We start from the raw sequence: 57,671 nt of genomic DNA on the forward strand, positions 1-57,671 counted from the left end.
GGCGAAAAACTTGAAGTAAATTATATCAAAACTGAAGAAAAATTGGTGCACTACTCTATACCAAACAGTGCTGAAGAAAAAACAATTAGCATGCTTGCACTAGCTCAAATAAAAGACAACAACAAAAGCAATAGTAAAGTTATTACTGATAAAGTACATATTGAGAGTGCTTCTGATTACCGCAAAGTACAATCTGTAAGACCGCAAGAAACGAGCGGACTTAAAAAAATAGGAAATGTTTCTAGCTTTTTAGGACAAGCAAAAGGTGAAACAACCCAAGCCTTTACAGATAACGCTCTTAAAAGACTCCAACAACTAGCTGCTAAAAAAGGTGCTCCTTTTATGGTCATTACATCCAATAAACCTCAAAACCTAAAAGCCGATTTATACTCTTACTAAATACAACAGTTCGAACTAAATATAAAAAAGCCGAAAAATAGAACTACACGATCTATTTTCGGCTTTTGTAATTACTGACATAAACGATTTAACCTACAACTATCGATTTTACATTGAGAAATTCTTTTAGTCCTATCGCTCCAAGTTCTCTTCCGTATCCTGATTTTTTGATTCCACCAAAGGCTATTTGTGAATCAGATCGTACTAAAGAATTTATAAAGACTGATCCCGCTTCAATTTTTCTGGCTAATTGCTGTGCTTTTTCTACATCTTCTGACCAAATAGCAGCTGCCAAACCATATCGATGTTGATTAGCGAGAGTAATGGCCTCTTCTTCATTTTTTGCACGAACAATTGCAGCTACAGGTCCAAATGTTTCTTCTTTAAAGGCAATATTGTCTGCCTGAACATGATCTATAATTGTTGGTTGAAAATTACATTGTTCTCGCTCACCTCCTAAAAGTAATTGAGCACCTTGGTCTAAAGAAGTTCTTAATTGCAATTCTAGTTTTTCAGCCAAATCGATGCGAGCCAATGGCCCCATTTGATTTTGAGCATTCAAGGGATCGCCTTGTTGTATCTTTTTAACCTTTTTTATAAAAAGAGAAGTAAAATCATTTGCAACTGATTCAGTAACAATAAATCGTTTGGCACAAATGCAAGCTTGGCCGGAATTGCCCATTCTAGATTGCGCAGCTACTGTAGCAGCAGCCTCTAAATTAGCATCATCCAAAACAATAAAAGCGTCAGATCCGCCAAGCTCTAAAACTGATTTTTTAATGTGTTTACCCGCCAACAAAGCTACAGCAGCGCCAGCTCCTTCACTACCTGTCAAGGTCACACCACATACAATATTGGATGCAATTACTTCCTCTACTTGAGGCACATCAATAGTGAGCTCTTGAAAAATACCTTCAGGAAAACCAGCCTCAAGAAACAATCGCTCAATTGCCTTAGCACATCCCATAACATTTGGTGCATGCTTCAGTAATGTTACATTTCCAGCCATTATTGTGGGAGCTGCATATCTAAATACTTGCCAAAAAGGATAATTCCAAGGCATAATTGCAAAAACTGCACCCAAAGGATCAAAGACGGTTTTACTATTAAATCTAGTAGAGTTAATTTCTTCTTTCAGTAATTGCTCTGCCTTTTCTGCATAATATTCGCAATTCAGTGCTGATTTTTCGATTTCGGCCTCACTTTCAGCTAAAACCTTTCCCATTTCGGAAGTAATTAGCAGCGCTAATTCCGTTTTATTTAACCGAAGTAAATCAGCTAAGCGTTTCATTTTTACTGTGCGATCATTGAAAGAAGTTGTTTTCCAATAATGAAACCCTTTATCAGCAAGACTTATTTTTTGACGAAGTTGTACCGAAGTTAAAATAGGGTGTGTCCCAACGATCTCTTGGGTATAAGGATTGATTGATTTGAAAATCATACAAGTATTTTTTCTGGTAAATTTAAGTCTAATTTATAAAACATAAACCCAACAAAAACATAAATACTATCTGTAAAAGCTTGTTCTAGTTTCTTGAAGATTGCGTAAAATCAGCAAAAACAGAGTCAAGAATCTCAAATACTTTTTCTTTTTGAAGTGGTTTAGAAATGTAAGAAGTAAATCCAAACTGCATAATTTTCTCCCTATCTTCAACAGAAGAGTATGCGGTATGCGCAATAATTGGCAAATCGGGACGGTTCATCCTAATTTGTTCAAAAGCCTCATAGCCATTAAGTACTGGCATTTTTAAGTCCATAAAAACCAAACTAATATCTTTATGCTCATTGCACATAGCAACTGCTTCTTGACCATTTGTGGCACGAAGAACAGTGTGTTTTTTATGTTGAATTAATTTTTTTAGTAATAGATAGTTTACGTTATCATCCTCAGCAACTAAAATCACTTCATCATCAGTACCTTGCACTAAAGCTGGAGTTTTTAAGGACGTTACTAAAGCTACATTTTCATCAATTACTAGCGGAATGGTAAATGAGAAAATAGAGCCTTTACCTATAGCGGATTTTACTGCAATTTTTCCACCTAACATTTCAACATAAGCTTTGGTAATAGATAGCCCAAGACCTAGACCTGTCAATTCTGGAGAGATTGTAGCTTCTATTTGTCGAAATCGATCAAAAATCACTTTCAGGTAATCTTTACTAATACCATTGCCCGTATCCTCAACAGTGAATTCTAAAAAACCTTTCTTTTTATGCACTGAATAACCAAAATTGATCGACCCTGACTCTGTAAATTTAATTGCATTGGTAATCAAATTGATCAATATTTGCTTGAGTTTCGTTTCGTCTGTTAGTACTTTTTGTTCTAATGGTTTCGAGGAAGTCTTTAAGTAAAAAGCAATTTCTTTTGATGGTGGAATGGTGACTTTTAAAGAGGAATACAACTCTTTCATACAAGCCTCAAGATCTACAGCTGCATAATTGGGAACAATTTGATTAGCATCAATTTTAGACATTTCAATTAAATCTTCAATAATAGACACTAAGTTTGAACCACTATCTTTAATAATTTTTAGGTACTGTTTTTTCTCGTTTTCCGATAAACTGTCGTCTCCCAATAAATCACTGAAACCCATAATGGCATTCATTGGGGTTCGGATTTCGTGTGACAAATTTGCAAGGAAAGATGATTTTAGGTTATCACTTTCTTCCGCTTTACGTTTTGCTTTCTCAAGTTGTTTTCGTTGAATGTTATTTTCTTCAAATAAATTACCAATATAACCAAATTCACCTGGTACTTTTTTTAAGGCACTAATTGCAGATTGATTGGTCGTTTCTAATATGCTTTTAACTAGTTTTAAAGGATCGTACACCCATTTTTTGGTACAAAATACGTAAATTAGAATACTGAGAAGCGAAACTAATAATACCACAAAAAGAATTTCTTTTGTATTTTTATAATTAAGGGTAAATGGCCGCTTAAAAAGCAACTTGCTAGTAGTTTGATTTTTCCAATCTTTCAAATCCAAAACTACCACAATCCACTTATCCTCTTTTTCGAGTATGTAGTTTGAGTTCACAGGAACAACCTCCGAACTACTAATTCGTCCTAAAGAGTTAAAAAAAACTTGATCCAACAATCTCGCAATTATGAAATAACCTTCGGGTTTTGTTTTGTTTTTTTTTGGATCAGAAGCAGGATGAATTGTAGCAGAAAACACTTCAACAATACCCTCGGGTACTGACAAATAAAAGCGTTTCAATCTCGATCTACGTACTGCTTTTAAAATTTCTGGAGAAATTTCAATTCCATTTTTTAATTTTTTTGTTCCTGTTTTGTTGATCAACTGCGAGTCTAGTCCATAAATTCCAATATAATCAGCTTCGTAAGCATCAAACTCTTTGACAATATTTTGCTGAAACCATTGTTCATCTTTAGACTTTGTAAATTGAACTAGTTCATCCCAATACGTAACATCAATGATAGTAGCAGTAGCTGTTTTTGAATTTAAACGAAAGAGTGATTTGACCTCTTTTTCATATTGTTGATAGGTAGTGTCGTAAAAATGTCGTTCTTCCTGAACAGTGTAGAGATAAAGTGTAATGTATATAAATATGAAAAAAAGTGTTGTTGATGCAATCAACAAAATTAACTTGGAGTAGGTATTTAAATGACAAAATTTATTCATAAATCGGAAAAACCATTACATCAAATTAATAAAATTGTATTTTTTTGTAAGATATATCACTTTTTTTAGCGCGTGCAAGTTAGCTCTTTTTATCTTAAAAAAAAACATCTTATGATTTTTAAAAAAAACAACAAATAAATAACCTCTTACACATCAATACGATAGCAAAACCCTAGCAATAGTTGGGTGTTACAAGACAAGTCCATTTTTTCAAATCTCGTAGAAATAAAAAAATCCTCATCAAAAACATGAATACTTAAACAAGTACATTCCGTTTTTGATGAGGAAAATCTTATTGATACTGCTTCCAATATAGGATTTACAGCGGAATATTACCGTGCTTTCTTTTAGGTAATACGACCTCTTTTGTTTCTAACATACTAAAGGCTTTCAATAACTTTCGTCTTGTATCTTGAGGATGAATGACCTCATCGATGAATCCGCGTTGCGCTGCTGTATATGGGTTTGCAAACAAATTGGCATACTCCGCCTCTTTTTCAAGTAATTTTGCTTCGTGATCAGCGGCTTCGTTTATTTCCTTTTTAAAGATAATTTCAGAGGCGCCTTTTGCTCCCATAACTGCGATTTCGGCAGTAGGCCAAGCAAAATTCATATCGGCTCCAATGTGCTTGGAGTTCATTACATCATAAGCACCACCATATGCTTTTCTGGTAATCAAAGTGACCCTTGGCACTGTAGCTTCACTTAAAGCATACAATAGTTTAGCGCCATGAATAATAATGCCATTCCACTCTTGATCTGTTCCAGGTAAAAAACCAGGTACATCTACAAGAACGAGTAACGGAATATTGAATGCATCGCAGAAACGAGTAAAACGAGCAGCTTTTTTAGAACTGTTAACATCCAAACAACCTGCCAAAACCATAGGTTGATTGGCTATGATACCAATACTTTTTCCACCTAAACGTGCAAAGCCAACTATAATATTTTCGGCATAATTTTTATGAATTTCAAAAAACGAATCGGCATCAATTACCCCTTTTATTACCTCATGCATATCATAAGGTTTGTTGGGATTATCTGGAATAATTTGCTCTAATTGTTCACGTAATTCCGTATCCAATTGATATGGTAAATCAGCTGCTTTTTCTTTATTACTTTGAGGCAAATAACTTAACAAACGCTTCAAATCATCCAAACATTGCACATCATTTGTAGAAGTGATGTGTGCCACACCAGATTTAGTTGAATGAGTACTTGCACCTCCTAATTCCTCTGAAGTTACCGTTTCATTTGTAACCGTTTTAACTACGTTTGGACCGGTAACAAACATATAACTTGTATCCTCGACCATCATCGTAAAATCAGTCATAGCAGGAGAATATACTGCACCACCAGCGCAAGGTCCCATTATAGCTGATATTTGTGGGATAACACCACTTGCTTGTACATTACGGTAAAAAATATCAGCATAACCACCCAAAGAGCGAACACCTTCTTGAATTCGAGCACCACCAGAATCATTTAAACCAATCATAGGTACGCTCATTTTAACAGCCATATCCATGATTTTACAAATTTTCTCGGCTTGTGTCTCTGACAAAGAACCTCCAAAAACAGTAAAGTCTTGAGCAAAAACGCATACCAATCGGCCATTGATCGTGCCATAGCCTGTAATTACACCATCACCGTAATACTGCTCTTTTTCCATTCCAAAATCGGTAGTGCGATGGGTAACAAGCATCCCGATTTCTTCAAATGAACCTTCGTCAAGCAAATATTCTACGCGCTCTCTTGCTGTAAGCTTTTTGTTGGCGTGTTGTTTGGCAATTCTGTTTTTACCTCCACCCAAATGCGCTTCGGCTATTTTATCGTTTAAAATTTTTATTTTGTCTTTCATCTTTATCTTTTTTAGCTAGAACTAATATTTCTTCTTTAATCACAAAAGAAAATTTAGTTTGGCAATCGTACCATTTTTTGATCTTCAAAATACTGTTTCAAAGCTACTAAAGCTGCAATTTGAGCTTCTTTTTGAGTTTGATCTTTTAACTTTTCAGGGCTGTAATATTTTTTAACAAAATGAGTATCAAAATCTCCCGAACGGAAAGCTTCATGCTCAAAAACAAATTTCCCAAAAGGCAAGGTAGTTTCGACTCCTTTAACTTGATAATCGGCTATTGCTTTGATCATGATTTGAATAGCTTCTTCACGGGTTTGACCGTAAGTGATTAGTTTAGCCAACATGGGATCATAGTAAATAGGAATATCCATACCTTGTTCAAAACCATTATCAACACGTACACCTTCGCCTTCAGGCAATTGATATACCTCTAAATTACCTACGCTTGGCAAAAAGTCATTTAAAGGATCCTCAGCATACACGCGCAACTCCATGGCGTGACCTAAAATTTTTAAATCTTCTTGTTTCATAGCCAAAGCCTCGCCACGAGCTACTTTTATTTGAAGTTCAACTAAATCAGTACCCGAGATCAATTCTGTAACCGGATGCTCTACTTGCAAACGCGTATTCATTTCAAGGAAATAGAAATTTAGGTTTTCATCTAATAAAAACTCAACTGTTCCTGCTCCCAAATAATCACAAGATTTGGCTACCAAAACAGCCGCTTCTCCCATTCTTTTTCGCAATTCAGGCGTTAACACAGATGAAGGAGCTTCTTCAATTACTTTTTGATGACGGCGCTGAATGCTACACTCTCTTTCAAAAAAGTACAATACATTACCATGACTGTCTGCCATGATTTGAATTTCGATGTGTCGTGGTGAGCCTACGTATTTTTCGATAAAAACAGAACCATCGCCAAAAGCTGCTACTGCTTCACTGATAGCACGATCCATTTGCGATTCAAAGTCTGATTCTTGCTCTACCACACGCATCCCTTTTCCTCCGCCACCTGCAGAGGCTTTGATTAAAATAGGAAACCCAATTTCTTGAGCAACTAATTTGGCTTTTTCAACATCGGTAATAGCTTGATCATATCCCGGCACCATCGGGATATTGTATTGTTTAACAGCCTCTTTAGCCGCTAATTTGCTTCCCATTACATGAATTGCTTTTGATTTCGGGCCAATGAATATGATATTATTTTTTTCACACTCTTCAGCAAAATCAGCATTTTCACTCAAAAATCCATATCCTGGGTGAATAGCATCTACGTGAAGTGACAATGCTACTTCAATAATTTTATTTCCCAATAAATAAGACTCACTTGAAGGCGCAGCGCCAATACAAACGGCTTCGTCAGCAAACTTAACATGAGGTGCATTACGATCAATGGTAGAATATACGGCTACTGTTTTTATGCCCATTTTTTGTGCGGTTTTCATCACTCTAATAGCAATTTCACCTCTATTGGCAACTAGTATTTTTTTCATTTTTTAAATTTTAACGGAGTAATTAGTTTTAAAATATATCACAACAGACTCTTTAGCTGTGCAAAATTTTAAGCCAGTAAAACTTTAGGTAGGTACTTATTCAAATTCAATTAAAAGCTGTCCTTTATCAACCGCATCACCTGTTTGCACAGCAATGGTTTTGATCACTCCATCTCTTGGCGATAAAAAACTGTTCTCCATTTTCATGGCACCTAGAATGATCAAATTGTCATTTTCTTGGACCGTTTGACCTACAACTACATTAATTTCGAGAATTAATCCCGGCATTGGAGCTTTGATCGCGTTAATTTGTTTGGAAAGCCCTGTTTCAAAGCCCATCTCCTTAATCAAAGTATCAAGTGGATTGGCAATATCGACTTCAAATACCGAATTATTGACTTTGACAGTGTATTTTTTTTGAAGAAAATCAGCAGCTAAAATAGCTACTTCATAAGGTTTGCTATCGTGTAAAACATGATATGCATTAGAACTTAAATGCACGGCATCAAGTTGATTCGTACTTTCCTGATCCAAATCAAAAAGGAAAGTATCGTTTACGTTCACTTTATAAGTAGTACTCATTGTTTACTTTTTTAGAATCGTAAAAATAAGTAAAAGAAAACGTTTTCGTAAACCAAAAAATCACTTTTTTGGTCGTGTAAACAAGGATTATTTTTAAAGTACAAGCAAGCCGTAATCGCGCAGTGTTCTAATTGGTTTAGAGAACCAAAACAGTTCAAAGTCTTCAAGAGTTAGTTCAAAATCGGATTTTATTTCTTGAAAAGTATAAACTTTAGTTTGAGACACCGAAATTCTTTCAAGCAACTGTTGCAACCACTCTCCTTCATGGGCACTGGTTTGAATTGAAAAACTTTCTTTTTTATCATGAAATGTAAAAGACATCATATCCCACGTACGACCTTTTTTAGACTTTGTAAATGCTTCTGCAAAAGGTTTTCCTCCTAACCAAACTACTTTTGCTGTAGGCTTAGTAGAAAAATCTTCTGCTTCATTTAAGGCATTAAAGATAAAATCAGGATGAATTTTGGTTTTCGGGATTTTGAACTCAAACCAATCCTGTAAAGGATAATCAAAACAAATGCCGTGCATAAAATTGAAGAGGGATTTCTTTAATCCAAAACTAAATTGATCATGATCAATCCCCGTTGCATCCGTATAATTGATATCGTTGTTGGCAAAAGTACCAATAGCTTCCGTTTCCTTTTTTACACCAAATTTTTCGGGATACATCCCAACAGGGCTGTGAGCTGTCATGGCAAATTGATGCCAAAATCCTGATTGTAAAATTCCCGCTTCGAACAATTGACGCACCATTTCAAGACTATCAATGGTTTCTTGAACCGTTTGGGTAGGATAGCCATACATTAAATACGCATGTACCATTACTCCTGCTTCAGTAAAATGGCGTGTAACTCGTGCTACTTGCTCTACCGTAACTCCTTTATCAATCAACTTTAACAATCGATCAGAAGCAACTTCGAGTCCGCCCGAAACCGCAATACAACCTGATGCTTTGAGCAATAAACATAAATCTTTGGTAAAACTTTTTTCAAAACGAATGTTCGTCCACCAAGTGACGGATAATTTTCTTCGCAGGATCTCTTGAGCCAATGCTCGCATTAAAGCTGGCGGAGCGGCTTCGTCAACAAAGTGAAAACCATTTTCGCCCGTTTGTGCAATCATTTCCTCCATTCGATCGCAGAGTAATGAGGCAGCAACAGGTTCGTAAATTTTGATGTAATCTAATGAAATATCACAAAAAGTACATTTGCCCCAATAGCAACCGTGCGCCATGGTAAGCTTATTCCATCTGCCATCGCTCCACATGCGGTGCATCGGATTGACAATTTCGATTACCGAAATGTATTTATCTAAAAGTAAATCAGAATAATCAGGCGTACCCACTTGGGATTGCTTGTAATCTGGTTTAGTGGAATTGTTTTTATAAACTACTTGACCATTTTCAAGTAAAAAAGTTCTTTTATAGGTCTTAACTCCCCCTTCGGGGGCTGGGGGGCTTATTAGTTCTTCAATAGGTGTTTCGCCATCATCTAACGTAATAAAATCAAAAAACTCAAAAACGCGTGTGTCACAAAGGGAACGCAATTCCGTATTAGGAAAACCGCCTCCCATTGAAATTTTAATCTCAGGAAAATGTTTCTTAACCCATTGCGCACAGCGAAAAGCAGAGTACAAATTTCCTGGAAAGGGCACCGATATCAAAAACAAAGTGGGCTGTACTTTTTCAATTCTTTCTTTTAGAAGAGAAAACAAAACCGAATCGATGTAAGTAGGCTCCTGCTGCAAGGCTTCGTATAATTCATCAAAAGAATTGGCGCTTCGACCCAATCGCTCGGCATAGCGACTGAAACCAAAATTAGCATCGACACATTCTACTATAAAATCTGAAATATCTTCGAGATATAAAGTGGCTAAGTGCTTCGCTTTATCCTGAGTTCCCATTGTTCCGAATGCCCAATCGAGTTCTTCTAATTGTGCAAAGCGTGAAGCTTCTGGCAAAAAATCTTCTTGACAAATTTGAAGCGCTAATGTTGGATTCTTCCCTTGCAAAAAAGCAATTACGGGATTAATCGTTTTTAAGTACTCGTCTTGTAACGCAAAAATTCGTTTGGAATTATCTGAGATCTCTCCAGCTTTAAATTTTTGACTTCCTACCTCAAACAAATCTGTTAATCCTTCCTTCGAAAACAATTTTAAAATCACCTCTATACCCAAATCTGCCTGAACAGACTCAATATTTTTGGTATTCAGAAATCCTTTAATATACGCCGTTGCCGGATACGGGGTATTCAGTTGAGTAAAAGGCGGCGTGATGAGGAAAAGTTTCGCTTTCAAGAGGAAAAGTTTTGTGCAAAAATAAGGGATAATTATGGTGTTTTTTGAAAAATATTTTTGAGGTTAAAAGTGAAATCCACTAACTTAATAGTATTAAAAAACTAGAAGCCAAATGAAATGGAGTCAACACGATGTAAATCGCTTGAAAAAAAACAGCCATAACGTTCCCGCGCAAAAAGTAGTTTAGGACTAATTTAAACCTAGAACAAAACTTGCCTGTAGGTTTTTGTGCATCGTTTTTTGGTTAGTATTTCCACTCGCCTTCATTTTCTGCTTTTTTCTTAATTCCATCGATTAATGATTTCTCATCAATTGTTATTTTTTCCCCTTTTAATTTTTTAAACTCTGTGAATATCTGGAGTAATGCAAAATTATTCCAGTTATTTAATCTGTTTAATGTTATTTTTTTCTTAGCACTTTTGAATACTATCTTATATCCAATTACACTTCCAGTTTTTGATACGCGTTTTCTAATGTGGATATTTACTTTCTTAATTTCAAATTTTTCGATCCAATCATTATCAAAATTGCTACCAGAAATTTTTACGTTTTCATTTTCAAATTCAATTTTATATACAAACTCTTTTGATTCATCATATGTTATAGATATGAATACAAATAAAAAAAAGAGAATAAATAATATTGACATAATATTAAATTCACCAAAAGAGAATATTGGGATTGATGCAAAAATTATGATGCCAAAAAATTTAATTTTAATATCTTTTTTGCATCTTTCCTTAAATGGAATTTTTTCAGTTTCAAATATTGTTTTTTCCAAAGATATCTTCGTTTTAATAATAAATTGACGCACACTACTCGCATTTGAATAATAAATCAAAACTAAATTATTCCTTACTAAAACTCCTGCTTGTCTTTTTTAATAATCAAAAAAGCAAGTAATGAAACGGTCGATGTAGCAGTCAAATAAAAACCGACGTAAGTCAAATTATAAGTTGTTGCCAGCCAAATTGCAATCATTGGCGCAAAAGCAGCGCCTAAAATTCCAGCCAAATTAAAGGTTAACGAGGCGCCGGTATAGCGCAATTGAGTTGGAAAAAGCTCCGAAAGAAAAGTTCCTAAAGGTCCATAGGTAAATCCCATCAAGGCCATACCCATGCAAACAAAAGTAGTTATCAAAATATTTTGTCCCGAGTTTAAGAAAAACGAAAAGAAAAAACCAAAAACTGCAATTAGCGCGGTGGCTAACATGAGAATTTTTCGGCGTCCAAATCGATCAGCTACTACTGCAGAAACAGGAATACAGATTGCAAAAAACAATACGGAAAACAACTGAAGCAACAACGCATCACGTTTACTGTAACCCAAATCGGATGTGGCCCAACTCAAAGTAAAAATGGTCATTAAATAGAAAACTAAAAAAGTGGTTACCGCAGCTAATGTTCCAAAAATAAGTTGATTTTTATAGGATTTAACTAAGCTGAAAAACGGAATTTTCACAGCCTCTTGTTCCTTTTTTGAATTTTCAAATGAAGGTGTCTCCGTAATTTTGGTCCTAATATAAAAACCAACTAAAACTAAAAGAGAACTTGCTATAAATGGAATTCGCCAACCATAACTCATAAAATCTTCATTACTCATCGTGTCGGTTAGTATCAAAAAGGTTCCTCCAGAAAGTAATAATCCAATTGGAGCGCCTAATTGCGGAAACATTCCGTACCAAGCTCTTTTATTCGGAGGCGCATTTTCAATAGCAAGCAATACAGCTCCACCCCACTCTCCTCCCAAACCTACACCTTGACCAAAACGACATAACATTAACAACAAAGGAGCAGCAATACCAATACTAGCATAGCTTGGTAAAAAACCAATAGCTACCGTTGACATTCCCATGGTTAACAAAGCTGCGACCAAAGTAAACTTACGTCCAATTTTATCACCATAATGTCCAAAAAAAGCCGAACCAAGCGGACGCGATAAAAAAGCAATCGAAAAAGTAGCCAATGATTGTAAGGTAGCCAATGTAGCATCCGAACTCGGAAAAAACAACTGCGGAAACACCAAAACGGCTGCGTTAGCAAAAATATAGAAGTCAAAAAACTCTATTGTAGTCCCTATCAAGCTCCCAAAAAGCACATGTTTTACGGTATTTTTTGTTGGTTTATTGGTCATATTCTTTGTAAAAACGTTAATATTATTAGATAAAAGTGATGCTATTTTTCGAAAGTAACAAATAAAAAATTCCAATAATAAGTGTTATTTTAGCAACATATAAAATTAAATTATGCCAACCGACTGTATCAGCTATCAGCACTCTGGATATTTTTCTGCTTTAATGAATGATTATTTAGATCAAAAACCACAATTATCTGCTCTTTACAACAGGTTTCCAGCTCTCGAAAACTTTGAAGAACAAATCGCTGAAAAACAAAATAATTTTAATCACAGCTCTCGAGCAATACTTGTAGATGCACTTTTACAACAGTACAATAGCTGTGAGACGAGTGAAGCTACAAATGCAAACATAAAATCATTAGCCTCAAACAATACTTTTACAATTACTACAGGTCACCAACTAAATTTATTTACAGGTCCTTTGTACTTTTTGTACAAGATAATTTCTACAATTAACTTAACTAAAAAACTTCAAAACAAGTATCCTGAACAGCATTTTGTTCCCGTTTATTGGATGGCTACCGAAGATCACGATTTTGAAGAAATCAATTACTTTAATTTCAAGGGTAAAAAATTCAGATGGAACCAAGAAAGCACAGGTCCTGTTGGCCGTTTAAGTACCGAAGGATTAAATGAATTTTTAGAAGTATACCAATTAGAATTAGGCAGCAGTAGCAATGCAACTGCATTAAAGAAGTTATTTGAAGATGCCTACATAAAGCACAACAATCTAGCTGACGCCACGCGCTTTCTAGCAAATGAACTTTTTGGAGCCTACGGTTTAGTAATTATTGATGCTGATTCCGCATCATTAAAACGTCTTTTTATCCCACATGTAAAGCAGGAGTTGCTACAGCAAACCGCTTTTGAAAAAGTGACAGCCTCAATTGCTTTACTAAAAGAGTATACTGTACAAGTAAACCCGAGAGAAATAAACTTGTTTTATATTGAAAATGACCTACGCGAACGCATTCTGTTTGAAGGCAGTCTTTATAAGGTGAATCATACTAAGCTTGCATTTTCAGAGACTGAGATTTTGGCTCTTTTAGAATCAAATCCTGAAAAATTCAGTCCCAATGTGATCATGCGTCCATTGTATCAAGAAGTAACTCTGCCGAACCTCTGCTACATTGGCGGTGGTGGAGAAATAGCGTATTGGTTAGAATTAAAATCATATTTCGAAGCTTCGAACATTACCTTTCCAATGCTATTATTGCGTAATTCAGTGGTATTAGCAAGCGAAAAACAAGCAAAAAAGGCGGATAAATTACAATTATCTTGGAGAGATTTATTCAAAAAACAAGCCGATTTACTCAATCAAAAAACAATTGATTTATCTGAGTTTTCTATCGAATTAACAGAATTAAAATCGCAGTTACAAACACAATTCAAACAATTGTACGACATAGCTGAGAAGACTGACGGATCTTTTATCGGTGCTCTTAAAGCACAAGAAACCAAACAAATTAAAGGACTTCAGCAATTAGAAAAACGCCTGTTAAAAGCGCAGAAACGAAATTTGAGTGATATTCTAGACCGTATAAGCGACATTCAAAATGAATTATTCCCTAACGGAAGTTTGCAAGAAAGACAAACGAACTTCTCAGAGTTTTACCTAGAATTCGGCGAAAATCTTATCCCAAACTTGATTCAAAAGTTAGATCCAATAGACACTAAATTTGACATCATTGTACTTTAGTGAAATATTAAGGGATTGAATGTTATATTTGTAAAAATAATAGATAAAAAAATCCTATTTTTGCACAAAATTTAAAAATTTACACAATGGCTACAAATAGAACATTTACCATGATTAAGCCTGATGCTGTTGCTAACGGACACATCGGAAACATTCTTGCAATGATTACAAATGCAGGATTCAAAATCGTATCTTTAAAATTAACTCAACTTACTGTTGCTGATGCACAAGCATTTTACGCAGTACACGCTGCAAGACCTTTTTACGGTGAATTAGTTGAATTCATGTCAAGAGGACCAATCGTTGCTGCTATCTTAGAGAAAGAAAATGCAGTTGAAGATTTCAGAACTTTAATTGGAGCTACAAATCCAGCTGAAGCTGCTGAAGGAACTATCCGTAAAGCTTATGCAACTTCTATCGGAGAAAATGCAGTACACGGATCTGATAGCGACGAAAATGCTGCAATCGAAGGTGCATTCCACTTTGCAGGAAGAGAGCAATTCTAGTAATCAGTCTCATTCTCAGTTTGAGAGTAACAGATTATAATAAAATAGAAATCCCGTTTCAATAATTTGAAACGGGATTTTTTATTTCCAATCTAGCTGAAAACTGCGACTAAAAACTGAAAACTACCTCAACACCACATCTTTCACTACATCTCGCCTCAATTCCTCATTAATCATAGCCACAATTTTAGACTTTCCGTGGCTTAACTCCTCTCTCAATACTGATGAAGTGAGCTCTACATACAAGGTACTTCCTTTCAAAACTACATTATTCGTATAGCTATTTACACCATTACCCATTAGGTTTTTCCACGCATCTTTCACATCAATTTGATCCATGCCAGGTTGCAACTTATTGGTTTGAATAATCTGCTTAAGCACATCACCAACCGTGCTTTCATTATTTAACCTCTTTGCCATCTCCTACTAAATTTATCGCCGTTGCTCTTTTATAATGATATTCCCCTCTTTCTTTGTTCAACAAAACCAATTCCTCATTTGTTAAACCAATAATTTCCTCACTCCATTTCATATAAGGCGTTACATAATCCAAAAAAACACCATCTTGAGTATAACGCACCGAAACTTTCTCGAAAACATCATTCACTAAAAAAGTACCGTTAAGTTGCGGCATTACTTTTTTGCGAATCCCTTTATTATTCTCAATTTTAAAATAATCATAAACCTCATTCATGCGGTATTCCTTATCATCTATGGAATCAAAAACTACTTTCTCTACCTCCCAATACCCATTCAGCAAGGCAACATCTTCCTTTTTAATTTCTTGTTTGCAGCTAGTAATTACCAAAACCAATACGGCAAAAATCAAATACTTTTTCATATTCAAATTATTTTTTTTAGGAGCTATTTCCTGCTGTACGCTGTATCTTTTTCTGGCCAACTTCCTGCGTCAGCTTTGACCAAAAAAAGAATGCCGCTTCCATCAGGGCTAGTCCGTTTTACTTAAATTAAGATTTCTAATTTTCAGTACTCTATCCAAAACGCGGAGTATAAAGAATAAAAAAACCAACAATTGTCTAGCAACATGTTGGTCTAAATCAACCGCCTCATGAAACGATTTCTATATCAATTATAACCTACTGTTTTGATTTAATTCGCAACAAAAAACCAGCAACACAACACATAACTCCCACAAGAAGTAATGCATAGTAAAAACTAATCGTTTGATCGCGAACAACATTTGCAAGTACAAAGCAAATCATACTCACTAAGTAAAAAGACAGAGGCGAAATGTTTTTTAAAGAAGAAAAATTCATAGTGCTATTATTTAAAAAAACTATCTACAAACTCATATTTGTTAAAAACCTGCAAATCATTTATACCTTCACCCACTCCAATATATTTCACAGGAATTTGAAACTGATCCGAAATACCAATCACCACCCCACCTTTAGCAGTACCGTCTAATTTAGTAACGGCCAAACAACTTACTTCAGTGGCTGCGGTAAATTGTTTTGCTTGTTCAAAGGCATTTTGACCTGTAGAACCATCTAGTACCAAAAGTACATCATGAGGCGCATCAGCTACAACTTTCTGCATCACACGCTTCACTTTTGACAATTCGTTCATCAAGTTAATTTTATTATGTAAACGACCTGCAGTATCAATAATAACAATATCTGCTTGTTGAGCCACTGCTGATTGCAAAGTATCAAAAGCCACAGATGCTGGATCACTACCCATTTCTTGACGTACAATAGGTACACCTACGCGGTCAGCCCAAATTTGTAATTGATCAATAGCAGCTGCTCTAAATGTATCTGCAGCACCTAAAACTACTTTGTAACCTTGATTTTTAAACTGATGCGCCAATTTACCAATAGTAGTCGTTTTACCCACTCCATTAACGCCCACCACCATGATTACATACGGTGTGGCATTAGACGGCTTTACAAAACCTGTTGCATCGTCTGTATTTGTTTCAGATAACAATCCAGCAATTTCGTCACGTAAAATATGATTCAGCTCCGCAGTACCCAAATATTTATCGACTGCAACTCTCTTTTCAATTCGAGATATAATTTTCAAAGTAGTATTTACACCTACATCAGAGGCAACCAAAACCTCTTCTAGGTTATCTAAAACCTCATCATCAACTTTTGATTTTCCGGCAACAGCTTTGGTAAGTTTAGAGAAAAAGTTAGTTTTCGATTTTTCAAGTCCTTTATCCAACACCTCTTTAGCTTGTTCGCTAAAATTTGGGTCTTTTTTATCAGATGAAAATATTTTTTTAAAAAAACTCATAATATAAATAATATTAAGAATGAGCGCATTAGAAGTTCTTCGCCCATTCATTTTCGGCACCGTAAATATAGAAAATAAAAAAGCTACTTCCGAGTGAAAGTAGCTTTTCTATATAATGTATTTGTTAATTATTTCTTTTTCAAGAATTCATCAACAGCTTCAGGAGCCATAATAGATTCTACGAATGTATATGCACCTGTTTTTGGAGATTTCACCATTTTGATGGCTTTTGATAATCTCTTAGAAGATGTTTGTAACGATGCTACGGTTTTCTTTGCCATGATTCAAATGTTTTAAAAATTAGAATAAGTGTCTCAAGTATAATGCTTTACATTTAAAAGGCAGTTCTTGAGATTATTATTAAAATCTCGTGTTATTATTTAATTTCTTTGTGAACAGTTACACGCTTCAAGATTGGATTAAATTTTTTAATCTCTAATCTATCTGGAGTATTTTTCTTGTTCTTAGTAGTGATGTATCTTGAAGTTCCTGCAACACCAGTAGTCTTGTGCTCAGTACATTCTAAAATTACCTGGATTCTATTACCTTTCTTTGCCATCTTGCTATTTTTTTATTTTGGAACAGATTATTTAATAAATCCTTCTGACTGTGCTTTTTTCAAAACAGCAGCGATTCCATTTTTATTAATTGTTTTTATCGTAGATGCAGCTACTCTTAGAGTAATCCATCTATCTTCTTCTGGAAGATAAAAACGCTTTTTAACTAAGTTCACAGAAAATTTTCTCTTAGTTTTGTTCATAGCGTGAGAAACGTTATTTCCTACCATCGCTCTTTTACCTGTAAGGTCACAAACTCTTGACATTATACTTATCTTTTATCGTTATTCAAAATCAGGGTGCAAAGAAAAGAAAAATAAACCTATAAAGCAACATTCTTAACGCACATTTTTTAAAATTTCTTTCTGGAGCAATTCTAAACTTTTTATTACAGCTCTATCTATCACTTTTTCACGGGGTTGGCCAAAATTGAACTCTTCTACAATAATTTCGCTTGGTCCCGCAATTGCAATAAAAACAGTTCCTATTTCAGCATCAGAGTCTCCTTTTGAAGGTCCTGCATTGCCAGTTGTAGCAATTGCAAAATCTACATTTAATTTGGCTTTTGCTTGCTGCGCCATAGCCTCAGCTACTTCTTTACTAACAACGGAGTATTCTTTTATCAAAGCCTCAGGAACTCCCAAAAGATCCACTTTTAGCGCCGTAGCATAAGTAACCACTCCTCCTTTAAAATACGCGGAGGAACCAGCAACACTTGAAACAAGCTGCGCAATTTTACCACCAGTGCAACTCTCGGCGGTTCCTACACTATATTTTTGTTGTGCTAGCAATCGCCCAACTACAACCTCGATAGTGTCCTCTTCATCAAAACCTACAATGATATCACCTATTAAACCTTGTAAAGTTTTTACATTCTCGGCTAACGCATTTTGCAAAACTTCTTTATCCGTGCCTCTTGCAGTTAATCGGAGTCGTACTCGACCTGGCGCTGGCAAGTAGGCCAACTTTATAAATTCTGGCAAATTATCTTCCCAAGCTTCAATGCGTTCAGCCACCAAACTTTCACCTTGCCCGTAAGTTAGCACGGTTTGATGAATGATATACGGCCGTTCGTACTCACGAACTATTTTGGGCACAATTTCCTGCTCTACCAAATATTTCATTTCATACGGAACTCCCGGAAGCGAGATAAAAACCGTATCCTCTTTTTGCATCCACATTCCTGGCGCAGTCCCTACTTGATTGTGCAAAACCGTACAAGTGGAAGGAACCAATGCTTGATCTTTATTGACTTGCGAAGCAGGCCTATTCATTACACGCTCAATCAAGGCAATTACATGCGCTTCTACGGCCTTGTCAACAACTAGGTGGTCATCAAAATAAGAACAAAATGTTTTTTTAGTAACATCATCTTTCGTTGGACCTAATCCTCCTGTTACAATTACAAAATCTACTTTATTTTGTAAAGCTGCGAACGTATTTAAAATATGATTTTGATCATCACTAATCGAAAGCATTTCTTGTACTTGAACACCAATTCTATCTAATGCCTTTGCAATAAATCCCGAGTTGGTATCAACAATTTGTCCAATCAAAATTTCATCCCCAATAGTAACTATAGCTGCTTTCATTTTATCGTGTATATATTGCTCTATTCCTAAAAAAAATGCCAGTGTAACATTTGCTTTTTTTATTTAAAAAATAACAAATGTCGCATTGACAAAGCATTAAAGATGCTTTTGTTTTAAAAAACATCTTATTCTTATATTTTCATTAATCTATTTCTAAAAAACAAACCTCAATCGAAAAGCTCCCAAAAAAAGTTAATATTCAAGTTTTAAAAACTACAAGTCGAAATCTTTTTTAATTTCTTTAATAGCCTCATTCACTTGATTTTTTACACTTTTGAAAGTTTCTTTAATATCTTTCTTCTTGCCTTCGGTCTTGGTCCAAGCTTCAATTTGCAGAATTTCTTCAAAAGCTACATTCATGCCCAACAAATCCAGAGTAGGTTTAATTTTATGCGCATACGCATAGGCATGTTTGTGATCCTTCTTTTTGATCCCTTCTTTTATTTGAACCATATCCGCAGGGACTTCGGTTACAAAAAGCGTTAATATCTCATTAACAAACTCTGCATCGTTATCTGAAAGCGCGTACACTTTCGAAAGGTTGTAATGTATAGCCATTATTTTACTTGTATTCTAAATAGTTGTTTTCCCTCTAAAAATCCTTCTAAAACATCATCTGGTTGCACCGCAGCAACACCTTCCGGAGTTCCTGTAAAAATAATATCACCAATTTTCAATGTGAAGAATTGAGAAACATAAGCAATCAGTTCGTCAATTTTCCATAGCATCAAATTAGAATTTCCCTTTTGTACCGTTTGCGAATTCTTGGTTAATTCAAATGTAAGATTTTCTAAGGAAGTAAATTCACTTTTAGGCAAAAATTCTCCAATAACTGCCGATCCATCAAATGCCTTGGCTTTTTCCCATGGCAAACCCTTTGCTTTTAGTTTATCCTGCAGATCACGCGCGGTAAAATCGATTCCTACACTGATTTCATCATAATATTTATGAGCAAATTTTGGCTCGATGTACTTCCCAACTTTACTGATTTTTACAATAAGTTCAATTTCGTGATGCACATCATTCGAAAATTCTGGAAGTACAAATGGATGTTGCTTTAGCAAAACAGCCGAGTCTGGTTTCATAAAAACAACAGGCTCCGTTGGACGTTCGTTTTGCAATTCTTCGATGTGATTGGTATAATTTCTACCGATACAGATTATTTTCATTTCTTACTTAAAAAATTTAATGATGGAGAGATTCAAAAATTAGCTTAGTTTATTGTTCAGTTTTCGCAATTTAATCGCCGTTAAAACTTTCTTGGTATACAAAGGAAAGTCGGCATTTTGAATCCAACTAAAATAACCTGGTTCACTTTCAAGTACTTTCTCTACTTTCACTCCTTTGTGTTTCCCGAAGGTAAAAATCTCCTCATCATCTTTATCAAAAGCAATCATACCTGCAAAATCAGCAATTTTTTTACGAGTAGTAAATTCCGATAACGCCTTCATATCATTTTCTAATTCTGGATAACGATCTAATTGCGCTTTCAAAATTTCGTAAGTTGCCATGGTATCTGCTTCGGCTGAATGTGCATTTTCGAGTGTTTTACCACAATAAAATTTCAAAGCCGCACTCAAAGTACGCTCTTCCATTTTATGAAAAACAGTTTGAACATCTACCGAAACTCTGTTTTTCATGTCAAAATCGACACCAGCACGCAACATTTCTTCGGCCAATAACGGAATATCAAAACGATCTGAATTGAACCCCGCCAAATCACTATCCTTGATCATAGCGTAAACTTGCGCAGCCAAATCTTTAAAAGTGGGCTCATTCGCCACTTTTTCATCCGTAATACCATGCACAGCTGTAGTTTGCGGCGGAATTGGAATAGTTGGATTTACCAACCAAGTTTTACTTTCTTTGTTTCCGTTAGGAAAAACTTTAAATATTGAGATTTCTACAATTCTGTCCTTTCCGATATCAATTCCTGTGGTTTCTAGGTCGAAAAAGCAAATTGGTTTATTGAGTTTAAGTTCCATTTTATATGTGTAAGAAGGCAAAGATAGAAATTTGTTATGGAAATTACAGAAAGTTACCAATCAAACTTATGTTGAAAAGCTACAAACAAAAAACCCGATAGCTTGGTAGCCATCGGGTTTTAATTTTATTCCAATTTGTGAATTAAAAATCTCTATTCACATCAAATGCTTCTAAATATTCAGCAACACGTTTTACAAAACTACCTCCAAGTGCTCCATCTACAACACGATGATCGTAAGAATGAGACAAGAACATTTTTTGACGAATACCGATAAAGTCACCTTCAGGCGTTTCGATAACAGCAGGCACTTTGCGAATAGCTCCCAAAGCTAAAATTCCAACTTGCGGTTGATTAATAATAGGAGTGCCAAAAACACTACCAAACGTTCCTACATTGGTTACTGTGTATGTTCCGCCTTGCGTATCATCTGGTTTCAATTTACCAGCTTTAGCACGATTTCCTAGATCGTTTACTGCTTTGGCCATTCCAACTAGGTTTAATTGGTCTGCATTTTTGATAACAGGAACAATTAAATTGCCGTTTGGTAAAGCTGCAGCCATTCCTAAATTGATATTTTTCTTTTTGATAATGTAATCACCATCAACCGAAATATTCATTCCAGGGAAATCTTTCAATGCTTTTGCAACAGCCTCCATCATAATAGGAGTAAAAGTAAGTTTTTCACCTTCGCGTTTTTCAAAAGCATCTTTTACTTTATTTCTCCATTTTACAATGTTAGTCACGTCTACCTCGATAAAGGATTGCACGTGCGCCGATGTTTGCACAGAAGCCACCATGTATCCAGAAATCAATTTACGCATGCGATCCATCTCAACGATCTCATCACCTCCGTTTACTGATACTGGAGCTGCTTTTTGCGCTACTGCAACAGGTGCCGCAACCGGCGTTGGAGCTGATGCAACAACAGGTTGTGCTACTGGAGCCACTGTCCTGTTTTTTACATAAGCTAATATATCGTTTTTGGTCACTCGACCTTCTTTACCTGTTCCTTGAATAGTTGCTAATTCAGCGACAGAAACACCCTCTTCTTTAGCTATATTTTTTACCAACGGAGACAAAAATTGCTCTGATGCCGAAAAATCTACCGCAACAGGCGCAGGAGCACTTACACTCTCTTGTACCGCAGCAATTGTTTTTTCAATCACAGCAACTTCTGGTGCTGGAGTACTTGCAGCATCACCATCGGTTTCAATGATTGCAATGGTTTGTCCCACTTGCACTAAATCATCTTTACCAAAAAGTTTTTCTACCAAAACACCCAAAACCTCACTTGGCACTTCACTATCTACCTTATCAGTAGCAATTTCAAGTACTGCCTCGTCCGCTTCGATTTTGTCGCCAACTTCTTTTAACCAGTTTGTAATGGTTGCCTCAGCAACGCTTTCTCCCATTTTCGGAAGTTTTAATTCAAATCTTGCCATATTGTTAACCTAAAAGGTGATATTGATTTTCAGTTTGCGAAATTACTAAAATTTACAAATATAATTTACACTTAATGTAATTTTTTATACTATTTCTATAATCTCACCTCTGCTATTACTATTGTTGCTTCCTATTAAGAAATTAGCGCTTTTAGGTAGAATTTTAAATGTAAATCCTTTATTTCTTGCAGATTCGAGAAACGATATACACTCTTTAAAGGTCATTTGTTCCGAATCAAGAATTATTTCTACCCGTTTTTTGCTTTTTTCAGTAAACGAAAATACCATTTTTTCTGAGGTAATATCATGAAAAACGACATTATTTTGTAAAATACTAGCCAGTTTATTGGCTAACATTTTATTTTTTGAAAACAAAATATATCCATCAGGAGCTTGCTTCTGTTGCCATTTGTCCGCAGAAGTCCCTTGTAGCATTTTTATAAATGAGAAAAAGGAAATCCCAATTTGCATAAAAAAATGGAACAAAAACGACACTTTAAAATGTTTTTGATAAAAAAAAGTCATCGCTTCTTGAAAGCGTTTCATGTAAGAGGCATCTTTAATCGTGCTCTCTCCCTTATAATGAATAACGGTGGTTTCGTGAAAATAAAAATTGCTTTTTCCAGCCAAGAGCGCGCGATACGATAAGTCAATATCATCAGAATACATAAAACAGTTTTCATCAAAACCTTTTAATTCTGTATACAAATCCCTTTTTAAAACCATGAATGCTCCAACCAGAATTGACACTGGCCCTGACTCATTTTCATTTAAATGCTGTGCATAATATTTGCCAAAAAGCTGTTTTGACCATTTGTAGTGTGGAAAAATGCTATACAATCCCACAATTTTAGTGAACGCAACCCATGGCGTTGGCACACCGCGCTTGCTTTCTGGTAAAAAATTACCCGCACCATCAATTAATTTAACGCCTACGATTCCGCAATTAATTTGCCTTTCGGCGAAAGCCAAAACTTTTACAAAAGTATCTTCGGCAACCACCGTATCTGGATTCAAAATACATACATAGTCGCCTTGAGCAACTGCTACACCTACATTATTACCCTTTGGAAAACCCAAATTTTCAGTATTTTGAATGAGTTTTACAGTAGGAAAACGCTCTTTCATCATCGACACACTATCATCTGACGAATTATTATCAACTACAATAATTTCGGCGTCAAGGTGCAGCAAAGCGCTTTGTACACTGAGCACACATTGCTCCAAAAAATGGCGCACATTGTAATTGAGAATAACAACTGATAACTGCAAAGGTGATTTTTTTGATTGATTAAGAAACTTTGTTGCTCCTATTTATAGCTTGGTTCAAAACTACATTCTTTTCTTCATATCTAAAAATAAGCTATGACTTCTCTTTCATCAAAGTGCTAATTGGTCAAACTATCTAAAAAATAAAATAGACTATCTATTTACAAGCAAACCTCATCAATGACGACTACTTCGTTGAAATAATGTACTTTTGCCAAAAATAAAGACTCGTGAATTACCTTTCAGTAGAAAACATATCAAAATCCTTTGGAGAACGCACCTTGTTTAAAGACATTTCGTTCGGGATCAATAAAGATCAAAAAATTGCTTTTATAGCCAAAAACGGTTCAGGAAAAACCACAATTATGAGCATTCTTAATGGTTTGGAAGAATCAGATACGGGTCAAGTAGTGCTTCGTAAAGGAATCAAAATGGCTTTTTTGTCGCAAAACAACAATTTACAAGATGAATTGACCATTGAAGAGAGCATTTTTGCATCTGATAACGAGACCTTAAAAGTAATTGAAGCTTACGAAAAAGCGCTAGAAAATCCAGAAGACGAAGAGGCTTACCAAAAAGCTTTTGACGGCATGGACCAGCACAACGCTTGGGATTTTGAAACCCAATACAAGCAGATTTTATTCAAATTGAAGTTAGAAAATTTCAAATTGAAAGTAAAAAATCTTTCAGGTGGACAGAAAAAAAGATTGTCGCTTGCCATTATTTTGATCAATCGTCCGGATTTATTAATTCTTGACGAACCTACCAACCATTTGGATTTGGAAATGATTGAATGGTTAGAAAGCTATTTTGCAAAAGAAAATATTACCCTTTTCATGGTTACACACGACCGTTTTTTCTTAGAGCGTGTGTGTAATGAAATCATAGAATTAGACAACGGAAAATTATACCAATACAAAGGTAACTACTCCTATTATTTAGAGAAAAAAGAAGAACGTATTGCCTCTGAAAACTCTAGTGTCGATAAAGCCCAAAATCTATTTGTAAAGGAATTAGAGTGGATGCGCCGTCAGCCAAAAGCGCGAACCACCAAATCAAAATCCAGACAAGATGATTTTTATGTGATCAAGGAAAAAGCACAAAGCAGACGCCGTGAGAACAAAGTGGAGCTTGAAATCAACATGGAACGCATGGGAAGCAAAATTATTGAGCTTCACAAAATTTCAAAAAAATTCAAGGACCATGTCATCATGGATAATTTTAGTTTTGATTTTCAGCGTGGCGAACGAATTGGAATCATTGGTAAAAACGGAACTGGTAAATCGACTTTCTTAAATCTTTTGACAGGAACTTTGCCACTAGATTCTGGAAAAGTGGTAGTTGGTGAAACCATTAAAGTTGGGTATTACACACAAAGTGGAATCAATCCGAAACCGGGGCAGCGCGTTATTGATGTGATCAAGGAATACGGCGAATTTATCCCGTTAATGAAAGGAAAGTTAATTTCGGCATCACAATTATTAGAACGCTTTTTATTTGATGCGAAAAAGCAATACGATTTTGTAGACCGATTGAGTGGTGGCGAATTGAAACGCTTGTATTTGTGTACTGTTTTGATTCAGAATCCAAACTTCTTGATTCTTGATGAGCCTACGAATGACTTGGATATTGTAACACTAAACGTTTTAGAAAGTTTCTTACTTGATTATCCGGGTTGTCTTTTAGTAGTTTCGCACGATAGGTATTTCATGGATAAAATTGTAGATCACTTGTTCATTTTTAGAGGTGACGGTGTGGTGGAAGATTTTCCGGGTAACTACTCAGATTTCAGAGCTTACGAAGACAGTGCCGATGTGGCTCAAAAAGAGGAAAACAAAGCAGAGAAGAAGGATTGGAAACAAAACAATCCTACGGGAAATTTGACTTTTAACGAACAAAAAGAATTTCAGAAAATAGAACGTGAAATCAAAGATTTAGAGGTAGAAAAAGCCAAAATTGAACAGCTTTTTGCAGACGGAAAAGTAGCTGATGCTGATATTGAAAAGAAAGCCAAGGAGCTAGAAACCATAATTACTAAGATTGAACTTAAAGAAGAGCGCTGGTTTGAATTGAGTGCTAAAATTGAGGGTTAGAAGGCAGTTACAATTGACAGTCGCAGCTGACAGTCGCAGTTGACAGTCTCAGTTAGCAGTCACAATATGCGGTAATTAAAAAAGCATAAAATAGCGAAAGCTTTAATTTTAAAAACCCACAACGAATTTTTGATTTTGTTGTGGGTTTTTTGAAATTAGATAACTAGTACAACTGAATAAAAAAAAGTAAAGCAAATGACCCTAATTGACAAAATAGCATGGATATTCATTGAAGATCGCCGTATCCTTTCAACCAAAAGCTTTGGTAAAGACAAATATTATTTGCCAGGAGGAAAACGAGAAGGAAACGAAACGGATCAGCAAACCTTGGTTCGAGAAATCAAAGAAGAATTAAATGTGGTAATCAATCCACAAAGCATTAATTTTTTTGGCACTTTTAGAGCCCAAGCACATGGTCATGCTCCAAACATATTGGTACAAATGACCTGCTACAAGGCAGATTACTCAGGAACTCTGCAAGCAAGCTCTGAGATTGAAGAGGTTAAATGGCTGCAATATTCTGATCGAGAATATATTTCTGCTGTCGATCAAATCATTTTTGAAGAATTAAAAGCCAGAAACGAAATCGACTAAACTTGTCAAAAATTAATGCAAAATGCGAGTCAACTAAAATTGGCTATGTATCTTCGCATTGATTTTATTTCAATTTTGTTTACAACTACTATGCTTTTTCAAATACAAGCTTACTTGCGCTTTTTATGGCAGTCTAAGAACGAACATGCTGTGCACTCGCCATTTGTTTTTAATTTGCTCACCAAATGTTTTTACGACACTAAAAATCGTGCTGCCTACGATGTTTTTAAAAAGTACCGTCAGCAACAATTGAACAATAAAAACACTTTAAATATCACCGATTTTGGTGCGGGATCTCGCGTATTTACCTCCAACAATCGAATAATTAGCAAGATTGCCAAAACAGCCGGAATCAGTCAAAAAAGAGGCAAATTATTAGTACGACTTGTCGAATATTTCGATCCAAAAACAATTTTAGAGCTCGGAACTTCTCTCGGAATTGCAACCTCAGCCATGAGCAGTGATACTAAAAACAACAACAAAACCACAAAAATAATTACACTCGAAGGTTGTACCGAAACAGCAAATTACGCTCGTACTCAATTGCAAGAATGTGAGTTCAAAAACATAGAGGTTGTTACAACAGAGTTCGGCGATTATTTTAAACAATTGCCACCACAAAACTTCGATTTTATTTATTTTGATGGCAATCATTCTAAAAAAGCGACCTTAGAATATTTTGAACTGCTGTTACCTACAGCACACAATGACAGTGTTTGGATTTTTGATGACATCCACTGGTCTAAAGGGATGGAGCAAGCTTGGGAACAAATCCAGCAACATCCGAAAGTATCTGTCACCATAGATACTTTTCAATGGGGATTTGTTTTTTTTAGAAGAGAACAACCGAAAGAACATTTTATAATTCGAGTATAAAAAAAATGACAGCCCTTGCGGACTGTCATCTTCACCTTGTATTAGTAACCAAATCGTTTTTGTTGCTTATTGTTTTGCTTTCTGCATTTCACCAGATTTGGCTCCCATTCTGTTTAGCGTATACATTGGCGCAAATTTCAATTTCAAACCTGCTATTTTGCGGTTGTCATCACTTGACAAACCTTCTTTTTCAACGGTATTTTTGCGACTATCTAATGCTTCATACATCAATTTAATTTCATCCCAATCCTCACGAGAATAACTATCCTTATTTTTTTGAACGGCATCAACAAACTGCTGGTAAACGGCCAAGGCGTTCGTTTTATTAACCCAGCTAAAGTTCATGTCCTCTCCTACTCTTCCTTCACCAAAAAGTGTATTTCTTATTTTTTGCTGTGGACTTGATGCCATTTCAACCAAAGCAGCAGCTTTTTGAGCGGCAATCTTAGTTTTTATTGTTTCGTATTTTGCTCTACTAGCTTCAACGCGCGCTTTTGCTTCTCCATTTTCACCTAAATCAGCCATAGATTGGTCAAGATTTGCCATTCGAGTTTGGTAATCAGCCTCGATAGCTTCCCAGTTTTTTTCTACCTCGTTACCTGCCACATTTTCAAGCGAGTCTACATACATTACATAACTCTCTACTTCTTTTTCTGCAGCAGTTTGCTTTTCATTTTTACAAGCCGAAACGCTTAACGCAAGTACTGCTAATCCTAAACTTAATTTTAAAGTTTTCATATTATTTTGGTTTATTTGTTAATGATAGGGTAAAAGTAGAACACAATATCTCCATAGCAATACAAATCAATAAATTATACAATAGAATCCTAAAATTCTACAAATCAAACCGTAAAGACTTTTAAAAAACTGAAAATCAATTTTAAATTGCATACTTTTCGCAAGTTGAAACTATCAAAGGTGTAAATCCTCAATATTTCGCAAAAACCTTATTTAATACGTGTAACAAATCACAAAATGAGCTACTAACCCTATAATCAAAAGTTTTTGTACTTTGAAAAAAGCAAACTTAAATACCGCCGAAGTTCCGACTGAGGTTTAAATCATCAACTGCAATGGCAAACCCGTTAATTAAAATAAGTGATATTAAAAGAAACTTTGTACTAGGCAATGAAATTGTTTACGTACTTAAAGGAATCGATTTAGAGATTAACAAAGGAGAATATGTAGCCCTAATGGGACCATCTGGATCAGGAAAATCAACCTTGATGAACTTACTAGGCTGTCTTGACACACCCACATCAGGAAGCTACGTCTTAAATGGCAAAGATGTCAGCAAAATGCGCGATGACGAATTAGCCGAAATTCGAAATAAAGAAATCGGATTCGTTTTTCAAACCTTCAACTTGTTGCCAAGAACAACCGCACTTGACAATGTAGCTTTACCCATGATTTATGCTGGCTACTCAAAATCAGAGCGTAGCAAAAGAGCAACTGAAGTATTGGAGCAAGTGAATTTATCAAACAGAATGGATCACCAACCTAATCAACTTTCTGGAGGGCAGCGTCAGCGTGTAGCCATTGCCAGAGCATTGGTCAACAAACCCTCAATCATCCTTGCCGATGAGCCAACCGGAAACTTAGATAGTAAAACATCTGTCGAAATTATGAAGTTATTTGGCGACATTCACGCCCAAGGCAACACTGTAATTTTAGTAACTCACGAAGAAGAAATTGCCGCCTACGCCAACCGTGTCATCAGACTTAGAGATGGTGTAATTGAAAGCGACACTTCAAAATAATTTTTTCAGGAGCTAATCCGGCTATATGCTTCAATCTTTTCTAAAACCTCACAGCCTCTGAAGGGCTGTAAGGTTTTAAAAAAGGATTTCCACTGCTATCAGGGCTAGAAAATCCTGCTGCTGAACACGTTTAGCATTATCATTCAAAATCCAATACAATGAAAATCGCACTACTAACTTGCGAAAAACTACCCCAATTAAATCCCGAAGACCAACCGTTAATTCCTGCTTTGGCACAACATGGCATTACAGCAATTCCCGCCATTTGGAGCGATAAAACGATTGATTGGACTACATTTGATTATCTTATCTTTCGCAATACTTGGGATTATTTCGAAAAAGAATCTGAATTCAGAGCTTGGCTGGACCACCTCGAACAATTAGGTATTAAAACCCTAAATCCAATTGAGCTGGTCAAACAAAACATTCATAAGTTTTACCTACGTGATCTGGAGGAACAAGGAGTAACTATTTTACCCACTGTGTTTATAGATCGCACTACTAAACTAGATTTGGCAGCACTGCTGCCAGCCTCTTGGAAACAAGCCGTAATAAAACCCGCTTTTTCAGCAGGATCGTACTTAACAACGGTTTTTGATGCAGAAGATGTCAATGGCATCAACGAAGAATATGGCAATATTGCAACTCAAAAAGAGCTGTTACTGCAAGAGTTTCGCCCAGAGATTCAAACCATTGGCGAAACGTCATTTATTTTTTTCAATAAACAATTCTCACACGCCGTAAACAAAAAACCCGTTGATGGCGACTTCAGAGTGCAAACGCTATTTGGTGGCAAATACACTTTGGTAAACCCATCAGAAGATTTAATTGCAAGTGCTCAAAAAATCATAGCAAATTTTCCAGACCGATTACTTTACGCCCGCGTTGACGGCATCATCATTAACGACCAGTTACAGTTGATGGAAGTAGAATGCATTGAACCCGATTTGTATTTTAACTTAAGTCCAACAGCATTGAGTCAGTTTGTTGCTGCAATAGTAAAATTAATAGCCTAAATTTGTCTTTTCAACATATCAATAGCATTTTACATGAAAGTATATACTAAAACGGGCGACAAAGGAACTACATCATTATTTGGTGGCACAAGAGTTCCCAAAGATCACGCACGTATTGAAAGCTACGGAACAGTAGACGAATTAAACTCATACATCGGACTCATCAGAGACCAAGAAATAAACACCAGCTACAAAGCTATTTTAATCGAAGTGCAAGACCGCCTTTTTACAGTAGGTGCAATTTTGGCTACTCCACCTGAAAAGGAGGTTAAAAAAAATGGGGAATTGCGTTTGCAAAATTTAGGAATTGTACCCACTGATATTGAATTACTCGAAAACGAAATCGATCAAATGGAAGAATCACTTCCGCCAATGACCCACTTTGTTTTACCAGGCGGACATACAACCGTGTCATATTGTCATATCGCTCGGTGCGTTTGCCGCAGAGCTGAGCGCTTAGCAGTGCATTTAAGTCACAATGAACCTGTTCCTGAAATTGCTATCACGTATTTAAACCGACTTTCTGACTACCTTTTTGTGCTGGCACGAAAGTTGTCTCATGACCTACAAGCGGAAGAAGTAAAATGGATTCCAAGAAAGTAGTATTCAGTTTACAGCCGTAGTTTTAAGCACAAAAACTTGAAACTTGAAACCTAAAACTTTAAACCCAAAAAAACGTTCTTAACTTTAACCAAAAATAAATCGTTTTTTACTTGTATTTTTCAGTAAAAAATTTATTTTTGCACAAAACTAAATCGACAACAGATGTATTGGACATTAGAATTAGCATCGTATTTAAGTGATGCACCGTGGCCTGCGAACAAAGACGAATTAATCGACTACGCCATTAGAGCAGGAGCTCCTTTAGAGGTTGTAGAAAACCTTCAATCTATTGAAGATGAAGGCGAGATTTATGAATCAATGGAAGAAATATGGCCAGATTATCCTACAGACGAAGACTATCTTTGGAATGAGGATGAATATTAAAAGGTAAACCAATAAAAAGTCTCAAAAGAGGCTTTTTTTTGGTTTAAATGTATAGAATAAAACAATTTAGAAATAAAAACATATCATGAGTTTCATCAACAGTATTATCAAGATCTTTGTAGGCGACAAGTCTCAAAATGATGTCAAAGGCTTACAACCGTATCTTTCCAAAATAAAAACCTTCGAAACTGCCCTTAAAGCATTGTCTCATGATGAATTGAGAGCGAAAACGGCTGAGTTCAAAGAAAAAATCAAACAAGCACGCGCCGAAAAAGACAGCAAAATCGCTGCTTTAAAAGCCGATGTTGAACTCATCGAAGACATCGATAAAAGAGAAGATATTTATGTAAGTATTGACGCTTTAGAAAAAGAGGCCTACGAAATCTCTGAAAAAGTTTTGATGGATATTTTACCTGAAGCTTTTGCTGTGGTAAAAGAAACAGCAAGCCGTTTCAAAGAAAACACACATATCGAAGTAACCGCTACAGCTAAAGATCGTGAACTTTCTGCTACCAAAACCTACATCACGCTTGAAGGCGACAAAGCCATTTGGGCCAACTCATGGAGCGCAGCTGGTAAAGAAATTACTTGGGACATGATTCACTACGATGTACAATTAATTGGTGGAATGGTTTTGCACCAAGGAAAAGTAGCCGAAATGCAAACGGGTGAAGGTAAAACGTTAGTAGCAACATTACCTCTTTACTTAAATGCGCTTACTGGTAATGGCGTACACTTAGTAACCGTGAATGATTACTTGGCTAAACGTGATAGCACTTGGAAAGCACCTTTATTCGAATTCCATGGTATGTCAGTTGAATGTATTGACAATTACCAACCAAGCTCTGAAGGTCGTAAAAAAGCCTACGATGCTGATATTACTTATGGTACTAACAACGAATTTGGTTTTGACTACCTAAGAGACAACATGGCGCACTCGCCAGAAGATTTGGTACAAAGAAAACACAACTACGCTATTGTCGATGAGGTGGATTCGGTTTTGATTGATGATGCAAGAACGCCATTAATTATCTCAGGTCCAGTACCACAAGGTGACCGCCACGAATTTGTTGAAATGAAACCAAAAATCGAAAATTTGGTGAGTTTACAAAGACAATTGGCTAACGGTTTCTTGGCAGAAGCTAAAAAACTTATCAAAGAAGGAAATACCAAAGATGGTGGATTCCAACTTTTGAGAGCTTACAGAGCATTACCTAAAAACAAAGCTTTAATTAAGTTTTTGAGTGAAGAAGGAATCAAACAATTGCTTCAAAAAACAGAAAATCAATACATGCAGGATAACAAAAGAGAAATGCATAAAATTGATGAAGCATTGTATTTTGTAATCGAAGAAAAAAACAATCAAGTAGAGTTATCTGATAACGGTATCAAATACCTTTCTGGTGATACGGACTCTGACTTTTTCGTACTTCCAGACATCGGAACTGAAATTGCAGCTATCGAAAGCAGAAAATTAGATAAAGATCAAGAAGCAGAGGAAAAAGAAAAATTATTCCAAGATTTTGGTGTAAAAAGCGAGCGTATCCACACGCTTACGCAACTGTTGAAAGCCTACACTTTATTCGAAAAAGATGTAGAGTACGTAATCATGGACAACAAAATCATGATTGTTGACGAGCAAACAGGTCGTATCATGGATGGTCGTCGTTACTCTGACGGATTGCACCAAGCCATCGAAGCCAAAGAAAATGTAAAAATTGAGGCTGCTACTCAAACTTTTGCAACAGTAACTTTGCAAAACTACTTCAGAATGTACAACAAACTGGGCGGAATGACGGGAACTGCCGTTACTGAAGCTGGGGAATTGTGGCAGATTTATAAGTTAGATGTAGTTGAAATTCCAACCAACAGAGGAATTGCACGTAAAGACAAAGAAGATTTCATCTACAAAACAACACGTGAAAAATTCAATGCTGTTATTGAAGATGTAACTGAATTATCAAAAGCTGGAAGACCAGTTCTTATTGGAACAACATCTGTTGAAATTTCTGAATTGTTAAGCCGAATGCTTAAAATGCGTGGCATTACTCACAATGTATTGAATGCTAAAATGCACAAGCAAGAAGCGCAAATTGTAGAAGAGGCAGGTAAACCAGGAGTAGTAACAATTGCAACCAATATGGCCGGTCGTGGTACCGATATCAAATTATCTCCAGAAGTTAAAGCTGCAGGAGGTTTAGCCATTGTGGGTACAGAGCGTCATGATTCACGTCGTGTTGACCGTCAATTACGTGGTCGTGCCGGACGTCAAGGTGATCCAGGAAGTTCTCAATTTTACGTATCGCTTGAAGACAACTTAATGCGTTTGTTTGGTTCTGAAAGAGTAGCCAAAGTAATGGACCGCATGGGATTACAAGAAGGTGAAGTAATTCAGCACTCTATGATGACCAAATCAATTGAGCGTGCTCAGAAAAAAGTAGAAGAAAACAACTTTGGAGTACGTAAACGTTTGTTAGAGTACGATGATGTTATGAACGCACAGCGTGAGGTAGTTTACAAGCGTCGTCGCCATGCTTTATTTGGTGAGCGCTTAAAACTTGACATTGCCAACATGTTGTACGATACCTGCGAAGTTATTGTAAGCCAAAACAAAGGAACAAACGATTTCAAAAACTTTGAGTTTGAATTAATTCGTTACTTCTCTATCACGTCGCCAATTAGCGAAAGTGACTTTGCAAAAAGCAACGAAACAGACATAACTAATAAACTATATAAAGTAACTTTAGAGTATTATACTGAGAAAACAGCACGCAGCGCACGTGAGGCTTTCCCTATTATCAAGAGCGTTTACGAGGATCAAAACAACCAATTCGAGCGTATTGTAGTGCCATTTACTGACGGTATCAAATCACTAAATGTGGTAACCGACTTGAAAAAAGCATACGAAACTCAAGGCGCGCAATTGATAGCTGATTTCGAGAAAAACATCACACTAGCCATTGTTGATGAAGCTTGGAAAAAGCACTTACGCAAAATGGACGAATTGAAACAATCTGTACAATTGGCAGTGCACGAACAAAAAGATCCTTTGCTAATTTACAAGTTAGAAGCGTTTAATTTGTTTAGAGCCATGATTGACAATGTAAACAAAGAGGTAATCTCGTTTTTGTTCAAAGGTGATTTGCCAGCACAAGAAAACCAGCGTATTCAAGAGGCTATTGATGTAACGCCAGTTGAAGATTACACCATTTCAAAAGACGAAATTGTAAGCAGCGAAGCCGCCAATCAAGAGGCAATGCAAACACAAACCCGTCAGGTAACAGAGACCATCACACGCGATCAACCAAAAATCAATCGCAATGATAACGTGACCATTCAAAACGTGGCCAACGGACAAATTCAAGAAATGAAATACAAAAAAGCCGAAAGCTTAATCGCTTCAGGCCAATGGGTTTTAGTGAACTAATTCCTTTTATTTCAAAATATATCAAACTCCACCGCGCAAGTAGTGGAGTTTTTTTTATGCTATTTTTTTTCAGGACCTATTCCTGCCATACGCTGCAAGCTTTTGGATTGCCAACTCTTTTTATTGGCGCTTTCAGGAGCTTCCTTCGGTCGCTCTGCCAGACACCATAAAAAGTAGTGGCCAACCGGCATAGGCTTTTCGCTACTGTCAGGGCTACAACTCGCACAAACTTCGGTAGTAAATAATGCAGTAGGAAATTGGATAAACAATTCCTTCCCACAAACCAACTTAAACATTGCCACGTTTCAATCTGGCTATGGAGAGGACTATTATCCTGCTTATTGAAAAATTGACGAAAACGGGGTAGTTACCTCATTAGTACTTGATTTTTTTGTTATAGATTTACCTAGTACCAATAATTGATTTACATGAGCAGTATTAGTTTTGACAAATCAACTACTAATTCTATTTACACAACCTAAAAAAGTCGGGAAGCTAAATATAAAACATTATGAAAACCAGCAAGATTAGCAATTTAGAAATCAAAAAAGGAGAAGAAATACTCGGACGCGATATCCGAGAAGGGATTTTCAACCTAATACAAACCGAGTTCCCGAATTTTAGTTTGAACGATGCAATAACTATTGAAGAATTGAATCGGTACCGACGCTTGTATTTGACCTCGTTAATCCAACAAGAAAAAGGAGAAATTGCGGCCATCGACCAAGATGTAATGAACGCCATAAAAAACAACTCAATTCTTTCGGAAAACATTCAAGACGAAATTGAAGCCGAACTTACCTTCGGTCAAAAACTAGCTGATGGTGTAGCAGCCTTTGGCGGAAGTTGGGCTTTTATCATCACTTTTTTTTCTTTCATATTAATTTGGATGATCATTAACATTTGGTTTTTAACCACCAAACCTTTTGACCCCTTCCCTTTTATCTTACTCAATTTAATACTTTCTTGCTTGGCAGCTATTCAAGCACCAATTATTATGATGAGCCAAAACCGACAAGAACAAAAAGACCGTCAACGAAGCGAACACGACTATAAAATTAACTTAAAAGCCGAGCTAGAAATCAAACTTTTAAGTGAAAAAATTGACCATTTATTAGCGCATCAAAACAAAAAACTCCTTGAAATTCAAGAACTACAAACCGATTATTTAGAAGACTTAATGAAAGAATTAAAAAAGCCCTTATAAGTTACTGTGAAATAAATAAGGCATTGATTAAGTTGAAATTGGATTTTAGAATAAATTAATCGGTTAAAGCCACTAGTTATAAGCCATTTTATGAAAAATCTGCAAATCAAGACATTACTCCTATTTTTCTCTATTTGTATTTTAAGTTGTAATTCAAACAAAAAAATAGGAAGAGAAAATGAGTCGACAATTTATAACGTTGAAGAAGATGATGTTGAAATGAATAAGGCAATCGAAAAAGCAAAACAAACTTTAGATAGTTTTGATTTTGCTTTTAAAAACAATACTAGAGTTTTTACATTTTTTGGCTTGAAAAAGAAATTTGAAGAAAATGGAAACGTTGAACATATTTGGATTGGAAATATTCAAGGAATAGAAGAAGGGAAATATATTGGCGTAATTGACAATTTGCCAGAAAAAATAAAAAGCGTAAAACTTGGCGACACTGTACAAATAGAAAAAAAAGAAATTAGTGATTGGATGTATATCAAAAAATCAGAATTACACGGTGGATATACAATCAGACTTTTAAGAGAAAGAATGACGGAAGGAGAACGAAAAAAGTTTGATGTAGAAAGCGGAATGAAAATAAAGTAGAAGAAAAAACGGCTTATAACACACGCTACAAGCAATTTGGGTATTTGTCTTGACGGGAAAATGGTTTTGTATTTGGAAGTTTTGGCTTGCCCGAAAAATAGCGCTAATTTAGTCCCAAACCGCGTGTAGCGCCGGAACGTTGGTAGCAATCCGAAATCAGAAATCGCTGCAAATATGATTTTAAAACAACTTATTATTTGAAAATTATTTAAAAGCCTAAACAATTTAATATTGGAACTCGGAATTTACAAATAGAAATTCAAGGTTATTTAAAAAAATTGAAAACTCTTATCAAAAAACAATTACCAATGAAGAAACTAACTATTACACCTTTTTTAATTGTTATTGGAGCATTGGAAATATTACTTTTAATGATGTCTATATATTTCCTTTTAATAGATAATAATGGAGGAAGAGCATTAGGAGGAGCAATTGCATTAATTGGATTTATAATTTTTATAATCATCTTAGCAATTGAACAATCTATTCTAAATTTTAAAAAATTTAACAAAGAAAATGTATGGCTTGTCGAATCTATAATTTTGATTATAGTAGTAATTTATATCTATTTAAACGGAATATCTATTGGTTAAGTAAACAAAAGTGCGAAGTTGAAACTTGACAACAGAAATGTGAAAAGAAGAAACGTGAAGTTGGAATTTGACAGTAGAAACTGAAAAAAATTAAACTTAATAAAACAAAGACTGCCACCAACACACGCTACAAGCAATTTGGGGATTTGGTTTAATGGAAAAATTGGTTTGTATTTGGAAGAGTTGGCAAATCCGAATAATGGGCTTAATTTAGTCCCAAAACCGTAGTAATAGCATGACGTTAGCTGTCTTTTTACGACCGAAAAACTTAAATAAATAATGAACGAAACAAATAGAAAATTTGTATTTGGGAATTTAGAAATCAGAAAATTTATAGCTTCTGATTATTTATATCTTTCAGCATTTTTTATCTCAATATTATATTATTTCTATGTACTTGAATATAAACCTGAAAATAAGTTTGCTACTTCACTTTTTATATCTTGGCTTGTTGCTTTTCAAACAATTTCGAGCCCTTTTGGACTACGATTTAGAAATATTTACTTTTCTGTCATTTGGCTTTTATTATCTTCTATTTATTTAATTGGTAATAACTATTTTGGGTTTGTTCCAATCTTGACATTTGTGTTATACCATATTTTAAGATTGATTTTTTGGAGCAAATATAATAGAGAATTTATTCCATATCAAACAGGAAAAGGAGCTATATTCCGACATAGAAGTTTTTTTGAAGGAAGGAGCGGAAATAATAAAGACAAACTGTATACTAAAATATTATTACTAATTGGAATATCAATAATTCTGTTTCCATTATTTGTAATGATAGGAGATAAAAAGTAAAAAACTACCGCTAATAAGCGCTTGGCAAGTTTGCGAATTTTGTGATAAGTTCACGTTCACGTTTCGCAAGAATTTTTATCTTTAACAGCAAATAATGGGGTCCTAAGTTCGCAACTGACGAGAAGCGGCGGAACGTTGGCAGTAATTATTCAAAACCCTGCATATGAAAAACATGATTTTTTTAGCGTTACTTTGCCCTTTTATTTTGAATGCTCAAAGGAACTTTCTAGACGAAGGAAATAATTTGTTAAGTCAAAATAGAACCAAAGAAGCCGAAGAAGTGTTTAGAGAAGGTTTAAAATCTGATGAGAAGAATTTAATTTATCAGACGCAAATTGGTTTGTGTTTGCTAAATCAAGGCAAATACGAAGAAGCTCAGCAACAACTCGACAAAGTAATCGTCCAAGATTCAAATAATGTAGCTGCGTTGTGGTATTACGGAGTAAATAGTTTCCAGAATACCAAAAACTTCCGAAAAGCAGTTGAATATTTTGAAAAAGCTTATCCGTTAATTCTAAAAACTTCGCCACAATTTTTTGCCGTTAACTTCTATATTGGAAAGTCGTATCGAAATATATTGGTAACTGAAGGAATAACTTATGAAGAAACAGATCGAATGCTTGAAACTTCTAAGGAATATGTAAGATTACAACCAAACGCAAGTGATGTAAATAAATTTATGGAATTCATCAAATATGTTGAAGAAAAAAGACCGCAATCAAATGTAAAAATATGGATGCTAACAAATGAAAAAAACGCAGAGGAAACTTTGACAAAGCAACTTAAAAAAAATAAACAATGAAAAAAATAAAAATTGAAATCAAATGGGCAATTTTATTCTCAATAATGACATTGCTTTGGATGGTATTAGAAAAGCTAAGTGGACTGCACGGCAAATATATCGACTATCATCTTTATCTTACTAACCTTTTTGCAATTCCTGCGATATTCTTTATGATTCTAGGGTTAAAAGAAAAAAAGAAAGTTTTCTATGATGGACAAATGAACTATAGACAAGGACTTATATCGGGAATCATGTTGTCTTTAATTATTGCTATACTAAGTCCATTGACACAATGGGTAATAACCTACATCATTTCACCAGAGTATTTTCCGAATGTAATTAAACGTTCAGTTGAAATTGGTTACTTCAAATCGACAACAGAAGCAGAGGCAAACTTTAACTATATGAATTATGCTAAACAAAGTGCAATCGGTGCTTTGGTAATGGGAATTGTGACGACAGCAATTGCAATGATTTTTATACGAACAAAAAAAACGGAATAACAACGTACTACTGACAGCACAAACAAGAAATTAGGGGTTCAGTGGTTAAATGAAGCTTTGTGCTTCGAAATCGCCAACTTCTTGTAGCTGCCAAACGTTGTTGGAAATTAGCCCGTTGAAACCGAAATTATAATAAATAATGAAATCTAAAATAAAAATCACATCCTTGTTGCTTGTATTATTTATAAATTTTCTTGTCGGAATCTTATTTTGGATCATTTTTATAAAAGCAGGTATTAAAGTTTTTGAATATGAATTTTGGACATACAAACCGCTTATTTTATTTCTCATAATTATTCTTGAGATATTTGCTTTAAGCTTAATTTTTCAACTAAAAATAATAATAATTGAAAAAGATAAAGTGATTTTTAAAAACCTAATATTACCATTTCTCAAAAAGGAAAGATTGTTTTCTTATTATGATTTCTCAAAATTTGTAAATGAAAAATCTAAAACAGGATATTACGAATCTTTGTGGTTATTTAAAAATGGAAAATTAGAAGACCAAATTTCAAGTTTTTACTATTCAAATTATTCGAAACTAAAATTCGAATTGAAAGTTCAAAATAAAGGGAAATTAAAAATAAGTAGTTTCAAACAAATATATCTTAAGTTTGGCGGTAAATTATAACTGCCACTAACAGCCTCAACAAAGGATTTGGGTATTAGCCTTAAAGGAAAAAATAGTATCCTATTTTGGGAATTTTAACAAATCCACAAAATAGCGTACTTTAGCTCCAATCCCGACCAACCCCAAAGGAATATTCTGTAAAATGATTTAAACACAAATGACAACAACAGATAAGCTCTCTTTATTTTTTAGCAATGAGTTTCCTTTTAACAAAGAAGGCTTAGAAGAATTTGTAAATACTTTTGTCATCAAATCATATAAAAAAGGGGAAATCATTTTACAAAATGACACCATCGAAAATGAACTCCGATTTTTAGATCAAGGCATCATTCGCGAATATTACGCTAGCAACGAGAAGGAAAAAAATATAAATTTTTACACCAATCCGACTTTCATAACCGATTTCAGTTCCTTTACTCATGCTACTCCAACCAAAAAATATCAGGAATGTATAACTGATGTCGATTTGAGAGTTTTATCGAAAGAAAAATTCTTGGCTTTTACCAATCAATACCAATGTGGCAAACTATTTATTGAAACTATTTTTCAAAGGATTGTTGTTAATAAAGAAACCGAAGAATTTAACCATTTTGTAAATACTGCAGAAGAGTTGTATCTCGATATTATGAAAACAAAACCAGATTGGTTGTTGCAAATTCCTCAATATCATATTGCTTCTTATTTGGGAATCACACCCGAAACATTGAGCCGAATCAGAAAGAAAATGTAACTTCTTGATTTCAATCAATGGAAATTGTTGCGGTACGTAGCAACTTTGTATTTACAATTTAAACATCAAAAAAATGAAAATACATCATTTACGAAATGCCACCATGGTAATAGAAACGGGAGACAAAGTACTTTTAATTGACCCAATGCTTGGAAAAAAAGGAACTGCTGGACCTACATTTACACTTTTCCGTTTTAAACCCCAACGCAATCCAATTGTGGATTTACCAAACAATGCAATGGATATTGTTGAAAAAACAACCCATTGCTTACTTACACATTTGCACCCAGACCATTTAGACAAGGAGGCTGAAAATTTTCTTCGCTCGAGACAAACTCCTATTATTTGTAGTATTAAGGATAAAAAACAATTGATAAAAAGAGGATTGAACGTTACGCAAACAGTTGACTATTGGCTGTCTACGCCATTTTTAGACGGAGCAATTTTAGGAATTCCAGCGGTACACGGTTACGGATTTGTAGCTAAACCAATGGGAAATGTAATGGGCTTTTATATCAAATTACCAAACGAAAAATCAATCTACCTGAGCGCAGATACCATCTACACTGACGATGTACACCGAGTACTCACAGAGCTAAAACCTGATGTTGCCGTTGTAGCTTGCGGAACAGCACAACTGGATATTTTTCAGCCTTTATTAATGCGAATGGATGACATTTTGAAGTTTTTGAAAAATGCACCAAACCAAGTAATCGCAAATCATTTAGAAGCCGTAAATCATTGTCCAACAACAAGAAAACAATTAGAAGTAGAAGTTTCAAAAATTGGACATTCTGATAAAGTTTTTATTCCAAATGATGGAGAAAGTAAAGTCTTTTAATAAACTAAGTATAAATGATTTTATAGAAAACCAGTCAGTAAATCAATGTCATATTTTTTTTATATCATCAATGATTTGAAAGGGATTTAAAATTCTACACTTGTAATTGCTAACTTTGCAAAGCAGCAAAATATAAATACGAATTATAGAATTAAAGCCTAAAACAAGTACTATGTTTAAGAAAAATCAACTGTTGGAATACTTAAAACAATTCAATTTATTTACAGATAGTGAAATAAATGAATTTATAAGTTTAGCGACTATTTCTACGATAAAAAAAGGAGATTTTTTCATTAAACAAGATGAAATCTGTACCACGCTTTCCTTCGTGAATTTTGGTGTTTTTCGTTCATTTTATTATTCTAATAATGACGAAGAAATAACCTATTGTTTTACCTTTCCTAATACATTATTAGTGGCTTATTCTTCATTTATTACACAGAATAAATCAGAAGAAAATTTACAAGCTTTAACCGATTCTGAAATAATTTCAATTTCAAAAAAAGAATTAGAAAACCTTGCGGAATCAAACAATAAATGGTTGAATTTTTTAAAAATAATTGCTGAAAAAGAATATGTTGAACTCGAAAAATGGATATTTAATCATCAAAAATCCAACGCCCAAAAACGATATGTAGATTTGATAAACAACCATCCACAATTTGTGCAACAAATTCCACTTCACTACATAGCTTCCTATCTTGGAATTACTCAAAGACATTTAAGTAGAATAAGAGCATCAATTTAATTATTAGACAAATGTCCTACTTGAATAGTAGGGCAGGAGTGTAATTTTGCACTTCAATTTAAAAATAATTAAATATATGAAAACAGTAATTTTAATAGGTGCTAATGGGAAAATGGGAAAAGCAGCACTTACAGGTTTAGGAAAACACAAAGTGATTACAGCAGGTCGCTCTCAAGACGGTTGTGACTTCCAAGTTGACATTACAAGTGAAGAATCTTTGAGAAAATTATTCAAGGAGGTTGGTCACTTTGATGCAGTTGTGAATACAGTTGGCGTATGTGAATATGCAACCTTCGAGGAAATGACTGAAGCGCAATGGATGACTACAGTAATGAGTAAAATGATGGGGCAAATCAATATTGTTAGAATAGGTCAGGAATACATTGCTGATAAAGGTTCCTTTACGCTTATTACAGGTATACTAAATTTAAAGCCTATTCCTTTTGCTATTGCAGATGCAACTACAAGTGGTGCCATTGATACCTTTGTAAAATGTGTAGCCTTCGAAATGCCAAGAGGTATTCGTGTAAATTCAATAAATCCAACAGTTTTAGCGGAGGCTTGGGATGTTTACGGTGATATGATGCCAGGATTTCAACCTGTACCTAGTGCATTGGTTGGTAAAGCGTTTGAGCGCTCGGTTGATGGGTTTATTACAGGTCAAGTTATCCTTGTTGATGCATAATTAACTAAAATTACAGCATATAGTCTTTTCAAAAAAGAAATTGACTATATGCTGTTTATTAAAAAAGTAAAATGGAATTAAAACTTTACCAAATTGACGCATTTACAGACACCATTTTTGGAGGAAATCCTGCTTGTGTTGTGCCGCTGAACAAATGGTTGCCAGACGAAATCTTGTTGAAAATCGCAAAGGAGAACGCAGTTGCAGAAACAGCTTTTTTTGTTGACAAAGGAGAGAAAATCCATTTACGATGGTTTACACCTGAAATTGAAATGGATTTGTGCGGTCACGCTACACTTGCAACAGCACATTGCTTAAAGACAATTTTAGATTACAAAAAAGATGAAATTGTTTTCGAAACATTAAGTGGCGACTTAATTGTTAAAGTTGAAGATGGACTGTACAAAATGGACTTCCCATCAAGAATGCCTATTGCAGATACTTTACCCGAGACAATTTCAAAATCTTTAAATATCCAACCTAGGAAAATTTTAAAATCAAGAGACTATGTTTTGGTTTATGAAAACGAAACAGCAATTAGAAATATTAAAATTGACCGACAATTGTTTGACCAAATCAACCTTGATCCAGGCGGAGTAATTGTAACAGCAATTGGAGATGACTGTGATTTCGTTTCTCGTTTTTTCACACCACAAGCCTCCATTTTAGAAGATCCTGTAACAGGTTCTGCTCATTGTTCTTTGGTGCCATTTTGGTCAAAAAGACTTGATAAAAAAGTACTTTATGGGCAACAAGTTTCGGAACGAATGGGTAAACTATATTGTGAAGACAAAGGTGACCGAGTTATTATTAGCGGAACAGCAAAAACCTATTCTGTTGGGAACTTTTGGATAGCTTAAAACAATTGCTAACTCGGGTGTTGCGTCATAGTTAGAAAGCAAAAACGCAGTGCCAATTTTAAATCTATGAATTAAATTACAAACAAATAATTACAAAAAAGTATGAAAAAAGGAATCTCAATTTTAATTGTTATAGTAACAATTTTAGTAGTGTTATTATATTTTCAGTTTAATTATACCAAAAAAACTAATGAATTAGGAAATGCAAATCAAATCGAAGGGCTAACTGTATTTACAGACAATAACCCCATTTTGGAATATGAGTTCCTTGGAACCGTAAAAGTTGATACATCCAAATTACAAGATGCCGAGTACGATCATATACGTGACCAATTGATCATAAAGGCAAAAACACAATTCGCAAATGCACAAGGTATAATTATTACTCCAAAGGATAAAAAAGCTGTAGTGATTCGTTTTAAAAATTAAAATTCAATCACAAAAAAAATTGTTAAATAAAAAAGATAAGAAGATTTATAATTTTTGGTTTACTTGCAATTGCATTCGGATGCAATTGCAAGCAATCAAAAGCAACAAGCAATATTCTTGGGTCAAAAAATAATAGTATATTTGATCAGCGTTGCTGTTCAATTAAACAAAGCATTTAATAAAAGCTAATTTTAAAAATCCGAAAAATGACAGGACCTGACAAGGATAGTGTTTTTCCTCTCACAAATTACGATCGACTGTGTTTTTTAAAAAATACAATCAAAAACACATAAATGAACTTTCAAATACAGAATAGCAACAACAACGACACCGACGAAATTTTCCGTTTATACAAAATCGCCACTGATTTTCAGAAGACGAGATTTACCCATCATTGGCCACAATTTGATAGAAAACTTGTTGAAATTGAAATTTCAGAAAACAGACAATGGAAAATAGTTGTAGATGGTAAAATTGCTTGTGTGTGGGCGACAACTTTTGATGATCCACAAATTTGGGAGGAACGCAACGAAGAACCAGCTGTTTATATTCACCGTATTGCAACAAATCCTGATTTTCGAGGACAAAATTTAGTGGGTAAAATTGTAGAATGGGCAAAGAATTATGCCAAAGAAAATCAAAAACAATTCATAAGAATGGATACAGTTGGCGATAATTCAGGATTGATTACTTACTACACAAAATGTGGCTTTGAGTTTTTAGGTTTATTAAAACTTAAGAATACCGAAGGACTTCCTGCACATTATGAAAACGCAACGGTAAGTTTATTTGAAATTGACTTAAGGTCTAAATAAAAAATAGGGAATCTGAACTGCGTTGATTTTTAACATGTTCCTAAAACCGCTTCCAAAAGATCTCCTATTTTTTTGACAATTTAGAAGAAGCTTACAAAACACTTTTTCCCGATCTCTATTTTTAAAATAATAGTATATTTGATCAGCGTTGCTGTTCAATTAAACAAAGCATTTAATAAAAGCTAATTTTAAAAATCCGAAAAATGACAGGACCTGACAAGGATAGTGTTTTTCCTCTCACAAATTACGATCGACTGTGTTTTCTAAAAAATACCATCAAAAATCCCAGCATCATCGTGGGCGATTACACATACTATGACGACTTCGAAGATGTGTCTAATTTTGAAAAAAATGTAAAATACTATTTCGATTTTATTGGCGATCAACTCGTTATTGGTAAATTTTGCATGATTGCCTCAGGTGCCACTTTTATTATGAATGGCGCTAATCATTTGACCAACGCACTTAGCTCCTATCCGTTTGCAATTTTTGGTAACGGTTGGGAACATGCCATGCAAGATAAAAGCTATCCAAACAAAGGAAACATCAACATTGGCAACGATGTTTGGATTGGTTACAACGCCACCATTATGGCCGGCGTTACCATTGGCGATGGCGCAATTATTGCAGCAAATGCTACCGTGACCACTGATGTTCCGCCCTATACCGTTGTAGGCGGAAACCCCGCTCGTGAAATTAAAAAACGATTTCCAGAGGAAGTAATCAAAAAGCTATTAGAAATTCAATGGTGGCATTGGCCAATAGATAAAATAACCCGAAATGTAGAACACCTAACAGCTTGTGATTGGGATAAATTAGTCGAATAACATCCATTTAAATCACAACTATGATCTCAGAATTATTCGAAATTATCGGTTTACTTTCATCATCAAATATTCCCGAAACAAAGCAAAGTCGTACTGAAAAAGTAATACTTTGCTTTTTCTATTTTACTTTGATTTTTGCTGGTATTTTTGTCATACCGCTCTACAAAACGGCTGTTCAATTAGGAATTACCACTGTTGTACTTTGCTGGTTTATCATCGCGTCAGTTATACTTACAGCTATTAGTTTGCTGCTTTTCAAAATCAATAATTGGCTGTCGAATATTCGATTTTTCACTTTCGTTATGCTTTCGACTGCTTTAGTGCTTTTATTTTATCTTGTTTTAATTTTAGCTTATAATTATCTGCTTTAAAATTTTAAAATCTGAAATGCCTCGAGAGATTCGATGAAATCCAACCCGTTTTACAAGAATTCCATAACTATAATCGAACAGATTTCTCATTTTTATCAATAGGATTTCCATTACTACAAAGAACAAAAAAGCAAGGTGTCGAAAATAGAAGAGAGAGTAACTTTAGGCTATGTCATTTAGAAATACAATGACAAGAAATTAGAGGCTGTTGTTCTGTTTGGCGCAAATAAAACTGAATTTTTAACGTAGTTGATTACACCAAGCTGTGGTCGGTGAAAGAAAAAATCGCTTGTTTGGAAAACCTCATTGAATTAAACAAATAGATTTCTGATTGCTAAATCATTACGGGATAAAATTTAACCAAAAGGTAACGCAACCAAAAGCTCCATTAGTTATCTTTAAAAAAATATTTAACTATGAAAAAAACAGTACTTCTCCTGCTGGTTTCAATTTTGTTTGTTTCGTGTTGGCTACCAAACGATCCAAATGACTTTCCGGGACAAGAATACCAACCTGTCATTATCACTCGGAGCGCACTTGAAACATCTATCGCTTTTCAAAACGCTCAGCCCATTGTTAAATCAGGAAAAATTTACATTAAAGGAGATTTAATGTTTATTAACGATGTCAACAAAGGGTTTCATGTATACGATTATACAAATCCAAGCAAACCTGAACGACTCTATTTTATAAAGGCGCCAGGTGCCACTGATTTAGCTGTTAAAGGCAATACCATGTACATCAATCAAGCAGTAGATTTGGTCACGGCTACTTTTGATCCCGCTACAAGAATTTTTAAGGTCACCAACCGAAATAAAAATGTGTTTCCGCAAAAGCAAGCTCCAAATGGTTTTCAAGGCTACACGAAAGAAAATGAAATCATAATTGACTGGAATTTAAAAAAATAATCATGAAAAAAATTATATTCATATTTCTTTTAGCGCTTTCATTCGGTTGCTCTGAGAGTGATAGCGCATCAAACGATAGCACCGGACAAGGCGGCTCACTCGCTGTTTTTGCCCTAAAAGACAACTATCTTTACAGCGTAGACCACATGAAATTAAATGTCTTTTCGTTAATAAATGGCGAAAAACCAGTTAAAGTGAACGATATTCCTATTGGCTTTGACATAGAAACGCTATTCGCTTATGGAGACAACTTATTTATTGGTTCAAGAAACGGAATGTTTATTTATTCAATAAGTAATCCTGAAAACCCAACCAAATTATCAAGTGTACAACATTTTACCGCTTGCGACCCTGTAATTGCCAATAGCACACATTCCTTTGTAACATTGAACTCAAACACTACTTGTGGGAATAACACAAACGTTTTACAAGTTTACGACACTAAGGACCTTAAAAATCCGAAGTTAATTCATAGTAGAAACCTTATGCAACCGAAAGGAATTGGTTTTTACACTGCAAAATACCTTTTGGTTTGCGACGATGTACTCAAAATATTCAACATCGAAAATCCGTCTGAACCTATTTTGGTTCATGCTATTGACAAAAATTGCTTTGATGTAATTATTCGAGACAATACCTTGTTTGCTATTGGAGATAAAGGGGTATACCGTTATAAAATGAATCCAAACGATATCAAAGACATCCAACTAGAGAGCGAAACAAATTTTTAATTTTTCTCCTTCGAGGAATAGATAAAACGACTTTTTTTAAAGTCGTTTTTTTTATGTAAAACGAATACATTTACCTTAATTAGGAAGTTAAATCATTCAAATTGTTTTTGTAGTTCTGAGATCAATTAAAATAAAAAAACGAATAAACTAAAATGTCCGAAATCATCATAATAAAAAACAAACCGAATTGGATTATTGCCCTAACATTTCCTTTTGTGTTGTTAGTTTTAATAATGATAATGCTTGTTTTTTTACCAATTTTCTCGGCAAGCAATACGTACTTACTATCTATTATAAATTATATTTTTGCTTTAATTCCGTTCCTTGGATTCTTTATACTCTTCCTTTACATTTGGTTATGGAATACTTTCGGCAGGGTGATTATAGAGATTTGTCCTCAAAAAGTAAAAGTCACGAATAAAAATAAACTTTTCGATAAGCCAAAAGAATATCTAAGATCTGAAATAGAAAAAATTAGCATTGTAAATTTTGACATAGAGAGGACACGCTATTTTATTCGTTTGAATTATCTATTTTCAAATTCACACTACTCCATTGCGATAAAAAAAGGCAGCCATATAATCAGAATTGTTGATTGGCTTAGTAATGAACGCGCAAAAGACATTCTTAAGAAGCTAAATCGGTAAATTAAAGCACATACTGACTACTGGAGCCGCTAGCGCGAGCGTCTCGCTCGTGACCACAAAGAATACAAACTTTGCAAAAATTAAAGCCCGATAACCCTGATTTGCAAGCTGTTTTTACAACCGTATTCAAAAACACTACCAACAATTTAGTAATCTATGAGAAAGTCACAAAGTTCTATCTCTCCTATTTTCAACCAAACAGTAACCTAAAAACAAAAATGAATCTAAAAATTACGGCCGCACTCAGATATCATTTTTTGACGTAAATTGCTTGAAATAAAATTTGATATGCGATTACTATTTATTTTGATTTGTTTGTGTTGTTTGTGTTGTTTTTGTTGTACAAGTAAAAAAAATGTCATAAATCCAGCAGCAGTATTAGCACTAGAAAAGAGAGTTAGGCCTGTGCATGATACGATTGGTTTTACAAAATACAGTTGGCAATTAGATTCTATTTATAACCGTTTAGGAATTAAGGATTCTAAAAATAAGATGCAATGGAAAGCAGCTATAAGTCCGCATGACGATTATAAATACGCTGGACGGTTGTATTATGAATCGCTTAAAGGGATTAATGCCAACACAATTATTTTAATTGGAGTTGCACATCGCGCTCGCAACTTTAGCCTTCAGGACAAAATTATCTTTGGAGATTTCACACATTGGCAATCGCCTTATGGTGCTTTAAAAGTGTCTGATTTAAATGCTGAAATCATGGCGAAATTTCCAAAATCATCCTACTTAGTTCATAACGAAATGCAAGAGTTAGAACATTCATTAGAAGCTATAGTACCTTTTTTACATCGCAAAAATAAGAACCTACAAATTATTCCAATACTGGTGCCGTACATCAATTACGAAACAATAGATAGCATTAGCAATGCGCTTTCTGAAGTGGTATCAAAAATTTTAAAAGAAAAGCATCTTGAATATGGAAAGGACGTCGCAGTTGTCATTTCGAACGATGCAGTACATTATGGTAATGAAGAATGGAGTGGCGATTTGGCTCCTTTTGGAGTTGATAATGAAGGCACCAAAAAAGCTAGGGCTTTTGATATGGAAATTATTGAAAAATGTTTAGTAAACGAAATTAGTCTTGAAAAAGTAAAAACCTTTACCGAATACACCGTAAAAAACACAGATTACAAAGAATATAAATGGGTTTGGTGTGGAAGATATTCGGTGCCATTTGGAGTGAGTTTTGCCAATAAATTAAATCTGACATTATCAAACAAACCACTGAAAGGGACTTTTTTAAACTATGCATCAAGTATTGATCATGAACTTATAAAAGTAGAAGATTTAGGTATGGGAACTACGGCTATCGCTACTCAAAAACACTGGGTAGGTTATGCAAGTATCAAATACGAATAGTTATCAGTTTCAAGGGCAAAATTCAAATTAGTATTTTCACCTATTAAGTTTACACGAAGCTAAAAATGTAATCCTTAAAACGATATTACAGCTTTTTTTAATTTTTTTTTTTAAATTCGTTTGATGACAAAACAAATAATTTAAAACTATAGTACCATGAAAAATTCGACTCCGATTCAAATTGCGCTGAGTAAAACCAAAATGAAATTTTTACTTTTAGGGTCCATTTTATTTATATTAATTGGCATTTGGTTTGTTTCTAATCCGCCCGAGGGTTCGAGCAATTGGTTTAAAAATGAAACCGTGATGCGAATTTTAGGAGGTCTTGCGATTGTGTTTTTTGGAGGTCTAGCAATTAGTATTTCCCGAAAATACAACGATAAAAAACCGGGTTTACAGATAGACCAAGCCGGAATCACAGACAATTCAAGTGCTGTATCTGCTGGATTAATACCATGGGATGATATCACCGCGGTAGAGATTGCACAAGTAATGAACCAGCAATTTTTATTAATTATTGTGCAAAATCCTGAGGACTATATTAATCAAATTACAAATCCGATTAAAAAAGGAGCAGTCAAAATGAATTACAAGTCTTATGGCACACCAATCACTATAACTTCTACCGCATTAGAGATTGATTTTAGTGAACTACAAAAAGTAATACTTGAGCAAATGCAAAACTACAAAGCACAATAATTGTAATGCATTAGTATGCTGATAAACAAATTGGATCTAATTTTCACTGTAGTAACGAGCTTCAATCCTTTTAATATCCTTAATAGATTTTTTGGCCCACTCTAAACGTTTTTCTAGAATTTCGTTTTCGCTTAAGTGCCAATCAATGTTGGAGTTGCGCAATCTATTGGTTAGGTTTTGAATGATTATCGCTGCCGAAACGGAGATATTCAAACTTTCAGTGAAACCCACCATAGGGATTTTTAAAAAACCATCGGCACGTTGCAAGATTTCCTCAGATAAACCGTCGCGTTCGGTGCCAAAAAATAAGGCACTGGGTTTAGATATATCAAAATCTTCCATCAAACAATCGTTATCATGTGGCGTGGTAGCGATAATTTGGTAACCTTTATTTTTTAAAGTGTCAACACAAGTGGTTACACTGTCAAAGGTGTTAATGTCAACCCATTTTTGGGCTCCCATGGCAATTTCTTTATCGATACTTTTTCCGTAACGCTGTTCAATTACGTTCAGTTCTTGAATTCCAAAAACCTCGCAACTGCGCATAACAGCACTCGTATTGTGCATCTGGAACACATCTTCAACAGCTATGGTAAAATGTTTGGTTCTGTTTTGCAATACTTTCAAGAATTTCTCTTTGCGATTATCGGTGAGGATATTTTCAAGAAACTCGAGATATTTTAAATCGATCATGTGGGATTATTTTTTGGCAAAAATAGTAAAAAAGACTAGTTTTATGTTTTATAGAACAGCGAGTATTGATCTCTTACGAATTGTGCTTTGAAAGTTAAACGAAGTACGCTTACGGGATTTGCGTGAGGGATTAACGCGGCATCCTTTATGGGCTTTTTTTGCCCATAAAGATAGAGCAGAAAGCCCGGTCGCCGCGGCGAACACGCCCAAAAAAAAAATAGAACATGAAAAAGAAATTAGTAGTTTTAACTGGCGCTGGAATTAGTGCTGAAAGTGGTATTAAAACGTTTCGGGATAGTGATGGACTCTGGGAAGGGCATAACGTTCAAGATGTGGCCACGCCCGAAGGTTGGTATAAAAATCCGGCTTTGGTACTCGATTTTTACAACCAAAGGCGCCGACAGCTCAAAGAGGTTACTCCTAATGCAGCTCATTATATTTTAGCAGAATTGGAGTCGGAATTTAATGTGCATATCATCACTCAAAATGTAGACGATTTACACGAGCGTGCTGGCAGTACGCAAGTATTGCACCTGCACGGGGAATTGTTGAAAGTGCGCAGTACGCGGAACCCCGATTATATTTTGAACTGGACCGAAGATTTGAATTTTGGCGACTTTGATGAAAATCAAAATCAATTGCGCCCGCACATTGTGTGGTTTGGCGAAGAAGTTCCTGCATTGGAAGAAGCGGTGGCAATTACAGAAACTGCTGATTATTTTGCCGTGATAGGCACCTCGTTACAAGTGTATCCGGCGGCAGGTTTGATTGATTTTACCAAAGTGACAACACCTTTATTTTACATTGATCCCAAACCGATTAAGATTCCGAATTTGAGAAATCAACTGCAAGTGATTCCTGAAATTGCATCAAAAGGAGTTGAAATCATGAAAGATAAATTACTACATAAAATACAATAAGATTGGTAATAGCAAGGGCAAAAAATCAATTATTTAGAGTAATAAAAGTCTAAACTTATAATCCATTACTTGTAACTTATAACTATTTTTGCACCTTTCGAACAAACAACTAAACAATGACTACTTTAAACGAATTGAATGCTATTTCTCCAATTGATGGAAGATATAGAAGTAAAACCCTTTCTTTAGCTCCATTTTTCTCTGAAGAAGCTTTGATCAAATACCGCGTACTAGTTGAAATTGAATATTTCATTGCTTTGTGCGAAGTGCCTTTGCCACAACTTGCTGGAGTGAATTCGGATTTATTTGAAAGTTTACGCAACATTTACCAAAATTTTTCGACAGAAGATGCACTTTGGATAAAAGAAACAGAAAAAGTAACCAACCACGATGTAAAAGCGGTAGAATACTTTATTAAAGATGCTTTTGAAAAACTAGGTTTGTCACAATACAAAGAGTTCATTCATTTTGGGTTAACTTCCCAAGACATCAATAATACTGCGATTCCGTTATCGACTAAAGAGGCTTTTGAAAAAGTATACTTGCCCTCGTTAATCGCTTTGACAGCAAAGTTGAAAGAATTGAGCGTGGAATGGAAAGACGTCCCAATGCTAGCCCGCACACACGGACAGCCTGCCTCACCTACTCGATTGGGTAAAGAAATTGGCGTTTTTGTAGAACGACTAGAGGAGCAAATGCGTTTGTTATTCAATATTCCGTTTGCAGCTAAATTTGGTGGCGCTACTGGAAATTATAATGCACACCATGTAGCTTACCCACAAATTGATTGGAAACAATTTGGAGGGAAATTTGTAGAAGATATTTTAGGTTTGCACCACTCCTTCCCAACCACACAAATAGAACATTACGATCATTTTGCAGCGTTTTTTGATGCGTTAAAAAGAATAAACACTATCATTATTGACTTGGATAGAGACATTTGGACGTACGTATCAATGGAGTATTTCAAGCAAAAGATAAAAGCAGGCGAAATAGGATCTTCAGCCATGCCGCACAAAGTAAACCCAATTGATTTTGAAAACTCAGAAGGAAACTTAGGGATTGCCAATGCTATTTTTGAGCACCTTTCGGCAAAATTACCAATTTCAAGATTGCAACGTGATTTAACTGACAGCACCGTTCTTAGAAATGTGGGTGTGCCAATAGGTCATACCATCATAGGATTTGAAGCTACTTTGAAAGGATTGAATAAATTACTCTTGAACGAGCCTAAATTTCACGAAGATTTAGAGAAAAACTGGGCTGTTGTTGCTGAGGCAATTCAGACAATTTTGCGTCGTGAAGGATATCCAAATCCATACGAAGCCTTGAAAGGATTGACACGAACTAATGAAGCGATTGATAAAAACGCCATTCATGGTTTTATTGCAACATTGGATGTATCTGACGCTATAAAAGCCGAATTAATGCAAATTACACCAAGCAATTTCTTGGGAATCTAAACCTCGATATTGTTATACTTTCCTAAAATCTGCTTTTGTCACTTGATAAAAGCAGATTTTTTTGTTATTTTAGTCAAAATTCAAAATTTATGTTTCCCTTTTTATCCACTTCAATAGTTCATTTACCCGATTTAATAACTGATTTAGGTTTAATCTTAATCACTGCTGCCATAGCTGTTTTGTTATTTCGAATTATGAGACAGCCTTTGGTTTTAGGGTATTTGGTTGCAGGATTTTTAGCCAGTTCTGAATTTGATTTTTTCCCAACAGTAAAAGATGTTAATAGTGTAAAAGTTTGGGCCGAGATAGGCGTTATTTTTTTACTTTTCAGTTTAGGTCTTGAGTTCAGTTTCAAAAAACTGGTAAAAGTAGGTGGGACTGCCTCTATCACCGCGTTTACACAAATTATTTCACTCGTTACCTTAGGCTTTTTTACCGGTCAATTTTTGGGATGGAATAAAATGAACAGTATTTTTCTGGGCGTGATATTATCTATTTCATCCACTACCATCATTTTGAAAACCTTTGATGAACTTGGTGTAAAATCGCAAAAATTTGCTGGAAACGTAATTGGTTCACTGATTGTTCAAGATATTATTGCCATTTTGATGATGGTTTTGCTCTCAACAGTTGCAGTGAGTCAGCAGTTTTCAGGAATGGAATTGGTGCAATCCGTTTTAAAACTGATTTTCTTCTTGACGATTTGGTTTGTAGTCGGAATCTTTTTTATTCCAACCTTATTAAAAAAAGCCAAACATTTATTAACCGATGAAATGATGTTGATTATTTCGTTAGCCTTATGTTTACTAATGGTGATTTTTGCAGCAAACGTTGGATTTTCGCCAGCCCTTGGTGCCTTTATTATGGGATCTATCATTGCCGAAACCACACAAGCCGAACACATAGAACATCTGGTAAAACCGGTAAAAGACTTATTTGGCGCTGTGTTCTTTGTATCTGTAGGAATGTTAATTGATCCCAATACACTCCTAGAATATGCTTTTCCAGTGGCAGTTTTGACATTAATCGTAATCTTTGGGCAATCCATCAGTTCTACTATAGGTTCTTTGCTATCGGGACAACCGCTTAAACAATCCATACAATCCGGAATGAGTTTATCTCAAATTGGAGAATTTTCATTTATCATTGCCACATTGGGAACCACCTTAAAAGTAACTAGTGATTTTTTATATCCTATTGTTGTAGCGGTATCTGCAATTACCACTTTTACCACACCTTTTATGGTCAAGTTTGCCGAACCGTTTTCGGTTTTTGTTGAAAAGAAACTTCCTAAAAGATGGGTAAAAAGAATTCAATTGTACAGCTCTAATACCGAAGAAATAAAGTCATTAAGCAATTGGCAAATTGTAATGCGAAGTTATCTCACACAAGTGGTGCTGCACTCTATCATTATTGTTGCCATTATTTTACTTTCGTCAAATTTTATTCTTCCGTTAGTAGAAGATTCAAAATTTGGAAATGCTATTGCTGCATTGATTACACTGATAATTTTATCACCATTCTTGTGGGCGCTCTCGTTAAGAAGAGTTGCAGTGAAACAAGTTCAAATTTTATTAGAGCAAAAAAAGCATTATGGCCCGATTATCATGTTGGTACTTTTTAGAATTGCTCTTGCTCTATTTTACGTTGGATTTATTTTAAATACATTTTTCTCTGCAGGAATTGCTGCAATAGCTTTTTTAATTGCGATAGGTGCTTATATCTTATTCCCGAAAAAATTACATGCCGTTTACCATAAAATTGAAGATCATTTTATGACCAACTACAATGATCGAGAAATTAGAAAAGAAAACAAACGTCAAAGCACACTGTCTCCTTGGGATGGCCACATGACAGAATTTGAAATTGCCAAAGAATCTAATTTAGCTGGCAAAACTCTTGAAGAATTAAAAATTAGAGAACAGTTTGAAATTAACATCGCCTCAATTAAAAGAGGAGAGGTTGTAATTAATATTCCTTTGCGCACTGAACGCTTATTTCCTGGCGATGAAATTAGTATCATCGGTACGGATGCACAAGTCAAACAATTTAAAACCTACTTGGACAAAAATGAAATTGATGTCGCGGAGGCAGTTGTAGAAACAGATATTGTACTTCAAAAACTAGAACTAAAAAACCGTGTTTGTATCGGCAAAAGTATTCGAGAATCACAAATTCGAGAAAACACTCATGGTATTATTGTTGGTATTGAACGCAACGGAAAACGTATGTTAAATCCGGAATCTCATCTCATATTAGAGGAAAGTGATATTTTATGGATTGCAGGCGAGAAGAAAAAAATCGCCGCCTTTTTGAGAGCTTAGTTTAACTTCCATAAAAAAAACCATTAAGAAAAGTACGTTTCAACAGCAATTGAAATCTTGTGTAATTTTCTTAATGGTTTTATTTTAATGAAATCCTTGAGCTATTTCTAATACTCATCTGAAATTTGCTCTGAAACTATCTTGAATAATTAGGAGCTTCTTTTGTAATGGTTACATTATGTGGGTGACTTTCATTAATTCCACTAGCAGTAATGCGAACAAAACGACCAGTTTCTTGCAAAGTAGGAATGTCTTTTGAACCACAATATCCCATTCCGGCACGAAGACCACCAATGAATTGTTGCATACTTTCGTTCAATTCTCCTTTGTAAGGTACACGACCTACAATTCCTTCAGGAACTAATTTTTTAACATCATCTTCAACATCTTGAAAATATCTGTCTTTTGACCCTTCTTGCATGGCTTCAACTGAACCCATACCGCGGTAGGATTTGAATTTACGTCCTTCAAAGATGATTGTTTCTCCTGGAGATTCCTTGGTCCCTGCCAGTAAAGATCCTAGCATCACACAATCAGCTCCAGCAGCAATCGCTTTCGGGATATCACCAGTGTAACGAATTCCACCATCAGCAATAACTGGAACTCCTGTTCCTTTGATAGCAGCAGCTACTTCAAGCACAGCAGAAAATTGAGGAAAACCAACTCCAGCAACAATACGAGTAGTACAAATTGAACCAGGTCCAATTCCTACTTTTACACCATCAGCGCCATTTTCAACTAAATAGCGAGCAGCTTCAGCAGTAGCAATATTACCTACAATTACGTCGATCTGTGGGAATTTAGATTTTACTTCTTTTAGAGTATTTACTACACCTTGTGTATGTCCGTGAGCAGTATCAATAATAATAGCATCTACACCTGCATTTACAAGTGCTTCGGCTCTTAAAACTGCATCAGCGGTTACACCAATAGCAGCAGCAACGCGCAAACGTCCGTATACATCTTTGTTGGCGATAGGTTTTTGGGTTAATTTGGTAATGTCTCTAAAAGTGATTAAACCTACCAATTTATAATCTGCATTTACAACAGGTAATTTTTCGATTTTATATCCTTGTAAAACTACTTCGGCTTGTTCTAATGAAGTTCCTTCGGCAACAGTAACTAGATTTTCGCTAGTCATTACCTCAACAATTGGTCGAGAACCGTTTTTTTCAAAACGTAAATCTCTATTGGTAACAATCCCTTTTAATGTTTTATTTTCATCAACAATTGGAATACCACCAATACCAAATTCTTTCATGGCATTTTTAGCATCTGCAACAGTAGAACTCAATGGTAAAGTTACTGGATCGATAATCATACCTGACTCCGCACGCTTTACTTTTCTAACTTTTGCAGCTTGCTGCTCAATAGTCATATTTTTATGTAAAACACCAATTCCACCTTCTTGAGCCATAGCTATTGCCATAGCACTTTCAGTTACTGTATCCATAGCAGCAGATACAATTGGAACATTTAGTGTAATATTTTTAGAAAATTTTGATTGAATACTCACTTCGCGGGGAAGCACATTTGAGTAATTAGGAACTAATAAAACATCATCGTAAGTTAAGCCTTCACCGATAATTTTAGAGTTGTGTGCGATCATTGCAATTGTAGTTGGAGTTTAATTGCGTGCAAATATACACAATCTTACGCTAAAAATAAAGAACAATGCTTATAATTGCTAAAAAAACCATTAATTAACAACATCTTAAGATAAAAAGTAGCGCTTCCCGCTGGTAGAAAAGAATTGATTATTCTATGTAACATGCTCAAAATAATACCTGCACATTTCTTCAACGATAAAGTCGAATTTCATCTAAACAGCACTTTTTTGGGACAACTATCGCACCAAAACATTGAGACCAAACTGAAAACCAAGGCTGTTTGCTTTGGTTACATCCCTATATTCTAATAAGTTATCCGCTAGAATATAAAAATTTACAGGACCTGCTTGGGTTGCAATTCCTAAACCTAAATTAGAATAAGAATACGAGTCTA

At 35.0% G+C, this 57,671-nt stretch carries 60 protein-coding genes (2 of these 60 cut by a window edge); 35 read left to right on the forward strand and 25 right to left on the reverse strand.

The window, feature by feature from the left end; genetic code table 11:
• Positions 1–399: the 3' portion of a hypothetical protein gene (locus tag KBJ98_RS05430; RefSeq protein WP_210788620.1), read on the forward strand. 81 nt of this gene lie to the left of the window's left edge; 399 of the gene's 480 nt are visible here — the last part of the coding sequence; the start codon falls outside the window, past its left edge; its stop codon occupies positions 397–399.
• Between the two features lie 88 nt (positions 400–487).
• Here KBJ98_RS05430 and KBJ98_RS05435 read toward each other — a convergent pair whose 3' ends face one another.
• The 8 genes from KBJ98_RS05435 to KBJ98_RS05470 all read right to left on the reverse strand — a co-directional run bounded on the left by KBJ98_RS05435 (position 488) and on the right by KBJ98_RS05470 (position 12,413).
• Positions 488–1,840: an NAD-dependent succinate-semialdehyde dehydrogenase gene (locus KBJ98_RS05435; RefSeq protein WP_210788621.1), complete on the reverse strand. Its 1,353-nt coding sequence runs from the start codon at positions 1,838–1,840 to the stop codon at positions 488–490.
• An 85-nt stretch (positions 1,841–1,925) separates the two neighbouring features.
• A complete protein-coding gene (locus KBJ98_RS05440) occupies positions 1,926–4,049 on the reverse strand; it encodes an ATP-binding protein (protein WP_210788622.1) in 2,124 nt (707 codons plus the stop codon).
• A gap of 319 nt (positions 4,050–4,368) precedes the next feature.
• The gene (locus KBJ98_RS05445; protein ID WP_210788623.1) at positions 4,369–5,910 is read right to left on the reverse strand and encodes an acyl-CoA carboxylase subunit beta; all 1,542 of its coding nucleotides are present in this window, start codon (positions 5,908–5,910) and stop codon (positions 4,369–4,371) included.
• Positions 5,911–5,963: 53 nt separating this feature from the next.
• On the reverse strand, positions 5,964–7,403 hold the full coding sequence (gene accC, locus KBJ98_RS05450) for an acetyl-CoA carboxylase biotin carboxylase subunit (RefSeq protein WP_210788624.1): 1,440 nt from the start codon (positions 7,401–7,403) through the stop codon (positions 5,964–5,966).
• Positions 7,404–7,499: 96 nt separating this feature from the next.
• A complete protein-coding gene (locus KBJ98_RS05455) occupies positions 7,500–7,985 on the reverse strand; it encodes an acetyl-CoA carboxylase biotin carboxyl carrier protein subunit (RefSeq protein ID WP_210788625.1) in 486 nt (161 codons plus the stop codon).
• Positions 7,986–8,078: 93 nt separating this feature from the next.
• Entirely contained in the window at positions 8,079–10,280 is a 2,202-nt protein-coding gene (locus KBJ98_RS05460; protein WP_210788626.1) for a B12-binding domain-containing radical SAM protein, read from the reverse strand.
• A gap of 244 nt (positions 10,281–10,524) precedes the next feature.
• A complete protein-coding gene (locus KBJ98_RS05465; RefSeq protein ID WP_210788627.1) occupies positions 10,525–11,061 on the reverse strand; it encodes a hypothetical protein in 537 nt (178 codons plus the stop codon).
• Positions 11,062–11,138: 77 nt separating this feature from the next.
• Positions 11,139–12,413: an MFS transporter gene (locus KBJ98_RS05470; protein ID WP_210788628.1), complete on the reverse strand. Its 1,275-nt coding sequence runs from the start codon at positions 12,411–12,413 to the stop codon at positions 11,139–11,141.
• A gap of 112 nt (positions 12,414–12,525) precedes the next feature.
• Here KBJ98_RS05470 and bshC point away from each other — a divergent pair, with 112 nt between their 5' ends.
• Positions 12,526–14,115: a bacillithiol biosynthesis cysteine-adding enzyme BshC gene (bshC, locus tag KBJ98_RS05475; protein WP_210788629.1), complete on the forward strand. Its 1,590-nt coding sequence runs from the start codon at positions 12,526–12,528 to the stop codon at positions 14,113–14,115.
• Between the two features lie 86 nt (positions 14,116–14,201).
• On the forward strand, positions 14,202–14,621 hold the full coding sequence (locus tag KBJ98_RS05480; RefSeq protein ID WP_166134949.1) for a nucleoside-diphosphate kinase: 420 nt from the start codon (positions 14,202–14,204) through the stop codon (positions 14,619–14,621).
• Between the two features lie 123 nt (positions 14,622–14,744).
• On the opposite strand, the gene KBJ98_RS05485 is transcribed toward KBJ98_RS05480, so the two are convergent.
• The 12 genes from KBJ98_RS05485 to KBJ98_RS05540 form a co-directional block, all read right to left on the reverse strand.
• On the reverse strand, positions 14,745–15,041 hold the full coding sequence (locus KBJ98_RS05485; protein ID WP_166134946.1) for a DUF721 domain-containing protein: 297 nt from the start codon (positions 15,039–15,041) through the stop codon (positions 14,745–14,747).
• Entirely contained in the window at positions 15,022–15,462 is a 441-nt protein-coding gene (locus KBJ98_RS05490) for a hypothetical protein (RefSeq protein ID WP_210788630.1), read from the reverse strand. The genes KBJ98_RS05485 and KBJ98_RS05490 overlap by 20 nt, the downstream gene beginning before the upstream one ends.
• Before the next feature lie 443 nt (positions 15,463–15,905).
• The gene (ftsY, locus tag KBJ98_RS05495) at positions 15,906–16,886 is read right to left on the reverse strand and encodes a signal recognition particle-docking protein FtsY (protein WP_210788631.1); all 981 of its coding nucleotides are present in this window, start codon (positions 16,884–16,886) and stop codon (positions 15,906–15,908) included.
• A gap of 128 nt (positions 16,887–17,014) precedes the next feature.
• Positions 17,015–17,167 (reverse strand): DUF4295 domain-containing protein, encoded by a 153-nt coding sequence (locus KBJ98_RS05500; RefSeq protein WP_073370281.1) that lies wholly within the window; start codon positions 17,165–17,167, stop codon positions 17,015–17,017.
• A 95-nt stretch (positions 17,168–17,262) separates the two neighbouring features.
• Positions 17,263–17,445, reverse strand: a complete 183-nt coding sequence (rpmG, locus tag KBJ98_RS05505) for a 50S ribosomal protein L33 (protein WP_007805817.1) — start codon at positions 17,443–17,445, stop codon at positions 17,263–17,265.
• Between the two features lie 27 nt (positions 17,446–17,472).
• Positions 17,473–17,709, reverse strand: a complete 237-nt coding sequence (gene rpmB / locus KBJ98_RS05510) for a 50S ribosomal protein L28 (RefSeq protein WP_024980263.1) — start codon at positions 17,707–17,709, stop codon at positions 17,473–17,475.
• A gap of 72 nt (positions 17,710–17,781) precedes the next feature.
• On the reverse strand, positions 17,782–19,035 hold the full coding sequence (locus tag KBJ98_RS05515; protein ID WP_210788632.1) for a CinA family nicotinamide mononucleotide deamidase-related protein: 1,254 nt from the start codon (positions 19,033–19,035) through the stop codon (positions 17,782–17,784).
• 213 nt (positions 19,036–19,248) lie between these two features.
• Complete coding sequence (locus KBJ98_RS05520) at positions 19,249–19,593, reverse strand: Hpt domain-containing protein (protein ID WP_210788633.1); 345 nt, start codon at positions 19,591–19,593, stop codon at positions 19,249–19,251.
• Positions 19,593–20,204 carry a fumarylacetoacetate hydrolase family protein gene (locus KBJ98_RS05525; protein ID WP_210788634.1) on the reverse strand — a complete coding sequence of 204 codons (612 nt, stop codon included), beginning with the start codon at positions 20,202–20,204 and terminating at the stop codon, positions 19,593–19,595. Before KBJ98_RS05525 ends, KBJ98_RS05520 begins: the two co-directional genes overlap by 1 nt.
• Before the next feature lie 39 nt (positions 20,205–20,243).
• A complete protein-coding gene (locus KBJ98_RS05530; RefSeq protein ID WP_210788635.1) occupies positions 20,244–21,020 on the reverse strand; it encodes a 3'-5' exonuclease in 777 nt (258 codons plus the stop codon).
• Between the two features lie 142 nt (positions 21,021–21,162).
• Positions 21,163–22,464 (reverse strand): dihydrolipoamide acetyltransferase family protein, encoded by a 1,302-nt coding sequence (locus KBJ98_RS05535; protein ID WP_210788636.1) that lies wholly within the window; start codon positions 22,462–22,464, stop codon positions 21,163–21,165.
• Between the two features lie 84 nt (positions 22,465–22,548).
• On the reverse strand, positions 22,549–23,736 hold the full coding sequence (locus KBJ98_RS05540; RefSeq protein ID WP_210788637.1) for a glycosyltransferase family 2 protein: 1,188 nt from the start codon (positions 23,734–23,736) through the stop codon (positions 22,549–22,551).
• A gap of 227 nt (positions 23,737–23,963) precedes the next feature.
• Between KBJ98_RS05540 and KBJ98_RS05545 the strand changes: the two genes are divergently transcribed.
• The 3 genes from KBJ98_RS05545 to KBJ98_RS05555 all read left to right on the forward strand — a co-directional run bounded on the left by KBJ98_RS05545 (position 23,964) and on the right by KBJ98_RS05555 (position 27,296).
• A complete protein-coding gene (locus KBJ98_RS05545) occupies positions 23,964–25,826 on the forward strand; it encodes an ABC-F family ATP-binding cassette domain-containing protein (RefSeq protein WP_166134919.1) in 1,863 nt (620 codons plus the stop codon).
• Between the two features lie 195 nt (positions 25,827–26,021).
• Positions 26,022–26,420, forward strand: a complete 399-nt coding sequence (locus KBJ98_RS05550) for an NUDIX hydrolase (RefSeq protein ID WP_210788638.1) — start codon at positions 26,022–26,024, stop codon at positions 26,418–26,420.
• A 90-nt stretch (positions 26,421–26,510) separates the two neighbouring features.
• Positions 26,511–27,296 (forward strand): O-methyltransferase, encoded by a 786-nt coding sequence (locus KBJ98_RS05555; RefSeq protein WP_210788639.1) that lies wholly within the window; start codon positions 26,511–26,513, stop codon positions 27,294–27,296.
• 66 nt (positions 27,297–27,362) lie between these two features.
• Here the strand turns inward: KBJ98_RS05555 and KBJ98_RS05560 are convergent, their stop codons facing one another.
• Positions 27,363–28,034 (reverse strand): DUF6565 domain-containing protein, encoded by a 672-nt coding sequence (locus KBJ98_RS05560; protein WP_210788640.1) that lies wholly within the window; start codon positions 28,032–28,034, stop codon positions 27,363–27,365.
• A 335-nt stretch (positions 28,035–28,369) separates the two neighbouring features.
• Between KBJ98_RS05560 and KBJ98_RS05565 the strand changes: the two genes are divergently transcribed.
• From KBJ98_RS05565 to secA, 5 genes are all read left to right on the forward strand, one after another.
• Positions 28,370–29,056 carry an ABC transporter ATP-binding protein gene (locus KBJ98_RS05565; RefSeq protein ID WP_210788641.1) on the forward strand — a complete coding sequence of 229 codons (687 nt, stop codon included), beginning with the start codon at positions 28,370–28,372 and terminating at the stop codon, positions 29,054–29,056.
• A 158-nt stretch (positions 29,057–29,214) separates the two neighbouring features.
• Positions 29,215–30,072, forward strand: coding sequence for an ATP-grasp domain-containing protein (locus KBJ98_RS05570; RefSeq protein ID WP_210788642.1), 858 nt, complete (start codon positions 29,215–29,217; stop codon positions 30,070–30,072).
• Between the two features lie 33 nt (positions 30,073–30,105).
• On the forward strand, positions 30,106–30,675 hold the full coding sequence (locus KBJ98_RS05575) for a cob(I)yrinic acid a,c-diamide adenosyltransferase (protein ID WP_166134897.1): 570 nt from the start codon (positions 30,106–30,108) through the stop codon (positions 30,673–30,675).
• Between the two features lie 162 nt (positions 30,676–30,837).
• The gene (locus KBJ98_RS05580) at positions 30,838–31,059 is read left to right on the forward strand and encodes a DUF2795 domain-containing protein (protein WP_007138072.1); all 222 of its coding nucleotides are present in this window, start codon (positions 30,838–30,840) and stop codon (positions 31,057–31,059) included.
• A gap of 85 nt (positions 31,060–31,144) precedes the next feature.
• Positions 31,145–34,486: a preprotein translocase subunit SecA gene (gene secA / locus KBJ98_RS05585; protein WP_210788643.1), complete on the forward strand. Its 3,342-nt coding sequence runs from the start codon at positions 31,145–31,147 to the stop codon at positions 34,484–34,486.
• Positions 34,487–34,545: 59 nt separating this feature from the next.
• On the opposite strand, the gene KBJ98_RS05590 is transcribed toward secA, so the two are convergent.
• The gene (locus tag KBJ98_RS05590; protein WP_210788644.1) at positions 34,546–34,788 is read right to left on the reverse strand and encodes a hypothetical protein; all 243 of its coding nucleotides are present in this window, start codon (positions 34,786–34,788) and stop codon (positions 34,546–34,548) included.
• Between KBJ98_RS05590 and KBJ98_RS15335 the strand changes: the two genes are divergently transcribed.
• The 21 genes from KBJ98_RS15335 (at position 34,748) to KBJ98_RS05690 (ending at position 50,267) form a co-directional block, all read left to right on the forward strand.
• The gene (locus KBJ98_RS15335) at positions 34,748–34,831 is read left to right on the forward strand and encodes a hypothetical protein (RefSeq protein ID WP_394369366.1); all 84 of its coding nucleotides are present in this window, start codon (positions 34,748–34,750) and stop codon (positions 34,829–34,831) included. The two genes, KBJ98_RS05590 and KBJ98_RS15335, sit on opposite strands and share 41 nt — an antisense overlap.
• A 166-nt stretch (positions 34,832–34,997) precedes the next feature.
• Entirely contained in the window at positions 34,998–35,693 is a 696-nt protein-coding gene (locus KBJ98_RS05595; RefSeq protein WP_210788645.1) for a DUF1003 domain-containing protein, read from the forward strand.
• Positions 35,694–35,783: 90 nt separating this feature from the next.
• A complete protein-coding gene (locus tag KBJ98_RS05600) occupies positions 35,784–36,290 on the forward strand; it encodes a YegJ family protein (RefSeq protein WP_210788646.1) in 507 nt (168 codons plus the stop codon).
• Positions 36,291–36,598: 308 nt separating this feature from the next.
• Positions 36,599–36,883, forward strand: a complete 285-nt coding sequence (locus KBJ98_RS05605) for a hypothetical protein (protein WP_210788647.1) — start codon at positions 36,599–36,601, stop codon at positions 36,881–36,883.
• 279 nt (positions 36,884–37,162) lie between these two features.
• Entirely contained in the window at positions 37,163–37,684 is a 522-nt protein-coding gene (locus KBJ98_RS05610; RefSeq protein ID WP_210788648.1) for a hypothetical protein, read from the forward strand.
• Positions 37,685–37,847: 163 nt separating this feature from the next.
• A complete protein-coding gene (locus KBJ98_RS05615) occupies positions 37,848–38,486 on the forward strand; it encodes a tetratricopeptide repeat protein (protein WP_210788649.1) in 639 nt (212 codons plus the stop codon).
• On the forward strand, positions 38,483–38,971 hold the full coding sequence (locus KBJ98_RS05620; protein ID WP_210788650.1) for a DUF4199 domain-containing protein: 489 nt from the start codon (positions 38,483–38,485) through the stop codon (positions 38,969–38,971). The genes KBJ98_RS05615 and KBJ98_RS05620 overlap by 4 nt, the downstream gene beginning before the upstream one ends.
• Positions 38,972–39,110: 139 nt before the next feature.
• Positions 39,111–39,602, forward strand: coding sequence for a hypothetical protein (locus tag KBJ98_RS05625; RefSeq protein ID WP_210788651.1), 492 nt, complete (start codon positions 39,111–39,113; stop codon positions 39,600–39,602).
• Positions 39,603–39,759: 157 nt separating this feature from the next.
• A complete protein-coding gene (locus KBJ98_RS05630; protein ID WP_210788652.1) occupies positions 39,760–40,332 on the forward strand; it encodes a Crp/Fnr family transcriptional regulator in 573 nt (190 codons plus the stop codon).
• A 73-nt stretch (positions 40,333–40,405) separates the two neighbouring features.
• Complete coding sequence (locus KBJ98_RS05635; RefSeq protein WP_210788653.1) at positions 40,406–41,173, forward strand: MBL fold metallo-hydrolase; 768 nt, start codon at positions 40,406–40,408, stop codon at positions 41,171–41,173.
• Positions 41,174–41,345: 172 nt separating this feature from the next.
• A complete protein-coding gene (locus KBJ98_RS05640; protein WP_225899068.1) occupies positions 41,346–41,921 on the forward strand; it encodes a Crp/Fnr family transcriptional regulator in 576 nt (191 codons plus the stop codon).
• A gap of 76 nt (positions 41,922–41,997) precedes the next feature.
• Positions 41,998–42,606 (forward strand): short chain dehydrogenase, encoded by a 609-nt coding sequence (locus KBJ98_RS05645; protein ID WP_210788654.1) that lies wholly within the window; start codon positions 41,998–42,000, stop codon positions 42,604–42,606.
• Between the two features lie 71 nt (positions 42,607–42,677).
• On the forward strand, positions 42,678–43,466 hold the full coding sequence (locus KBJ98_RS05650) for a PhzF family phenazine biosynthesis protein (protein ID WP_210788655.1): 789 nt from the start codon (positions 42,678–42,680) through the stop codon (positions 43,464–43,466).
• Positions 43,467–43,568: 102 nt separating this feature from the next.
• A complete protein-coding gene (locus KBJ98_RS05655) occupies positions 43,569–43,895 on the forward strand; it encodes a hypothetical protein (RefSeq protein ID WP_210788656.1) in 327 nt (108 codons plus the stop codon).
• A gap of 293 nt (positions 43,896–44,188) precedes the next feature.
• On the forward strand, positions 44,189–44,710 hold the full coding sequence (locus KBJ98_RS05660; RefSeq protein ID WP_210788657.1) for a GNAT family N-acetyltransferase: 522 nt from the start codon (positions 44,189–44,191) through the stop codon (positions 44,708–44,710).
• A 203-nt stretch (positions 44,711–44,913) separates the two neighbouring features.
• Positions 44,914–45,537: a CatB-related O-acetyltransferase gene (locus KBJ98_RS05665; protein ID WP_210788658.1), complete on the forward strand. Its 624-nt coding sequence runs from the start codon at positions 44,914–44,916 to the stop codon at positions 45,535–45,537.
• 787 nt (positions 45,538–46,324) lie between these two features.
• On the forward strand, positions 46,325–46,816 hold the full coding sequence (locus KBJ98_RS05670; RefSeq protein WP_210788659.1) for a hypothetical protein: 492 nt from the start codon (positions 46,325–46,327) through the stop codon (positions 46,814–46,816).
• 2 nt (positions 46,817–46,818) lie between these two features.
• A complete protein-coding gene (locus KBJ98_RS05675) occupies positions 46,819–47,547 on the forward strand; it encodes an LVIVD repeat-containing protein (RefSeq protein WP_210788660.1) in 729 nt (242 codons plus the stop codon).
• Between the two features lie 152 nt (positions 47,548–47,699).
• Complete coding sequence (locus tag KBJ98_RS05680) at positions 47,700–48,194, forward strand: hypothetical protein (protein WP_210788661.1); 495 nt, start codon at positions 47,700–47,702, stop codon at positions 48,192–48,194.
• 288 nt (positions 48,195–48,482) lie between these two features.
• Positions 48,483–49,568, forward strand: coding sequence for an AmmeMemoRadiSam system protein B (gene amrB, locus KBJ98_RS05685; protein ID WP_210788662.1), 1,086 nt, complete (start codon positions 48,483–48,485; stop codon positions 49,566–49,568).
• Positions 49,569–49,724: 156 nt separating this feature from the next.
• The gene (locus tag KBJ98_RS05690) at positions 49,725–50,267 is read left to right on the forward strand and encodes an STM3941 family protein (protein WP_210788663.1); all 543 of its coding nucleotides are present in this window, start codon (positions 49,725–49,727) and stop codon (positions 50,265–50,267) included.
• Positions 50,268–50,303: 36 nt separating this feature from the next.
• Here KBJ98_RS05690 and KBJ98_RS05695 read toward each other — a convergent pair whose 3' ends face one another.
• Positions 50,304–50,960, reverse strand: coding sequence for a TrmH family RNA methyltransferase (locus KBJ98_RS05695; protein ID WP_210788664.1), 657 nt, complete (start codon positions 50,958–50,960; stop codon positions 50,304–50,306).
• Between the two features lie 224 nt (positions 50,961–51,184).
• Between KBJ98_RS05695 and KBJ98_RS05700 the strand changes: the two genes are divergently transcribed.
• The 3 genes from KBJ98_RS05700 to KBJ98_RS05710 all read left to right on the forward strand — a co-directional run bounded on the left by KBJ98_RS05700 (position 51,185) and on the right by KBJ98_RS05710 (position 55,667).
• Positions 51,185–51,880, forward strand: coding sequence for an SIR2 family NAD-dependent protein deacylase (locus KBJ98_RS05700; protein ID WP_210788665.1), 696 nt, complete (start codon positions 51,185–51,187; stop codon positions 51,878–51,880).
• 116 nt (positions 51,881–51,996) lie between these two features.
• Positions 51,997–53,343, forward strand: coding sequence for an adenylosuccinate lyase (gene purB / locus KBJ98_RS05705; RefSeq protein WP_210788666.1), 1,347 nt, complete (start codon positions 51,997–51,999; stop codon positions 53,341–53,343).
• Positions 53,344–53,432: 89 nt separating this feature from the next.
• Positions 53,433–55,667 (forward strand): cation:proton antiporter domain-containing protein, encoded by a 2,235-nt coding sequence (locus KBJ98_RS05710; RefSeq protein WP_210788667.1) that lies wholly within the window; start codon positions 53,433–53,435, stop codon positions 55,665–55,667.
• A 136-nt stretch (positions 55,668–55,803) separates the two neighbouring features.
• On the opposite strand, the gene guaB is transcribed toward KBJ98_RS05710, so the two are convergent.
• Positions 55,804–57,276: an IMP dehydrogenase gene (guaB, locus tag KBJ98_RS05715; protein ID WP_210788668.1), complete on the reverse strand. Its 1,473-nt coding sequence runs from the start codon at positions 57,274–57,276 to the stop codon at positions 55,804–55,806.
• Positions 57,277–57,513: 237 nt separating this feature from the next.
• Positions 57,514–57,671, reverse strand: partial view of a DUF5723 family protein gene (locus KBJ98_RS05720; protein ID WP_210788669.1) — the end only. The gene runs 1,231 nt beyond the window's last position; 158 of the gene's 1,389 nt are visible here — the last part of the coding sequence; its start codon lies off the right edge, out of view — the gene reads right to left on this strand; its stop codon occupies positions 57,514–57,516.

Origin of the sequence: Flavobacterium erciyesense, from assembly GCF_018069925.1 — a bacterium.
Lineage (GTDB): Bacteria > Bacteroidota > Bacteroidia > Flavobacteriales > Flavobacteriaceae > Flavobacterium > Flavobacterium erciyesense.

What these genes read in the sequence shown, in the direction of transcription:
- ftsY (WP_210788631.1), bottom strand. Translation starts at nt 16,886, where the DNA reads ATGAGTTTTTTTAAAAAAATATTTTCATCTGATAAAAAAGACCCAAAT.
- rpmB (WP_024980263.1), bottom strand. Translation starts at nt 17,709, where the DNA reads ATGTCAAGAGTTTGTGACCTTACAGGTAAAAGAGCGATGGTAGGAAAT.
- KBJ98_RS05710 (WP_210788667.1), top strand. Translation starts at nt 53,433, where the DNA reads ATGTTTCCCTTTTTATCCACTTCAATAGTTCATTTACCCGATTTAATA.
- KBJ98_RS05515 (WP_210788632.1), bottom strand. Translation starts at nt 19,035, where the DNA reads ATGAAAGCAGCTATAGTTACTATTGGGGATGAAATTTTGATTGGACAA.
- KBJ98_RS05630 (WP_210788652.1), top strand. Translation starts at nt 39,760, where the DNA reads ATGACAACAACAGATAAGCTCTCTTTATTTTTTAGCAATGAGTTTCCT.
- KBJ98_RS05595 (WP_210788645.1), top strand. Translation starts at nt 34,998, where the DNA reads ATGAAAACCAGCAAGATTAGCAATTTAGAAATCAAAAAAGGAGAAGAA.
- amrB (WP_210788662.1), top strand. Translation starts at nt 48,483, where the DNA reads ATGCGATTACTATTTATTTTGATTTGTTTGTGTTGTTTGTGTTGTTTT.
- KBJ98_RS05625 (WP_210788651.1), top strand. Translation starts at nt 39,111, where the DNA reads ATGAAATCTAAAATAAAAATCACATCCTTGTTGCTTGTATTATTTATA.
- KBJ98_RS05680 (WP_210788661.1), top strand. Translation starts at nt 47,700, where the DNA reads ATGTCCGAAATCATCATAATAAAAAACAAACCGAATTGGATTATTGCC.
- KBJ98_RS05500 (WP_073370281.1), bottom strand. Translation starts at nt 17,167, where the DNA reads ATGGCAAAGAAAACCGTAGCATCGTTACAAACATCTTCTAAGAGATTA.
- purB (WP_210788666.1), top strand. Translation starts at nt 51,997, where the DNA reads ATGACTACTTTAAACGAATTGAATGCTATTTCTCCAATTGATGGAAGA.
- KBJ98_RS05555 (WP_210788639.1), top strand. Translation starts at nt 26,511, where the DNA reads ATGCTTTTTCAAATACAAGCTTACTTGCGCTTTTTATGGCAGTCTAAG.
- KBJ98_RS05485 (WP_166134946.1), bottom strand. Translation starts at nt 15,041, where the DNA reads ATGGCAAAGAGGTTAAATAATGAAAGCACGGTTGGTGATGTGCTTAAG.
- KBJ98_RS05435 (WP_210788621.1), bottom strand. Translation starts at nt 1,840, where the DNA reads ATGATTTTCAAATCAATCAATCCTTATACCCAAGAGATCGTTGGGACA.
- KBJ98_RS05535 (WP_210788636.1), bottom strand. Translation starts at nt 22,464, where the DNA reads ATGGCAAGATTTGAATTAAAACTTCCGAAAATGGGAGAAAGCGTTGCT.
- KBJ98_RS05575 (WP_166134897.1), top strand. Translation starts at nt 30,106, where the DNA reads ATGAAAGTATATACTAAAACGGGCGACAAAGGAACTACATCATTATTT.
- rpmG (WP_007805817.1), bottom strand. Translation starts at nt 17,445, where the DNA reads ATGGCAAAGAAAGGTAATAGAATCCAGGTAATTTTAGAATGTACTGAG.
- KBJ98_RS05700 (WP_210788665.1), top strand. Translation starts at nt 51,185, where the DNA reads ATGAAAAAGAAATTAGTAGTTTTAACTGGCGCTGGAATTAGTGCTGAA.
- KBJ98_RS05620 (WP_210788650.1), top strand. Translation starts at nt 38,483, where the DNA reads ATGAAAAAAATAAAAATTGAAATCAAATGGGCAATTTTATTCTCAATA.
- KBJ98_RS05525 (WP_210788634.1), bottom strand. Translation starts at nt 20,204, where the DNA reads ATGAAAATAATCTGTATCGGTAGAAATTATACCAATCACATCGAAGAA.
- KBJ98_RS05670 (WP_210788659.1), top strand. Translation starts at nt 46,325, where the DNA reads ATGAAAAAAACAGTACTTCTCCTGCTGGTTTCAATTTTGTTTGTTTCG.
- KBJ98_RS05695 (WP_210788664.1), bottom strand. Translation starts at nt 50,960, where the DNA reads ATGATCGATTTAAAATATCTCGAGTTTCTTGAAAATATCCTCACCGAT.
- KBJ98_RS05570 (WP_210788642.1), top strand. Translation starts at nt 29,215, where the DNA reads ATGAAAATCGCACTACTAACTTGCGAAAAACTACCCCAATTAAATCCC.
- KBJ98_RS05520 (WP_210788633.1), bottom strand. Translation starts at nt 19,593, where the DNA reads ATGGCTATACATTACAACCTTTCGAAAGTGTACGCGCTTTCAGATAAC.
- KBJ98_RS05640 (WP_225899068.1), top strand. Translation starts at nt 41,346, where the DNA reads ATGTTTAAGAAAAATCAACTGTTGGAATACTTAAAACAATTCAATTTA.
- accC (WP_210788624.1), bottom strand. Translation starts at nt 7,403, where the DNA reads ATGAAAAAAATACTAGTTGCCAATAGAGGTGAAATTGCTATTAGAGTG.
- KBJ98_RS05480 (WP_166134949.1), top strand. Translation starts at nt 14,202, where the DNA reads ATGGCTACAAATAGAACATTTACCATGATTAAGCCTGATGCTGTTGCT.
- bshC (WP_210788629.1), top strand. Translation starts at nt 12,526, where the DNA reads ATGCCAACCGACTGTATCAGCTATCAGCACTCTGGATATTTTTCTGCT.
- KBJ98_RS05610 (WP_210788648.1), top strand. Translation starts at nt 37,163, where the DNA reads ATGAACGAAACAAATAGAAAATTTGTATTTGGGAATTTAGAAATCAGA.
- guaB (WP_210788668.1), bottom strand. Translation starts at nt 57,276, where the DNA reads ATGATCGCACACAACTCTAAAATTATCGGTGAAGGCTTAACTTACGAT.
- secA (WP_210788643.1), top strand. Translation starts at nt 31,145, where the DNA reads ATGAGTTTCATCAACAGTATTATCAAGATCTTTGTAGGCGACAAGTCT.
- KBJ98_RS05580 (WP_007138072.1), top strand. Translation starts at nt 30,838, where the DNA reads ATGTATTGGACATTAGAATTAGCATCGTATTTAAGTGATGCACCGTGG.
- KBJ98_RS05560 (WP_210788640.1), bottom strand. Translation starts at nt 28,034, where the DNA reads ATGAAAACTTTAAAATTAAGTTTAGGATTAGCAGTACTTGCGTTAAGC.
- KBJ98_RS05445 (WP_210788623.1), bottom strand. Translation starts at nt 5,910, where the DNA reads ATGAAAGACAAAATAAAAATTTTAAACGATAAAATAGCCGAAGCGCAT.
- KBJ98_RS05665 (WP_210788658.1), top strand. Translation starts at nt 44,914, where the DNA reads ATGACAGGACCTGACAAGGATAGTGTTTTTCCTCTCACAAATTACGAT.
- KBJ98_RS05645 (WP_210788654.1), top strand. Translation starts at nt 41,998, where the DNA reads ATGAAAACAGTAATTTTAATAGGTGCTAATGGGAAAATGGGAAAAGCA.
- KBJ98_RS05650 (WP_210788655.1), top strand. Translation starts at nt 42,678, where the DNA reads ATGGAATTAAAACTTTACCAAATTGACGCATTTACAGACACCATTTTT.
- KBJ98_RS05675 (WP_210788660.1), top strand. Translation starts at nt 46,819, where the DNA reads ATGAAAAAAATTATATTCATATTTCTTTTAGCGCTTTCATTCGGTTGC.
- KBJ98_RS05655 (WP_210788656.1), top strand. Translation starts at nt 43,569, where the DNA reads ATGAAAAAAGGAATCTCAATTTTAATTGTTATAGTAACAATTTTAGTA.
- KBJ98_RS05660 (WP_210788657.1), top strand. Translation starts at nt 44,189, where the DNA reads ATGAACTTTCAAATACAGAATAGCAACAACAACGACACCGACGAAATT.
- KBJ98_RS05600 (WP_210788646.1), top strand. Translation starts at nt 35,784, where the DNA reads ATGAAAAATCTGCAAATCAAGACATTACTCCTATTTTTCTCTATTTGT.
- KBJ98_RS05440 (WP_210788622.1), bottom strand. Translation starts at nt 4,049, where the DNA reads ATGAATAAATTTTGTCATTTAAATACCTACTCCAAGTTAATTTTGTTG.
- KBJ98_RS05550 (WP_210788638.1), top strand. Translation starts at nt 26,022, where the DNA reads ATGACCCTAATTGACAAAATAGCATGGATATTCATTGAAGATCGCCGT.
- KBJ98_RS05635 (WP_210788653.1), top strand. Translation starts at nt 40,406, where the DNA reads ATGAAAATACATCATTTACGAAATGCCACCATGGTAATAGAAACGGGA.
- KBJ98_RS05605 (WP_210788647.1), top strand. Translation starts at nt 36,599, where the DNA reads ATGAAGAAACTAACTATTACACCTTTTTTAATTGTTATTGGAGCATTG.
- KBJ98_RS05490 (WP_210788630.1), bottom strand. Translation starts at nt 15,462, where the DNA reads ATGAAAAAGTATTTGATTTTTGCCGTATTGGTTTTGGTAATTACTAGC.
- KBJ98_RS05615 (WP_210788649.1), top strand. Translation starts at nt 37,848, where the DNA reads ATGAAAAACATGATTTTTTTAGCGTTACTTTGCCCTTTTATTTTGAAT.
- KBJ98_RS05565 (WP_210788641.1), top strand. Translation starts at nt 28,370, where the DNA reads ATGGCAAACCCGTTAATTAAAATAAGTGATATTAAAAGAAACTTTGTA.
- KBJ98_RS05530 (WP_210788635.1), bottom strand. Translation starts at nt 21,020, where the DNA reads ATGGAACTTAAACTCAATAAACCAATTTGCTTTTTCGACCTAGAAACC.
- KBJ98_RS05690 (WP_210788663.1), top strand. Translation starts at nt 49,725, where the DNA reads ATGAAAAATTCGACTCCGATTCAAATTGCGCTGAGTAAAACCAAAATG.
- KBJ98_RS05470 (WP_210788628.1), bottom strand. Translation starts at nt 12,413, where the DNA reads ATGACCAATAAACCAACAAAAAATACCGTAAAACATGTGCTTTTTGGG.
- KBJ98_RS05455 (WP_210788625.1), bottom strand. Translation starts at nt 7,985, where the DNA reads ATGAGTACTACTTATAAAGTGAACGTAAACGATACTTTCCTTTTTGAT.